General features: G+C 71.6%; 44 protein-coding genes and 1 pseudogene (2 of these 45 cut by a window edge). 31 read left to right on the top strand and 14 right to left on the bottom strand.

Annotation, left to right across the window (positions count from 1 at the left end):
• A protein-coding gene (locus ACIA5D_RS37295) for a hypothetical protein (RefSeq protein ID WP_396035175.1) crosses the window boundary here: on the top strand, nucleotides 1-67 show its 3' portion. Its footprint begins 59 nt before the window's first position; only the last 67 of its 126 coding nucleotides appear in the window; its start codon lies beyond the left edge, outside the window; the stop codon is at nucleotides 65-67.
• Nucleotides 68-142: 75 nt separating this feature from the next.
• Here the strand turns inward: ACIA5D_RS37295 and ACIA5D_RS37290 are convergent, their stop codons facing one another.
• On the bottom strand, nucleotides 143-2,434 hold the full coding sequence (locus tag ACIA5D_RS37290) for a beta-glucosidase (RefSeq protein ID WP_396035197.1): 2,292 nt from the start codon (nucleotides 2,432-2,434) through the stop codon (nucleotides 143-145).
• A 368-nt stretch (nucleotides 2,435-2,802) separates the two neighbouring features.
• Between ACIA5D_RS37290 and ACIA5D_RS37285 the strand changes: the two genes are divergently transcribed.
• From ACIA5D_RS37285 to ACIA5D_RS37275, 3 genes are all read left to right on the top strand, one after another.
• Nucleotides 2,803-4,143, top strand: coding sequence for an extracellular solute-binding protein (locus ACIA5D_RS37285; RefSeq protein ID WP_396035174.1), 1,341 nt, complete (start codon nucleotides 2,803-2,805; stop codon nucleotides 4,141-4,143).
• Nucleotides 4,144-4,220: 77 nt separating this feature from the next.
• A complete protein-coding gene (locus ACIA5D_RS37280; RefSeq protein WP_396035173.1) occupies nucleotides 4,221-5,063 on the top strand; it encodes a carbohydrate ABC transporter permease in 843 nt (280 codons plus the stop codon).
• Nucleotide 5,064: 1 nt separating this feature from the next.
• Nucleotides 5,065-5,964 (top strand): carbohydrate ABC transporter permease, encoded by a 900-nt coding sequence (locus ACIA5D_RS37275; protein WP_396035172.1) that lies wholly within the window; start codon nucleotides 5,065-5,067, stop codon nucleotides 5,962-5,964.
• Here ACIA5D_RS37275 and ACIA5D_RS37270 read toward each other — a convergent pair.
• Nucleotides 5,929-6,966: a LacI family DNA-binding transcriptional regulator gene (locus tag ACIA5D_RS37270; RefSeq protein WP_396035171.1), complete on the bottom strand. Its 1,038-nt coding sequence runs from the start codon at nucleotides 6,964-6,966 to the stop codon at nucleotides 5,929-5,931. The two genes, ACIA5D_RS37275 and ACIA5D_RS37270, sit on opposite strands and share 36 nt — an antisense overlap.
• Before the next feature lie 163 nt (nucleotides 6,967-7,129).
• On the opposite strand from ACIA5D_RS37270, the gene ACIA5D_RS37265 reads away from it, so the two are divergent.
• Both ACIA5D_RS37265 and ACIA5D_RS37260 read left to right on the top strand, forming a co-directional pair.
• Entirely contained in the window at nucleotides 7,130-7,453 is a 324-nt protein-coding gene (locus tag ACIA5D_RS37265) for a nuclear transport factor 2 family protein (protein ID WP_396035170.1), read from the top strand.
• Between the two features lie 5 nt (nucleotides 7,454-7,458).
• Nucleotides 7,459-8,040 (top strand): hypothetical protein, encoded by a 582-nt coding sequence (locus ACIA5D_RS37260; RefSeq protein WP_396035169.1) that lies wholly within the window; start codon nucleotides 7,459-7,461, stop codon nucleotides 8,038-8,040.
• A gap of 441 nt (nucleotides 8,041-8,481) precedes the next feature.
• On the opposite strand, the gene ACIA5D_RS37255 is transcribed toward ACIA5D_RS37260, so the two are convergent.
• From ACIA5D_RS37255 to ACIA5D_RS37245, 3 genes are all read right to left on the bottom strand, one after another.
• Nucleotides 8,482-10,452 (bottom strand): putative bifunctional diguanylate cyclase/phosphodiesterase, encoded by a 1,971-nt coding sequence (locus ACIA5D_RS37255; protein WP_396035168.1) that lies wholly within the window; start codon nucleotides 10,450-10,452, stop codon nucleotides 8,482-8,484.
• A gap of 76 nt (nucleotides 10,453-10,528) precedes the next feature.
• Entirely contained in the window at nucleotides 10,529-11,113 is a 585-nt protein-coding gene (locus ACIA5D_RS37250) for a Uma2 family endonuclease (RefSeq protein WP_396035167.1), read from the bottom strand.
• Nucleotides 11,114-11,211: 98 nt separating this feature from the next.
• On the bottom strand, nucleotides 11,212-12,540 hold the full coding sequence (locus tag ACIA5D_RS37245) for a GntR family transcriptional regulator (protein WP_396035166.1): 1,329 nt from the start codon (nucleotides 12,538-12,540) through the stop codon (nucleotides 11,212-11,214).
• 58 nt (nucleotides 12,541-12,598) lie between these two features.
• Here ACIA5D_RS37245 and ACIA5D_RS37240 point away from each other — a divergent pair, with 58 nt between their 5' ends.
• The 8 genes from ACIA5D_RS37240 (at nucleotide 12,599) to ACIA5D_RS37205 (ending at nucleotide 22,568) form a co-directional block, all read left to right on the top strand.
• Nucleotides 12,599-14,086, top strand: a complete 1,488-nt coding sequence (locus ACIA5D_RS37240; RefSeq protein ID WP_396035165.1) for a CoA-acylating methylmalonate-semialdehyde dehydrogenase — start codon at nucleotides 12,599-12,601, stop codon at nucleotides 14,084-14,086.
• A 13-nt stretch (nucleotides 14,087-14,099) separates the two neighbouring features.
• A complete protein-coding gene (locus tag ACIA5D_RS37235) occupies nucleotides 14,100-15,437 on the top strand; it encodes an aspartate aminotransferase family protein (RefSeq protein WP_396035164.1) in 1,338 nt (445 codons plus the stop codon).
• A gap of 156 nt (nucleotides 15,438-15,593) precedes the next feature.
• The gene (locus ACIA5D_RS37230; RefSeq protein WP_396035163.1) at nucleotides 15,594-17,018 is read left to right on the top strand and encodes a gamma-aminobutyraldehyde dehydrogenase; all 1,425 of its coding nucleotides are present in this window, start codon (nucleotides 15,594-15,596) and stop codon (nucleotides 17,016-17,018) included.
• Between the two features lie 34 nt (nucleotides 17,019-17,052).
• On the top strand, nucleotides 17,053-18,213 hold the full coding sequence (locus ACIA5D_RS37225) for an ABC transporter ATP-binding protein (RefSeq protein WP_396035162.1): 1,161 nt from the start codon (nucleotides 17,053-17,055) through the stop codon (nucleotides 18,211-18,213).
• Entirely contained in the window at nucleotides 18,213-19,463 is a 1,251-nt protein-coding gene (locus ACIA5D_RS37220) for a spermidine/putrescine ABC transporter substrate-binding protein (protein ID WP_396035161.1), read from the top strand. The genes ACIA5D_RS37225 and ACIA5D_RS37220 overlap by 1 nt, the downstream gene beginning before the upstream one ends.
• Nucleotide 19,464: 1 nt before the next feature.
• Entirely contained in the window at nucleotides 19,465-20,328 is an 864-nt protein-coding gene (locus ACIA5D_RS37215) for an ABC transporter permease (protein ID WP_396035160.1), read from the top strand.
• Complete coding sequence (locus tag ACIA5D_RS37210; protein WP_396035159.1) at nucleotides 20,325-21,173, top strand: ABC transporter permease; 849 nt, start codon at nucleotides 20,325-20,327, stop codon at nucleotides 21,171-21,173. Before ACIA5D_RS37215 ends, ACIA5D_RS37210 begins: the two co-directional genes overlap by 4 nt.
• Before the next feature lie 6 nt (nucleotides 21,174-21,179).
• Nucleotides 21,180-22,568: an NAD(P)/FAD-dependent oxidoreductase gene (locus ACIA5D_RS37205; RefSeq protein WP_396035158.1), complete on the top strand. Its 1,389-nt coding sequence runs from the start codon at nucleotides 21,180-21,182 to the stop codon at nucleotides 22,566-22,568.
• Nucleotides 22,569-22,603: 35 nt separating this feature from the next.
• Here ACIA5D_RS37205 and ACIA5D_RS37200 read toward each other — a convergent pair whose 3' ends face one another.
• Nucleotides 22,604-24,028 carry an aldehyde dehydrogenase family protein gene (locus ACIA5D_RS37200; RefSeq protein WP_396035157.1) on the bottom strand — a complete coding sequence of 475 codons (1,425 nt, stop codon included), beginning with the start codon at nucleotides 24,026-24,028 and terminating at the stop codon, nucleotides 22,604-22,606.
• A 105-nt stretch (nucleotides 24,029-24,133) separates the two neighbouring features.
• Between ACIA5D_RS37200 and gabT the strand changes: the two genes are divergently transcribed.
• Together gabT and ACIA5D_RS37190 are read left to right on the top strand one after the other, a co-directional pair.
• A complete protein-coding gene (gene gabT, locus ACIA5D_RS37195) occupies nucleotides 24,134-25,429 on the top strand; it encodes a 4-aminobutyrate--2-oxoglutarate transaminase (protein WP_396035156.1) in 1,296 nt (431 codons plus the stop codon).
• Between the two features lie 13 nt (nucleotides 25,430-25,442).
• Nucleotides 25,443-26,825 (top strand): aspartate aminotransferase family protein, encoded by a 1,383-nt coding sequence (locus tag ACIA5D_RS37190; protein WP_396035155.1) that lies wholly within the window; start codon nucleotides 25,443-25,445, stop codon nucleotides 26,823-26,825.
• A gap of 30 nt (nucleotides 26,826-26,855) precedes the next feature.
• Here the strand turns inward: ACIA5D_RS37190 and ACIA5D_RS37185 are convergent, their stop codons facing one another.
• Nucleotides 26,856-27,230 (bottom strand): DUF1801 domain-containing protein, encoded by a 375-nt coding sequence (locus ACIA5D_RS37185; RefSeq protein ID WP_396035154.1) that lies wholly within the window; start codon nucleotides 27,228-27,230, stop codon nucleotides 26,856-26,858.
• A 132-nt stretch (nucleotides 27,231-27,362) separates the two neighbouring features.
• Between ACIA5D_RS37185 and ACIA5D_RS37180 the strand changes: the two genes are divergently transcribed.
• Nucleotides 27,363-29,456, top strand: a complete 2,094-nt coding sequence (locus tag ACIA5D_RS37180; protein WP_396035153.1) for a glycoside hydrolase family 3 protein — start codon at nucleotides 27,363-27,365, stop codon at nucleotides 29,454-29,456.
• 48 nt (nucleotides 29,457-29,504) lie between these two features.
• On the opposite strand, the gene ACIA5D_RS37175 is transcribed toward ACIA5D_RS37180, so the two are convergent.
• Entirely contained in the window at nucleotides 29,505-32,267 is a 2,763-nt protein-coding gene (locus ACIA5D_RS37175; RefSeq protein ID WP_396035152.1) for a DNRLRE domain-containing protein, read from the bottom strand.
• Between the two features lie 165 nt (nucleotides 32,268-32,432).
• Here ACIA5D_RS37175 and ACIA5D_RS37170 point away from each other — a divergent pair, with 165 nt between their 5' ends.
• From ACIA5D_RS37170 to ACIA5D_RS37160, 3 genes are all read left to right on the top strand, one after another.
• Nucleotides 32,433-35,993: a hypothetical protein gene (locus tag ACIA5D_RS37170; protein WP_396035151.1), complete on the top strand. Its 3,561-nt coding sequence runs from the start codon at nucleotides 32,433-32,435 to the stop codon at nucleotides 35,991-35,993.
• 310 nt (nucleotides 35,994-36,303) lie between these two features.
• On the top strand, nucleotides 36,304-37,458 hold the full coding sequence (locus ACIA5D_RS37165; RefSeq protein ID WP_396035150.1) for a hypothetical protein: 1,155 nt from the start codon (nucleotides 36,304-36,306) through the stop codon (nucleotides 37,456-37,458).
• Nucleotides 37,459-37,533: 75 nt separating this feature from the next.
• A complete protein-coding gene (locus tag ACIA5D_RS37160) occupies nucleotides 37,534-40,386 on the top strand; it encodes a LuxR C-terminal-related transcriptional regulator (protein WP_396035149.1) in 2,853 nt (950 codons plus the stop codon).
• Between the two features lie 74 nt (nucleotides 40,387-40,460).
• On the opposite strand, the gene ACIA5D_RS37155 is transcribed toward ACIA5D_RS37160, so the two are convergent.
• Entirely contained in the window at nucleotides 40,461-41,732 is a 1,272-nt protein-coding gene (locus ACIA5D_RS37155; RefSeq protein ID WP_396035148.1) for an NAD(P)/FAD-dependent oxidoreductase, read from the bottom strand.
• Nucleotides 41,729-42,169 carry an Lrp/AsnC family transcriptional regulator gene (locus ACIA5D_RS37150; RefSeq protein WP_396035196.1) on the bottom strand — a complete coding sequence of 147 codons (441 nt, stop codon included), beginning with the start codon at nucleotides 42,167-42,169 and terminating at the stop codon, nucleotides 41,729-41,731. The genes ACIA5D_RS37155 and ACIA5D_RS37150 overlap by 4 nt, the downstream gene beginning before the upstream one ends.
• Nucleotides 42,170-42,399: 230 nt before the next feature.
• On the opposite strand from ACIA5D_RS37150, the gene ACIA5D_RS37145 reads away from it, so the two are divergent.
• Complete coding sequence (locus ACIA5D_RS37145; protein WP_396035147.1) at nucleotides 42,400-43,605, top strand: saccharopine dehydrogenase family protein; 1,206 nt, start codon at nucleotides 42,400-42,402, stop codon at nucleotides 43,603-43,605.
• A 378-nt stretch (nucleotides 43,606-43,983) separates the two neighbouring features.
• Here ACIA5D_RS37145 and ACIA5D_RS37140 read toward each other — a convergent pair whose 3' ends face one another.
• Complete coding sequence (locus ACIA5D_RS37140) at nucleotides 43,984-44,469, bottom strand: GAF domain-containing protein (protein WP_396035146.1); 486 nt, start codon at nucleotides 44,467-44,469, stop codon at nucleotides 43,984-43,986.
• Nucleotides 44,470-44,551: 82 nt separating this feature from the next.
• Here ACIA5D_RS37140 and ACIA5D_RS37135 point away from each other — a divergent pair, with 82 nt between their 5' ends.
• A complete protein-coding gene (locus tag ACIA5D_RS37135) occupies nucleotides 44,552-46,024 on the top strand; it encodes an aminobutyraldehyde dehydrogenase (protein ID WP_396035145.1) in 1,473 nt (490 codons plus the stop codon).
• Between the two features lie 56 nt (nucleotides 46,025-46,080).
• On the opposite strand, the gene ACIA5D_RS37130 is transcribed toward ACIA5D_RS37135, so the two are convergent.
• Entirely contained in the window at nucleotides 46,081-46,497 is a 417-nt protein-coding gene (locus ACIA5D_RS37130; protein WP_396035144.1) for a hypothetical protein, read from the bottom strand.
• A 105-nt stretch (nucleotides 46,498-46,602) separates the two neighbouring features.
• On the opposite strand from ACIA5D_RS37130, the gene ACIA5D_RS37125 reads away from it, so the two are divergent.
• A complete protein-coding gene (locus tag ACIA5D_RS37125; protein ID WP_396035143.1) occupies nucleotides 46,603-46,743 on the top strand; it encodes a hypothetical protein in 141 nt (46 codons plus the stop codon).
• Between the two features lie 10 nt (nucleotides 46,744-46,753).
• Here ACIA5D_RS37125 and ACIA5D_RS37120 read toward each other — a convergent pair whose 3' ends face one another.
• Nucleotides 46,754-47,272, bottom strand: a complete 519-nt coding sequence (locus tag ACIA5D_RS37120) for a hypothetical protein (protein ID WP_396035142.1) — start codon at nucleotides 47,270-47,272, stop codon at nucleotides 46,754-46,756.
• Between the two features lie 22 nt (nucleotides 47,273-47,294).
• A complete protein-coding gene (locus ACIA5D_RS37115; RefSeq protein WP_396035140.1) occupies nucleotides 47,295-48,164 on the bottom strand; it encodes an LLM class F420-dependent oxidoreductase in 870 nt (289 codons plus the stop codon).
• A gap of 89 nt (nucleotides 48,165-48,253) precedes the next feature.
• Here ACIA5D_RS37115 and ACIA5D_RS37110 point away from each other — a divergent pair, with 89 nt between their 5' ends.
• The 8 genes and pseudogenes from ACIA5D_RS37110 to ACIA5D_RS37075 all read left to right on the top strand — a co-directional run.
• Entirely contained in the window at nucleotides 48,254-48,664 is a 411-nt protein-coding gene (locus ACIA5D_RS37110) for a YciI family protein (protein ID WP_396035139.1), read from the top strand.
• Nucleotides 48,661-48,849, top strand: a complete 189-nt coding sequence (locus ACIA5D_RS37105; RefSeq protein ID WP_396035138.1) for a sigma factor — start codon at nucleotides 48,661-48,663, stop codon at nucleotides 48,847-48,849. Before ACIA5D_RS37110 ends, ACIA5D_RS37105 begins: the two co-directional genes overlap by 4 nt.
• A pseudogene (locus tag ACIA5D_RS37100) lies at nucleotides 48,837-49,223 on the top strand (RNA polymerase sigma factor); the annotation flags it as partial. The gene ACIA5D_RS37105 and the pseudogene ACIA5D_RS37100, both read left to right, overlap by 13 nt.
• A gap of 28 nt (nucleotides 49,224-49,251) precedes the next feature.
• Nucleotides 49,252-52,179 (top strand): FtsX-like permease family protein, encoded by a 2,928-nt coding sequence (locus tag ACIA5D_RS37095; RefSeq protein ID WP_396035137.1) that lies wholly within the window; start codon nucleotides 49,252-49,254, stop codon nucleotides 52,177-52,179.
• Complete coding sequence (locus ACIA5D_RS37090) at nucleotides 52,176-55,229, top strand: FtsX-like permease family protein (protein ID WP_396035136.1); 3,054 nt, start codon at nucleotides 52,176-52,178, stop codon at nucleotides 55,227-55,229. The genes ACIA5D_RS37095 and ACIA5D_RS37090 overlap by 4 nt, the downstream gene beginning before the upstream one ends.
• A 466-nt stretch (nucleotides 55,230-55,695) precedes the next feature.
• Nucleotides 55,696-56,556 carry an alpha/beta fold hydrolase gene (locus tag ACIA5D_RS37085; protein WP_396035195.1) on the top strand — a complete coding sequence of 287 codons (861 nt, stop codon included), beginning with the start codon at nucleotides 55,696-55,698 and terminating at the stop codon, nucleotides 56,554-56,556.
• A 61-nt stretch (nucleotides 56,557-56,617) separates the two neighbouring features.
• Nucleotides 56,618-57,184, top strand: a complete 567-nt coding sequence (locus ACIA5D_RS37080; protein ID WP_396035135.1) for an NADPH-dependent FMN reductase — start codon at nucleotides 56,618-56,620, stop codon at nucleotides 57,182-57,184.
• Nucleotides 57,185-57,285: 101 nt separating this feature from the next.
• Nucleotides 57,286-57,671, top strand: the start of a protein-coding gene (locus ACIA5D_RS37075; protein ID WP_396035134.1) for a methyl-accepting chemotaxis protein. Its footprint extends 1,201 nt past the window's final position; the window shows 386 of its 1,587 coding nt (coding positions 1-386); its start codon is at nucleotides 57,286-57,288; its stop codon lies off the right edge, out of view.

Genomic DNA, 57,671 nt, shown 5'->3' with positions numbered 1-57,671 from the left:
GCTGAACTCCGCGATCTTCCAGGAGCTTGGCGCGGTCTACCCCGGCGACGCCGTCACGGCTGCCTGAAAGGGCAAATCGGGCGCTCGCGAGGGCAGAGTTGGGTTCGGGCTTCCCGGCGGACGGTGCCGGGAAGCCCGGGTCTCAGATCTTCTCCACCTCGACCGGCGTGATCAGGACGCGGTCGCGGCCGGTCTCGCGGATCGCGCCGGTGAGCGTCACCGTGCCGCGGCACGGCAGCTCCCCGGCCGACGAGCCGACCATGATCTCGAGCTCGCCGGGCTCGACGATGCGGCGCAGGTCGCGGCCCGTGAACGCGGTGCGGTCGGTGTGCACCAGGAACCGGACGTCCTTGGCCTCGCCCGGCGCGAGCGGCACCCGGGCGAACCCGGTGAGCTGCTTGACCGGGCGGGTCACCTGGGCGACCACGTCGCGCAGGTAGAGCTGGACGACCTCGTCGCCGGCCCGCCCGCCGGTGTTTCGCACCCGCACGGTCACCGTGAACTCGCCGTCGGTCGGCACCGTACCGTCGCTGATCCGCAGGTCGTCGACCTCGAACGTGGTGTAGGACCGGCCGTGGCCGAACGGGAACAGCGGGGTGGGGTCGAGGTTGCTGACGCCGCTGTTCTCGGCGCCGAGCACCGGCTGCAGGTAGGTGCCGGGCTGGCCGCCCGGGGTGCGCGGGATCTGCACCGGCAGCTTCGCGCCGGGCTGGACCCGGCCGCTGAGCAGGCCGGCGATCGCGCCGCCGCCCTCCTCGCCCGGCATGAACGCCTGGACCAGCGCGGCGGCCCGGCCGGCGAACTCGCCCAGCGCGTACGGCCGGCCGGAGACCACCACGACCACTACCGGGGTGCCGGTCGCGAGCAGTTCCTCGAGCAGTTCGCCCTGCAGGCCCGGCAGGCGCAGCTCGTCGGCGTCGCAGCCCTCGCCGGAGGTGCCGTGGCCGAACAAACCGGCCAGGTCGCCGACCATGGCCACGCAGACGTCGGCGTCCTTCGCGGCCGCCACCGCGGACGCGAAGCCCGACCGGTCGTCGCCGATGACCGCGCATCCCTGCTCGTGGACCACGTCGGCCCCGGGGAGCTCGGCTCGCAACGCGTCGACGGCGGTGGGCACCTCGATGCCCAGCCCGTGCTCGGGGTGGCGGGGCAGGACGTGGTTGGGGAAGGCGTAGCAGCCCATGAACGTACGCGGATTGGCGGCGCACGGCCCCACGACCGCCACCTTCCGCAGCGCCGGGTCGAGCGGCAGCGCGGACCCGGCGTCCAGCAGGATCACCGACTTCTCGGCCATCTCGCGGGCCAGTGCCCGGTTGGCCGGGGAGTCCAGGTCGACCTCGCCGGCGCCGGCCACCGAGCCCTCGGGCGTCCAGCCCGGGTCGAGCAGGCCCAGCTCCACCTTCTGGGTGAGGTGGCGGCGGGCGGCCCGGTCGATCAGCTCCTCGGGCGCCTTGCCGATCAGGCCCTCGCCGAAGCCCAGCGTGTCGGGCAGCTCGACGTCGATGCCGGCGGCGAGGGCCTGCACGCCCGCGTCGTCCATGCCGGCGGCGATGCGGTGCATGGTGGCCAGGAACGGCACGGCCCAGTAGTCGCTGACCACGGTGCCGGTGAAGCCCCACTGCTCGCGCAGGACCTCGGTGAGCAGCCACGGGTCGGCGCCGGCCGGCACGCCGTCGACATCCGAGTACGAGTTCATCACCGAGCCGACCCCGGCCTCGCGCACGGCGGTCTCGAAGGTCGGGAGGATGACGTCCATCAGCTCGCGGCGGCCCATCGACACCGGGCCGTGATTGCGGGCGCCCCGGGACGCCGAGTAGCCCGCGAAGTGCTTGAGGGTGGCGATCACGCCGGCGCTCTGCAGACCGCGCACGTAGCCGGCGCCGAGCAGGGCGACCAGGTACGGATCTTCGCCGATGGTCTCCTCGACCCGGCCCCAGCGGTAGTCGCGCACCACGTCGAGCACGGGGGACAGGCCCTGGTGGATGCCGAGCGCGGCCATGTCGCGGCCGATCGCGGCGGCCATCCGCTCGACGAGCTCGGGGTCGAAGGTGGCGCCCCAGGCGATCGCGGCCGGGTAGACGGTGGCGCCGAACGACGTGAACCCGGTCAGGCACTCCTCGTGCACGATCGCGGGCACGCCCAGGCGCGAGCCGGCGAGGACGACCCGCTGCTGGCGGATCACCTCGGCGGCGCCCTCGGCCGCGGTCAGCGGCACGCTGCCGTACACCCGGGTGAGTTGGCCGAGGCCGTTGCGGCTCGCCTCGGCGAGCGGAATCGTCCCCGATGCGGCGAAGACGTCCTGCATTGGGGCGACGTTCAGGGTTTCCTCAGGCAACGCCTCGGAATCGGAGCTTGACTCAATTGTGCCCGAATCCTGCATATCGTTGCCCACCCATCGGCTGCCGAGTTGGGCTACTTTCTCCTCGACGGTCATCGCGGCCAGCAGAAGCTCGACACGCTCCGCCACGGTCAGCGACAGGTTGTGCCACGGCTGGGCGGGATCTTCTGCGGTCACGATGTAACTCCTCAAGAAGTTCCGAAACTTTCAGTACTTTTACAGCATGAATTATCGGTAGGACACGGCTTGACCGAGGGGGTCACGCCCGGGTCCACTCTCGCGCTGGGAGCGCGACCAGAGCAAGACCCTTGACATGATCAAGCTGAAACCCTACGTTAACGAAACCTCGCGTTAACTTGCGGTCGCTTCACGAAAGTTGCAGGCTTTGTGACAGCGGCTACTACCCATCCCCACGACGATCCACTCGCCGCGGCAGGACGCGGCACTCGAGTACGGAGATCAGCGTGACCAATAGCAACTTCTCCCGGCGGAACTTTCTGGGACTAGCCGCGGGGGCCGCCGGTGCTGCGGCCCTAGCGGCATGTGGCAGCTCGGGTCCGTCCGACAAGGGCGGCAGCAGCGGCGGCGGCGGCACCAGTGGCACCAGCTACTGGTCGCTGTCGGGCGAGCCAGGCGAGCCGATCCGCCAGGCGGCGATCGACCGCTTCAACAAGGCGAACTCGGGTACCAAGATCACCCCGACGTTCTTCCAGAACGACGCCTACAAGCAGAAGATCAAGACGGCGATCGGCGCCGGCCAGGCCCCGACCATGATCTGGGGCTGGGGCGGTGGCGGCCTCAAGTCGTACGTCGACGCCGGCCAGGTCGTCGACCTGACCGATTGGCTCGGCCAGAACGCCGCGGTCAAGGACAAGATCCTGCCGTCGTCGTTCGGCGCGGCCACGGTGAACGGCAAGGTCTACGCGCTGCCGGTCGAGACCGTGCAGCCGATCGTGCTGTTCTACAACAAGAAGGTCTTCGAGAAGGTCGGCGTCGAGCCGCCGAAGACCTACGGCGACATCCTCAACCTGATCCCGAAGTTCAACGCCAAGGGCATCGCGCCGTTCTCGCTCGCCGGCCAGTCCCGGTGGACGAACATGATGTGGCTCGAGTTCATGCTCGACCGCAACGCCGGCTCGGACGTGTTCAACAACGTGTTCGCGGGCAAGGCGGGCTCCTGGTCCGACCCGGCCGTGCTGGACATGCTGACCAAGGTGCAAGACCTGGTGAAGGGCAACGCCTTCATCAAGGGCTTCTCGTCGATCACCGCCGACTCCAACGCCGACCAGGCCCTGCTGTACACGGGCAAGGCCGCGATGATGGTGCACGGCTCCTGGTCGTTCGGCATCCAGAAGGCCGACGGCGGCGACTTCGTCAAGTCCGGCGGACTGGGCTGGATGAACTTCCCGCCGATCGAGGGCGGCAAGGGCGACCCGACCAACACGGTCGGTAACCCGGGCCAGTACCTCTCGATCTCCTCGAAGGCGTCGGCGGCCGAGCAGGACGTGGCGAAGAAGTTCTTCTCCACCACCCTGGTCGACGACGACGAGAAGGCCGGCTGGGTCAAGTCGGGCGGCGTCCCGGTTCTGAAGAACGCGGACAGCCTGTACACCGGCGACGACGCGCAGTTCCTCAAGGACATGTCGGCGATCGCCTCCGGCGCCAAGACCTTCGCGCAGTCGTGGGACCAGGCGCTCAGCCCGACCGCGGCGGAGACGCTGCTCGACAACATCGCCAAGCTGTTCCAGCTCCAGGTCACCCCGCAGCAGTGGGTCGACAACATGAACGGGGTCATCGGGAAATGACGGCCCTCGCTCCACCCGCCGTACGCGTGAAGGAGCCAAAAACCGCGGCCGGCGGGGGGAGCGGTTCTGTTACGTGGATGGCCCTGCCCGCGCTGTTGATGTTCATCGCGTTCGGGGTCATCCCGCTCGTCGGAGTGCTCGCGCTCAGCTTTACCACCTGGGACGGGATCGGCGACATCCACCCGTCCGGCCTGACCAGCTGGCGGGCGGCGCTGTCCGATCCCGGGCTGCCGCACGCCATCTGGGTGACGTTCGAGATCATGATCTTGTCGTGGCTGGTGCAGACGCCGATCAGCATTCTGATCGGCGTCTTCCTGGCGGCGTTCAAGAAGTACCGCGGTCTCCTGGCGGTGCTGTACTTCATTCCGTTGCTGCTGTCCTCGGCGGCCATCTCGATCACGTTCAAGGCGCTGCTCGACCCGAACTTCGGGCTCGGCGCCGGTTTCGGGGTCGAGTGGCTCAAGCAGGATTGGCTCGGTGACCCGCAGCTCGCCATGGGTGTGCTGATCTTCGTGGTGTCGTGGCAGTACATCCCGTTCCACTCCTTGATCTATCAAGGTGCGGTCCGGCAGATCCCGACGTCGATGTACGAGGCGTCGATGATCGACGGGGCCGGCCGGATCAGGCAGTTCTTCTCGATCACGCTGCCGCAGATCAAGTACACGATCATCACGTCCTCGACGCTGATGGTCGTGGGCTCGCTGACGTTCTTCGACCTGATCTACGTGCTCACCGGTGGCGGTCCCGGCGACTCCACCCGGGCTCTCGCGCTGGAGATGTACCAGAAGGGCTTCATGGCCAACCTGATGGGCCCCGCGTCGTGTATCGCCGTGATCCTGGTCCTGTTGGGTTTGGTCCTGGCCCAGCTGCTGCGACGCCTCGGCGGCCGCGGTGACGAGAGCATGCAGGAAGGGGTCTGACATGACGACCACTGTCAATGTCAGTGGCACGGCGCCGGCGCATCACGAGCAGCCACGACGCAACCGCCGGACGGGTTACAAGCTGCGGAAGATGAACTGGTTCGGCGGCGGCCTCGGCTGGGTCTGGCTGTTCATCGTGATGGTCCCGATCTACTGGATCGTCATCACCAGCTTCAAGACCCAGGCGAACTACTTCATCACCAACACGTTCGCCCCGCCGTCCGACCCGACCTTCGACAACTACAAAGAAGTCATCGACAACGATATCGTCCGATACTTCACGAACAGCGTCATCGTCACCGTCGGGGCCGTGGTCCCCGCCGTGCTCATCTCGTTCATGGCGGCGTACGCGATCATCCGCGGCATCGGCAACCGCTGGTTGCGGTCGATGAACACGCTGTTCCTGCTGGGTCTGGCGATCCCGCTGCAAGCGGTGATCATCCCGGTCTATCTGATCATCATCAAGCTGCAGCTGTACGACACCCTGCTCGCCATCGTGCTGCCCTCGATCGCGTTCGCCATCCCGCTGTCCGTCCTCGTGCTGAGCAACTTCATCCGGGACGTGCCGCGTGAGCTGTTCGAATCGATGCGGATGGACGGCGCCACCGAGTGGGGCACCCTGTGGCGGCTCGCGTTCCCGCTCACCCGCCCCGCGCTGGTCACCGTGACCATCTACAACGCGCTGGGCATCTGGAACGGGTTCCTGCTGCCGCTGGTGCTGACCCAGAGCCCCGACCAGCGCACCATCCCGTACGCGCTGGTCAGCTTCCAGGGTCAGTTCGGCGTGAACGTCCCGGCCATCGCGGCGTCGGTCACGCTCACCACCATCCCGATCGTCCTGCTGTACGCGATCGGGCGCCGCCAGCTACTGAGCGGTCTTACGGCCGGCTTCGGCAAGTAGGGCCGTGCTCTCCCGGATCACGAGCTCTGTCGCCAGCTCCAACCGGGGGGTCTCAATGGGCTCGCCGCGCGACAGTCGCAAGACTGTCCGTGCGGCGAGCCCGCCCATGTCCGCCAGGGGCTGACGCACGGTGGTCAGCGGCGGCGCCGACCAGCGGGCCTCGGGCAGGTCGTCGAAGCCGACCACGCTCAGGTCGTCGGGGATCCGGATGCCGCGCAGGCGTGCCGCCTCGTACAGCCCCAGCGCCATCTGGTCGCTCGAGGCGAAGATCGCGGTGGGCGGGTCCTCGTGGTCGAGCAGCCGCAGCCCGGCCTGGAAGCCCGACTCGTGCCGGAAGTCGCCCGGCTCGATCAGGCCGCGGTCGACCCGGAGGCCGGCTTCCTCCAGGGCGGCGCGGTACCCGTCGAGGCGGGCACGGGAGCAGAGCAGCGCCTTGGGGCCCTCGACCAGCCCGATGCGGGTGTGGCCCAGCGAGATCAGGTGCTCGGTGGCGCTGCGGCCGCCCGACCAGTTGGTCGCGCCGATCGTCGGCACGTCCGCGGCGACGCCGCCGGCCGGGTCGATTATCACCATCGGCACGTTGAGCCGGTGCAGCTCGGTGCTGATCGGGCCGGCGCCGTCCGAGATCACCAGGATCACGCCGTCCGACTGGCGGGCACGCAGGTTCTGCAGCCACTGGCGGGTCGAGGCGGTGCGCCGATGGATGGCCGACACCACGGTGCCGACACCGGCCGCGTGGGTGACCTCCTCGACGCCGCGGATCAGCTCGACCGCCCACGGGCTGTCCAGATCTCCGAAAACGAGATCTATCAATCCCGCTCGCAGCGGCTGCCGAGAGTTACGGGGACGGTAGTCGTGCTCGCGTAAAAGGTGCTCGATACGGTCCCGGGTCTCGGGCGACACGTCCGTACGCCCGTTGAGCACCCGTGACACCGTGGGAACGGACACTCCCGCCGCTTCCGCGATGGTCGCGATCGTCACTCTTCGTCCAACCACGGCCATGGTGGTCTCCTCGCCTCCCGCGGGGGCCTCCGACTGAAAGTTTCGACCGCGGTGCCGGAAGTATTGCACATCCGCGACACAACCGGCCTTAGACAGTCTTCAAGCTCGCGAGAATGATGTTTCCCGGTCCCGACCGCCACCGATATCCACGGAGGACTCTGCGATGACGACCGACCTGCCGGCCCCGGTCCGCGCGGCGATCGACGCCGCCAACGCGAACGACACCGACGCTTTCCTGGGCTGTTTCCCGCCGGACGGCGTCGTCGACGACTGGGGTCGCGAGTTCGTCGGCCATGACGAGATCAGAGGATGGTCCGACCAGGAGTTCATCGGTGTCAAGGTCAATCTGGCGGTCGTGCAGGTGGAGATCGAGGACGTGAACGTCGTGGTGACCGCTCAGGTGGGCGGCGACGGCTTCAACGGCCTCTCCCACTTCACCTTCCATGTCGAGGGTGGCCACCTCACCCGCATGACGATCCGGGCCTGACGCCGGTGCGCCTCCCACGCCTGCTGCTCTGCGGCGCCCTGCTCTACGCCGCCGTGTACCTTCTGACCGCCCTGTTCGCCCAGCCGCCGTTCGACCAGGTGGGCGCGGTGGCGGCCGCGGTGTTCCTGCCGTTGTGGCTGACCCTGTCGGTGGCGAACGCCGCGATCGGCGTCTACTCGGCCGGCTACCGCCCGCGCGAGGAAGCGACGGTCCTGCTGCCGGTCTTCGGCGTGCCCGCGGTGCTGGCGCTGGTGGTCTGGTGGCTCACCGGCGGCGCCCCGATCGCGTCGGCCCGCACGCCGCTCATCCTCATCGCCGGCATCGCCCTGTGGCTGGCGCTCGCCTTGCTGGGCGGGCTGCTCCTGCCCGGCGCGACCCGGGCGACGGCCCTTCGCTTCACGGCGGCGGTGTTCCTGCCGCTGTGGGTGGCGCTGATGATGGTCAACCTGCTGATCGGTGTCGTCGTGGCCGGCTACGGCGTGGGCGAGGAGATTCCGGTGCTCCTGCTCAACGTCGCGGTTCCGGCCGTCGTGGCCGCCGGCGCCTGGGCGCCATTCCGGGAGAGGCCAACTCCCTGGAATCGATGAGTTCGCCATTCCTGGTCGGCAGCGACACGTGGAAGGGGCAGCACGTGGGCGCCGGCCCGGACCAGCGGGCCTCGACGCCTGTTGGGGTAGGGGTCGATATAAGTGGATATTTCCGTCGGTCCCACCGGGTCTTTCCCGCACCGTGGGCGATCCGCCCACGGACCGGGACACCCCGTCAGCCAGTGGGAGTGCGTCCCACAGACTGACCCCAACCGCCACATCATGGATCCTCGAGGGCTCAGCGCGACGGGCCGCACCCACCGCATCCACCCACGGCCCCCGGCCATGGCGTGCCCCGCTCGGCCATTGATCACGGCAAGATTTTTGGATCACCCGGCGGCCCACAGACCTCCCCCGCCCCGGCACCTGGGTGGGGCCGAGTAGAGCAGCCGGGTATGACAAAATCCCGCTGCCGTCCACAGACCGGCGACCGGGATATCTTCAGCGGTCGGCGGTGAGGACGCCGGTGCGGTGGGTGGCCACCCAGTCGGCCAGGTCGTCGGCCGGCATCGGGCGGGCCAGCAGGAAGCCCTGGGCGATGTCGCAGCCCGTCGCGGTCAGCAAAGCCACGGTCTCCTGGGTCTCGACGCCCTCGGCGACCACCTGCAGGCCGAGGTTGTGGCCCAGGTCGACCACCGAGCGGACGATCGCGGCGTGGGCCAGGTTGTCCGCCAGGTCGGTGACGAAGGACCGGTCGATCTTCAGCTCGTGCAGGGGGAGCCGCGAGAGATAACCCAGCGACGTCTGGCCCTGGCCGAAGTCGTCGATGCTCACGCGTACGCCGGTGGCCGAGACCCGGGCCAGCACCTCGGCGGCCACCTCGGGGTCGGCCAGCAGGGCGGTCTCGGTGATCTCGAGGGTGAGACGGTCGGGGGCGATGCCGGCGTCGGCGAGGGCGGCCAGCACGGCGTCGGCGAAGTCGGGGCGGGCCAGGTTGCGGGCCGAGATGTTGACGGCCATGGTCAGGTCGTCGAAGGCGTCGGCCCACACGGTGATCTGGGCCAACGCGGCCGCCAGCACCCAGCGGGTCAGGGGCTCGATCAGGCCGGTCTGCTCGGCGGCGGGGAGGAACGCGTCCGGCTGGACCATGCCGCGGCGCGGGTGGCGCCAGCGGACCAGGGCCTCGACGGCGCACAGGCGTCCGGTTCGCAGCTCGGCCTTGGGCTGGTAGTGCAGCTCCAGCTCGCCCGACTCGATGGCCCGGCGCAGCTCGCCGACCAGGGCGAGCTTGCCCACGTCGAAGGTGTCGTGGCGGGCGTCGTAGCGGGCCATCCCGGTGCGGCTGCCCTTGGCCTGGTACATGGCGACGTCGGCGCGGCGCAGCAGGGCGTCGACGTCCTGCCCGTCGGCGGGCGCCACCGCGTACCCGAAGCTCGTCTCGGCCGAGATGGGCAGCGCGCCGACCGTGACCTCGGCCTCGAGGGCGTCGCGGAGCCGGCCGAGCCGTTCGGGGATCTCCGCGTCGCCGGCGTTGGTCAGCACGAGGCCGAACTCGTCGCCGCCCAGCCGGGCCACGGTGTCGCCGGAGCGGACCGCGCCGGCCAGCCGGGCGCCGAGCTCGCGGAGCAGCGCGTCGCCGACATGGTGCCCGAGCGTGTCGTTGACATCCTTGAAGCGGTCCACATCGGCCACCACCACCGCGGCCGAGCGCCCGTGCCGCTTCGCGTCCTCGATCGCGGACGCCACCCGCCGCTGGAAGAGGGTGCGGTTGGGCAGGCCGGTCAGCGCGTCGCGCTCGGACAGCCAGGCCATCCGCCGCATGGTCGAGGCGGACACCAGCGCGAGGATCGCCCACAGCGCGGCCAGACCGACCCCGAGGACCGTGTAGATCGTGTTCAGGCCGGCGCTGACCTCGCGCGCGATGGGGGCATAGGGCAAATAGATCTCGAGTACGCCCACCGCGGGGCCCCCGGTGCTCAGGGGGAGGTAGATCTCGACCACCCGCTCGCCGGCCGGGCCCTCGTCGTTGGCGTCGGTGTTGAGGCGGGTCAGGTGGGCGACCGTCGCACCGCGGGCGGCGTCGAGCACCTCGTCCTCGATCTGGCCCCCGGTGGCGCCGGCGCCGGAGCCGTCGTCGGAGAAGACCACCCGGCCCGACAGATCACGCAGGCGCATGCGCACCACGTCGCCGGAGCCGATCACGCGGTCGGACAGCCGGCGCAGCGACGTCAGCTCGGCGGCCGGCATGATCGGGGTCAGCGGGCGGCCGTCGAGCAGAGGCTCGACCGCGGTGCGGGCGATCAGCGATGCCTGGGCGCGCCCCTCGGCCAGGCCGCGGGTGCGCGCCTCGGCGGCGAGAGCGTACGACAGCACCAGGCCCAGGAGCAGCACCGGCAGCAGGCTGGCGGCGGCGTAGGTGAGGAACAACCGCCACGTTGGACGGTCGCTGCCCGCGAGCCTGGGAAGCGGCACACGGGCACGGTACGCCTCTCACCGGAACCGCGGGGCACGAGAGGCCGCGGGATCTCGCCGCCGAGGGCGGGATTCGTCAGAAGCCGACGAGATCGTCGGTGCTCAGCGCCATGGGGAACGGAAGAGCGGAGACGAGGACTTCCCCGGGCTTCGCGACGGCGTGCTCGGCATACTCGCCGGCCTCGAGGCGGAGCAGGAGCAGCGTCACCGACTCGTAGCCGGCGAAATCCGGTTCGACGAGCAGGTACCAGCCGACGCCCGCCTCGGCGTAGTACTTCTTCTTCTCGCGCCGGTCGATGGAAGCGGTGCTCGGTGAGGTGATCTCGGCGACGAGCACGGCGTCGGCAGCCGAGTTCATCGAGGAGGTACGGCCGAATGTGCCCACCGCGACGTCGGGAATGAGATAGCGGCTCGGGCTGAGCCGGAGGTTGGGCGTCAGCCGCACCGTGAGGCCGGCCCTGCGGGCGGCCGGCACCAGCGCGGATCTCAAGATGATGCTGATTTCGGTGTGGGCGTTGTTGGCGTTGCTCACCCTGAGTTCCCCGTCGAAGAGCTCTTGCCGGTAGTTGTTCTCGCCCAGGGCGAGATACTCGGATTCCGTCAGGTGCTTCGGACGGTCGAGCATCGGGTCGCTCATGAGCAGAGTGTTCCACACGGTCATGCCGTCCGCCCCTTGACTAGTTGTCTGGTGCCACCTGGACTGGGGAGCAATTGTTCCCTGACCACTTGCTGTGTGTCAACCCGCCATGGCGAGCCCCTTCAGCGGGGGACGCCCAGGGCCGGGGCTCGCGCGGCCTCCGCCAGCCGGGCCGCCACCTCGGCGTGGCCGGTGGCGATCAGGCCGACGGTGACGCGCAGGTGCGGCGGGCCGGGCGCGGTGGTGAAGGCGGTGCCGGCCGCGGCCGCGATCCCGTTGCCGGCCAGGGTGATCAGGGCCGCCTGCTCATCGGCGACCGGGAGCCAGATGTTCAGGCCGTCGCCGGCCGGCAGGCGCACGCCGCGGGCGCCGAGGGCGTCGACGACCAGGTGGCGGCGGGCCGCGTACTGCGCGCGGGCGTGGCGGACCGCGGCGATCGAGTCGGGGGAGGTCAGCAGGGCAAGGAGCAACCGCTGCAGGAGGCGGCTGGTCCAGCCCTGGCCGAGCAGGCGGCGCTCGAGGACCGGGTCGAGGACCGTGGCGGGTCCGCCGGCGGCGGCCAGGCGCAGGTCGGGGCCGTGCGACTTGGAGAAGCTGCGGACGTGGACCGTCTGCCGCGGCAGGTGGGCGCCGAGCGACCGGAGCGGGCTGGAGGCGACATCCCCGGCGGAGTCGTCCTCCACCGCGTACACGTGGGGGTGCAGCGCCAGCACCTCGGCGAGCGCGGCGGCCCGCGCGGTTGACCACGACGCGCCCGTGGGGTTGAGCGCCCGCGGCTGGAGGAAGACGACGGCGGGGCGGGCCGCCATCGCGGCCGCCAGCGCGCCGGGGAGCATGCCCGACTCGTCGGTGCCGACGCCGACCGCCTCGACGCCCAGGGCCTCCAGGAGGTCGAGCAGCGGCGGGAAGCAGGGGTTTTCCACGATCGCGCGGTCACCCAGGCGTAACAGGGCCGTGGAAATCTGGTCGATGGCGTCCATCGCGCCGTCGAAGATCGCCAGGCGGTCGGGCGGGAAGGGCCAGGTCTGACGCAGATGCGAGGCCAGCCCGGGGAGGACGGGCTCGTCGAGGTAGCTGCTGGGTGCGGGGGAGAGGCCGGCCGGCGACGGCAGCGCGGGCAGCAGCGCCGGGTCGGGGACGCCGGTGGACAGGTCGAGGGTGAAGCCGGATCTTCCGCGCAGGGCGGCGCGGTAGCGGCCGGGGCCGGTCGTCCGGGAGGAGGCGACGACCGTGCCGCGACGACCGTCGGTCTGGATGGTGCCGGCGCGGCGCAGGAGCTGCCAGGCTGCGCTGACCGTCGTCGGGGACATCTGCAGGTCACGGGCTACGGCGCGCACGGGCGGGAGCTTCGCGCCGGGCGAGAGGGTGCCGTCGCCCACGGCTCGGCCTACCGCTTCGGCCAGACCGCGGGCGGTCGGCTTGGTGAGCAGGTCACGCACCGCGTCCAGCATTTTGTGACAGTACGATTCGAGCATTGTTCCGTCCATAGCTGTTACGTAATCTCGGGCCATGATTCGTATCGCGCACTGGATCGGTGGCGCCGAGTGCGCCGGCACGTCGGGCCGCACCGGGCCCGTCTTCAACCCCGCGACCGGCGAGCAGACCGCCGAGGTCGACCTCGCGTCCGCCGAGGAGGTGGCGGCGGCCGTCGCGGTCGCGAAGGAGGCCGCCCGGGCCTGGCGGGAGGCGTCGCTGTCGCGCCGCTCGGCGGTGCTGTTCAAGTTCCGGGAGCTGCTCGCCGACCGGGCCGGGGAGCTGGCCGCGGTGATCACGAGCGAGCACGGCAAGGTGCTGTCCGACGCGGCCGGCGAGGTGGCCCGCGGGCTGGAGAACGCGGAGTTCGCGACCGGCATCCCGCACCTGATGAAGGGCTCGTACAGCGAGCAGGCGTCGACCGGCGTCGACGTGTACTCGATCCGCCAGCCGCTCGGGGTGGTCGCCGGCATCACGCCGTTCAACTTCCCGGCCATGGTGCCGCTGTGGATGTGCACCACGGCGATCGCGGCCGGCAACGCGTTCGTGCTCAAGCCCAGCGAGAAGGACCCGTCGGCGGCGCTCTTCCTGGCCCGGCTGTGGCGGGAGGCGGGTCTGCCGGACGGCGTGTTCTCGGTCGTGAACGGCGACGTCGAGGCGGTCGACGCGCTGCTCACCCACCCGGACGTCGCGGCAGTCAGCTTCGTGGGCTCGACCCCGGTGGCCAAGCACATCTACGAGACCGGCACCGCCAACGGCAAGCGGGTGCAGGCCCTCGGCGGCGCGAAGAACCACATGGTGGTGCTGCCGGACGCCGAGCTCGACGCGGCGGCGGACGCGGCCGTGAGCGCGGCCTACGGAAGCGCCGGCGAGCGCTGCATGGCCGTCTCGGTGGTCGTGGCCGTCGGCGACGTGGCCGACCCGCTCGTCGAGGCGATCGCGGCCCGGCTGCCCAAACTCAAGATCGGCGCCGGCACGGATGCGGAAGCGCAGATGGGCCCGCTGATCAGCGCGGCGCACCGGGACAAGGTGACCGGCTACATCGAGGCCGGCGCGAAGAACGGCGCGACCGTGGTGGCCGACGGGCGCGAGACGGAGGTGCCGGAGGACGGCTACTTCCTCGGGGTCACGCTGCTCGACAACGTCACGCCCGAGATGGCGGTCTACACCGACGAGATCTTCGGGCCGGTGCTCTGCGTGGTGCGCGCGCACACGTACGCGGAAGCCGTGAATTTGATCAATGAGAACGAGTACGGGAACGGTACCGCGATCTTCACGCGTGACGGCGGCGCGGCACGGCAGTTCCAGTTCGATGTGAACGCGGGCATGGTCGGGGTGAACGTGCCGATCCCGGTGCCGGTGGCCTACTACTCGTTCGGCGGGTGGAAGGCGTCGCTGTTCGGCGACACCCATATGTACGGCCCCGATGGCATCCACTTCTTCACGCGCACCAAGGTCGTCACCTCCCGCTGGCCCGACCCGGGCACGTCCAGCGTGGACCTCGGCTTCCCGCAGACCCGATAGACCAGGACAAAAAATGACCGAAGCCGTCGTACGGGCTGACGACCGCGCCCATGTCTTCCACAGCTGGTCGGCTCAGGGGCTGATCAACCCGCTGCCGATCGCGGGGGCCTCCGGAAGCTACTTCTGGGACTACGAAAACACGAAATATCTGGACTTCTCGTCGCAACTGGTCAACGTCAACATCGGGCACCAGCACCCGAGGCTGGTCGCGGCGATCCAGGAGCAGGCGGCCAAGCTCTGCACGATCCAGCCGGCCTTCGCCAACGACAAGCGCGGCGAGGCCGCCCGCCTGATCGCCGAGCTCGCTCCGGGCAGCCTCAACAAGGTCTTCTTCACCAACGGCGGCGCCGAGGCCACCGAGAACGCGGTCCGGCTGGCCCGCGGGCACACCGGCCGGCACAAGGTGCTCTCGGCCTACCGCAGCTATCACGGCTCGACCTCCACGGCGATCACCGCGACCGGGGACCCGCGCCGGTGGGCGAACGAGCCGACTGCCGTGGGCATGGTGCATTTCTGGGGCCCGTACCCCTATCGATCGCCGTTCTTCTCGACGAGCGCCGACGAGGAGACCGGGCGCGCCCTGCGGCACCTGCGGGACACGATCGTCTTCGAGGGCGCGGCGACGATCGCGGCGATCCTGATCGAGACCGTGGTGGGCACCAACGGCATCCTGGTGCCGCCGCCCGGCTACCTGGCCGGCGTGCGCGCGATCTGCGACGAGTTCGGCATCGTCTTCATCGCCGACGAGGTGATGGCGGGCTTCGGCCGGTGCGGCGAGTGGTTCGCGGTCGACCGCCGGGGCGTCACCCCGGATCTCATCACCTTCGCGAAGGGCGTCAACTCCGGCTATCTGCCTCTGGGTGGCGTGATCATCTCCGACGAGATCGCTTCGTCCTTTGACAAGCGGCCGTTCCCGGGCGGCCTTACCTACTCGGGCCACCCGCTCGCCTGCGCCTCGGCCGTCGCCTCGATCGAGATCTTCAAGGAGGAGGGGATCATCGAGCACGCGCGGGCGATCGGCGACGACGTGATCGGGCCCGGTCTCGACCTGCTCCAGGAGAAGCACCCGAGCGTGGGCGAGGTGCGTGGCCTGGGCGTCTTCTGGGCGATCGAGCTGGTGCGCGACCGGGAGACCCGGGAGCCGCTGGTGCCCTTCAACGCCTCCGGCGCGGCCGCGGGGCCGATGAACGAGGTGGCCGCGGCCTGCAAGGAGCGTGGTCTCTGGCCCTTCACCCACTTCAACCGGGTGCACGTCGTGCCGCCCTGCACGGTGAGCGCCGAGGAGGTCCGCGAAGGACTGTCGATCCTCGACGAGGCGCTCGAGGTTGCCGACAAGTATTACGCGGGCTGACGCGGGATTGCGTAGCTGCGAGGGGCGGTCTACGCCTGATTCCGTTTCAAGTTTGGAAAATTCCTCGGATTCCCTTGTTCAGAACACCTGCGTGTGACAAGGTCCCTTGCGTCGTCGTGTGGGGGCTGTCACAGGCCTCAGCTGGGGGTCTATTCAGTGAACGAGCTGCGGAACTTTGTCGGTGGCGATTACGCCGGCACCGTGGACGGGGTGACCTCGGAGGTCGTCGATCCGAGCACCGGGGAGGCGTACGCCCTCGCGCCCGTCTCCTCCGCAGCCGACGTCGACCGGGCGATGGCGGCCGCCGGGTCCGCCTTCGAGACCTGGCGGGACGCCACTCCGGCCGAGCGGCAGCGCGCGCTGCTGCGCATCGCCGACGCGGTCGAGGCCCGGGCCGGCGAGCTCATCGAGGCCGAGTGCCGCAACACCGGCAAGCCGGTCGAGGCCACCCGCCGGGAAGAGATCGGCCCGATGGTCGACGAGCTGCGCTTCTTCGCGGGCGCGGCGCGCGTCCTCGAGGGCAAGTCCGCGGGGGAGTACTTGCGCGACCACACCTCCTACGTGCGGCGCGAGCCGATCGGGGTGTGCGCCCAGATCACCCCGTGGAACTACCCGATGGTCATGGCCGTCTGGAAGTTCGCGCCGGCCATCGCGGCGGGCAACAGCGTCGTGCTCAAGCCCTCCGACACGACACCGGTGAGCACGCTGCTGCTCGCCGAGATAGCCGCCGAGTTCCTCCCGCCCGGCGTGCTCAACGTGGTCTGCGGCGACCGCGACACCGGCCGTGCCGTTGTCGCCCACCCGGCGCCGCAGCTCGTCTCGATCACCGGCTCCACTAGGGCCGGCATGGAGGTCGCCGTGGCGGCGGCGGCCGACCTGAAGCGGGCTCACCTGGAGCTCGGTGGCAAGGCGCCGGTGATCGTCTTCGACGACGTCGACCTCGAGTCGACCGCCGAGGCGATCGCCGGCGCGGGCTTCTTCAACGCCGGGCAGGACTGCACCGCCGCGACGCGGGTGCTGGTGCACAGCCGGGTCGCGAAGGAGTTCACCGAGCTGCTCGCGGCGGCCGCCCGCAACACCAAGGCCGGTCCGCCCGGCGACACCGAGGCCTACCTCGGCCCGGTCAACAACGCCGGCCAGCTGGCGCGGGTGCAGGGTTTCCTCGACCGGGCCCCCGATCACGCCGACATCGTCGCCGGCGGCAAGCGGATCGGCGATCGTGGCTACTTCCTCGAGCCGACCGTCGTCGCCGGCCTCGCCCAGCGCGACGAGATGATCCAGGACGAGGTGTTCGGCCCGGTCATCACCGTGCAGACCTTCGACGGCGAGGCCGACGCGGTCCGCTTCGCCAACGATGTGCGCTACGGCTTGAGTGCCAGCGTCTGGACCCAGAACCACGGCCGCGCCATGCGCGTCTCCCGCCGGCTCGACTTCGGCGCCGTCTGGATCAATACGCACCTGCCGTTCGTCTCCGAGATGCCGCACGGCGGTTACGGCCACTCCGGCTACGGCAAGGACCTTTCGATGTACGGGTTCGAGGAGTACACCCGGATCAAGCACGTGATGAGCCACCTGGGCTGACCTGCCCCGTCCCCACCGCGCGAAGAGGAACAACATGACCACCCCCCAGCACAGCGCCGTCACCGCCCCGCCACCCGGCCCGGCGTCGAACGGGCAGCCGGCTATCCGGTTCGCCGGTGTCCACAAGAACTACCTGTCGCACGGCGAGACCGTCCCGGCCGTCAAGCGCACGGACCTGGCGATCGCCCAAGGGGAGTTCTTCTCGCTGCTCGGCCCCTCGGGCTGCGGCAAGACCACCACGATGCGGATGATCGCCGGCTTCGAGGAGCCGACCGCCGGCAAGGTCTTCCTCGACGGCAAGGACGTCACCGGGGTCGCGCCCAACAAGCGCGACATCAACATGGTCTTCCAGTCGTACGCGCTGTTCCCGCACCTCAACACGTTCCAGAACGTGGCGTTCGGGCTCGAGCGCAAGAAGGTCGCCAAGGACGAGATCAAGCGCCGGGTCGGCGAGATCCTCGAGATCGTGTCGCTGACCGGCATGGAGAAGCGGGCGTCCCGGGAGATGTCCGGCGGCCAGCAGCAGCGGGTGGCGCTGGCCCGCGCCCTGGTCAACCGGCCGCGGGCGCTGCTGCTCGACGAGCCGCTCGGCGCGCTCGACCTCAAGCTGCGCCAGCAGATGCAGGTCGAGCTCAAGCGCATCCAGCGCGAGGTCGGCATCACCTTCGTCTACGTCACGCACGACCAGGGCGAGGCGCTGACCATGTCCGACCGGATCGCGGTGATGAACGCCGGCGTGATCGAGCAGCTCGGCACGCCGCGCGAGATCTACGAGCGGCCGGCGAGCCGGTTCGTGGCCGGCTTCATCGGCACCTCGAACATCGTCGAGGGACACGTCGACCGGGCCGAGAACGGGCTGGCGCTGCTCAGCTACACCACGCAGGACCGGGTGGTGGTGCCGTGCGGCAGCGCGGTGCGAGCCGGCGACAAGATCGAGGTGTCCGTGCGGCCCGAGAAGGTCGACCTGCACCGCACACTTCCGCCGGTGACGTCAACCGGTGGAAGCGTTCTGTCCGGGATTGTGAACGAGGTTGTTTATCACGGAACCTCGACGAACTACACGGTGGCGACCGCCGCGGGCGCCGACTTTACTGTCTTCGATCAAAATGCTTCGAGCGCCGATGATCTTGCGGATCGCGGCGATCGTGTCTACCTGACCTGGGCCCCCCAGCATTCATACATGATCGGAGTCTGATGTCTGCCTCGAACACCCCCGACACTGCCCTGATTCGCGGCATGACCCAGCGCCGGCTCGGCCGGCGGGACGCACTCCGGATCTCCGGTCTCTCCGCCCTCGGCGCGGCCCTCGCGGCCTGCGGCGTGCAAGGCAAGGCCAAGCCCGGCGCGAGCGCGGCGCCCGACGCGGTCGAGAAGTTCTGGACCGGCAAGGCCAAGACCGGCCACATCGACTTCGCGAACTGGCCGCTGTACATGGACCCGCAGAAGCCCGAGCTGAAGGCGTTCACCAAGGAGACCGGCATCTCGGTGAACTACCAGGAAGTCATCCAGGAGATGGGTCCCTGGTTCGCCAAGGTGCAGCCGCAGCTGTCGGCCGGCCAGTCGATCGGCTTCGACCTGATGGTCATCACCAACAGCGTGCAGTTCGCGCAGTTCCGCGACTCGGGCTTCCTGGCTCCGCTCGACCACTCCAAGCTGCCGAACTTCAAGAAGAACGCGGCTGCCTCGTACACGAAGGAAGCATTCGACCCGGGCAACGTGTACAGCGTGCCGTGGGCGTCGGGCATGACCGGCATCGCGTACGACGAGACGAAGACCAAGCGCCCGATCACCAAGCTCGCCGACCTGTGGGACCCGGCGTTCAAGGGCAAGGTCGGCATGTTCTCCGACACCCAGGAACTGGCCAACTTCGGCCTGCTCAAGGCCGGCATCAACCCCGACAAGTCGACGCCCGGCGACTGGCAGACGGCGGCCGACGAGCTCAAGAAGCAGAAGGACGCGGGCATCGTCCGCAAGTACTACGACCAGAGCTACGTCGACGCGCTCGGCAAGGGCGAGGTCTGGATCACCCAGGCCTGGTCCGGCGACATCTTCCAGAAGAACATCTCCGACGGCACGAACTTCAAGTTCATCATCCCGGAGGAGGGCGGCACGATCTGGACCGACAACTTCACGATCCCGATCACCGCCAAGGCCCCGGTCGACGCGATCACGCTGATCGACTTCTTCTACCGGACGGACATGGCCGCCTCGCTGGCCGAGTACATCAACTACGTCTGCCCCGTTCCGGGCGCGCAGGCGCAGATCAAGGCCGACGCGGCCAAGAAGAGCGGCGACGACAAGCAGGCGCTGCTCGACGTCGCCGACTCCAAGCTGGTCTTCCCGTCCGAGGCCGAGTACTCGAAGCTGCACTACTACGTGTCCTTCGACTCGGTGGCCGACCAGCAGGCATTCCAGAAGACCTTCGAGCCGATCACCCTGGGCTGACATGAACCGAGTCAAACGCCGGCTTGCCCCGTACTTCCTGGTCCTGCCGGGTGGTCTGTGGCTGTTGCTGTTCTTCGCGATCCCGATGATCGCCATGCTGTCGCTCTCGCTGCAGCAAGGCGACATCGTCTACGGATACACGTTCACCTTCCACTGGCAGAACTACACCGACGCCATCAGCGGCTACCACGACCAGCTGTTCCGCTCGCTGATCTACGCGGCGATCGGGACGATCCTGCTGATCGCGCTGGCCTTCCCGGTGGCGTACTGGATCGCGTTCTACGGCGGCAGGCGCAAGCCCACGTACCTGTTCCTGCTGCTCCTGCCGTTCTTCGTGTCGTTCGTGCTGCGCACCATCTCGTGGCGGCAGATCCTCACCGACGACGGGCCGGTGCTGCACCCGCTGAAGCAGATCGGGCTGCTGCCCGACTCGTACCATCTGCTCGGCACGCCGATGGCGGTGATCGGCGGGCTGGTCTACAACTTCCTGCCGTTCATGGTGCTGCCGATCTACGTGGCGCTCGAGCGGATCGACCCGCGGGTGGTGGAGGCGGCCCGCGACCTGTACGCGACCCCGCCGCTGGCCTTCCGCAAGGTGATCCTGCCGCTGGCGCTGCCCGGCGTCTTCGCCGGCGTGCTGATGTCGTTCGTGCCGATGGCCTCGGACTACGTCAACTCCGAGGTGCTGGGCAGCCAGTCGACCACCATGATCGGCCAGGTCATCCAGCACAAGTACCTGCAGACGTCCGACTACCCGACCGCCGCGGCGCTCTCGTTCATCCTCATGGCGGTGCTGCTGGTCGGCATCTTCGCCTACGCCCGGGCGCTGGGCACCGAGGACGTGATGAAGGTGGCGGCCCGATGAGCCAGAGCACCCTGGAACGCCCGCCGGCCGAGTCGGCGCACGCGGCCAGGCCGCGGCGCCGCCTCAAGAGCGGCGGCCTGCTGCACATCTACACCTGGCTGGTCATCATCTGGCTGGTCATCCCGATCGCCGTGATGATCGCGTTCGCCTTCAACGACACGCCGGGCCGCTACAACCAGCACTGGGACGGCTTCACCCTCAAGTGGTGGGGCAAGATCTTCGAGATCGAGGACCTCACCAAGGCGCTGTGGACCTCGCTGGCGATCGCGGTGATCTCCAGCCTCGTGGCGACGGCGCTGGGCACCGGCATCGGCTACGCCCTCGGGCGCTTCCGGTTCCGCGGCTCCGGCACGCTCAACGTGATCATGTTCAGCACGATCTCGTCGCCCGAGCTGATCATGGGCGCGTCGCTGCTCTCGCTGTTCGTCTCGCTGAACGTCGGGCCGGGCTTCACGACGATCGTGATCGCGCACATCATGTTCTCGATCTCGTTCGTCGCCGCGATCGTGCGGGCCCGGGTCGTCACCCTCGACCGCTCGATCGAGGAGGCGGCGGCCGACCTGGGCGCCACGCCGTGGACGACGTTCTGGAAAGTCACCTTCCCGATCATCCTCCCGGCCGTGTTCTCCGGCGCCCTGCTGGCGTTCGCCCTGTCCATCGACGACTTCGTGGTCACCAACTTCACCGCGGGCAGCACCGTCACGTTCCCGCTGTGGATCTGGGGCGCCACCCGCGTCGGCCTGCCCCCGCAGGTCAACGTGATGGGCACCCTCATCTTCGCGGTCGGCGTCCTGATCGCGGTCGTCACCAACATCCGCTCGCGGCAACAAGGTAAGCGGGATTGATAACTCGTGGGCTCGCCCCTCAAGGACGCACTGCCTGAGCCGTTCTGGCTCACCCAGCCCGGGGCTCCGGCCCCGGCCGCACCACTCGACGGCCCTGCCACCGCGGATCTCGCGGTGGTGGGGGCCGGGTACAGCGGCCTGTGGACCGCGCTGATCGCCAAGGAGCGCGATCCCTCGCTCGACGTCGTGGTTGTCGAGGCGGGCACCGCGGGCTGGGCGGCATCGGGCCGCAACGGCGGGTTCTGCGCCGCCAGCCTCACCCACGGCTTCGACAACGGACTGGCGCGCTTCCCCGGCGAGATGGACCGGCTGCTGCGCCTCGGCCGGGAGAACCTCGACGAGATCGAGTCCGCCGTCGCCCGTTACAAGATCAATTGCGACTTCCGGCGTACGGGTGAGCTGCACGTGGCCACCGAGCCGTGGCAATGGCGCGACCTGGTCGAGGGGCACGCCGCCGAGGCGGCCCGCGGTCTCGACGTCGAGCTGCTCGACCAGGATCGCGTACGGGCGGAGGTCGACTCGCCCACCTATCTCGGTGGCGTCTGGGACCGTACCGGCTGCGCGATGGTCGACCCGGCCCGGCTCGCCTGGGGATTGCGCCAGGCATGTCTCGACCTCGGCGTCCGCCTCTACGAGAACACCAAGGTCGAGCGGATCTCCTCGTCCGGCGCCGGCCTGGTGCTCCAGACATGGCGCGGCGGGATCACCGCCCGGCGGGTCGCGCTGGCCACCGGCGCGCACGGCCGGCTGCTCAAGCGGCTGCAGCAGTACGTCGTGCCGGTGTACGACTACGCGCTGATGACCGAGCCGCTCACCGGCGCGCAGCTCGCCTCGATCGGCTGGCGAAACCGGCAGGGCATCGGCGACTCCGCCAACCAGTTCCACTACTACCGGCTCACCGCGGACAACCGGATCCTGTGGGGCGGATACGACGCCGTCTACTTCAACGGCGGCCGGATCACCCCGTCCCAGGACCAGCGCGACGCCACCTTCGAGCTCCTGGCCGCGCACTTCGCCGCGACCTTCCCGCAGCTCGACGGCATCCGCTTCACGCACAAGTGGGGCGGCGTCATCGACTGCTGCAGCCGGTTCAGCGCGTTCTTCGGCACGGCGCACGGCGGCCGGCTCGCGTACGCGGCGGGCTACACCGGCCTCGGCGTGGGTGCGACCCGGTTCGGCGCGAAGGTCATGCTCGACCTGCTCGGCGGCACGCCGACGGAGCTGACATCGCTGAAGATGGTGCGCGCCAAGCCGCTGCCCTTCCCGCCCGAGCCGGTGCGCAGCGGCGTCATCCAGCTGACCCGCTGGTCGATCGCCCGGGCCGACCGGAACGAGGGCCGGCGCAACCTGTGGCTGCGCACCCTCGACAAGGCCGGTCTCGGCTTCGACTCCTGATCGACATCCTCTCGGCGCGGCGGCTGATGGAGGTCTCAGAGGGTCAGGCCGGTCAGCACCATGACGCGTGGCTCGGTGTAGTCCTCCATGGCGCTGGCGACGCCCTCGCGTCCGGAGCCGCTGGCCTTCACGCCGCCGTACGGCATCTGGTCGGCGCGGAAGCTCGGCACGTCGCCGATGATCACGCCGCCCACGTGCAGCCGCCGGTGGGCGGCGAAGGCCAGGTCGATGCGGCGGGTGAAGACGCCGGCCTGCAGGCCGAAGGCCGAGTCGTCGATGGCGGCCAGGCCGGCCTCGTCCGACTCCACCGCGGTGAGCACCAGCACCGGGCCGAAGACCTCCTCGGCGCACACCTTCGCGTCGGCCGGCACTTCGGTGAGCACGGTGGGGGCGATGGTCGTTCCCTGCCGGCCGCCGCCGGTCAGGATCTTGCCGCCCTTGGTGACCGCCTCGGCGATCCACTCCTCGATCCGCGTGGCCGCCTTCGAGTCGATCACCGGGCCCACGTCGGTCCGCTCGTCGCGCGGGTCGCCGACCTTCAACGACTCGACCGCCGCGACCAGCTTCGGGGTGAAGGCCGCCAGATGATCGCGGTGGACGAAGACCCGCTGGACCGCGATGCAGCTCTGCCCGGCCTGGTAGTTCGAGAACGTGGCGATCCGCTGCGCGGCGAAGTCCAGGTCGTCCCAGTCCCGGCAGATCAATGCGGCCGCGTTGCCGCCCAGCTCGAGCGTCACGTGCTTGTGGGGCACCGCGGCGCGGATCCGGGCGCCGACCGGGCCCGAGCCGGTGAACGACACCACCGGCAGCCGCGGGTCGGCGACCAGGGCGTCCATCCGCTCGTTCGGCACCGGCAGCACCGAGAACATGCCGGCCGGCAGGTCGAGCCGGCTCATGATCTCGCCGAGCAGCAGCGCGGTGAGCGGGGTGGCGGGGGCCGGCTTCACGATGATCGGCACGCCGACCGCGAGCGCGGGGGCCACCTTGTGCGCCACCAGGTTGAGCGGGAAGTTGAACGGCGCGATGCCCAGCACCGGGCCGCGCGGCGCCCGGCGGACCAGCGCGATCCGCCCGGCCGCGGCCGGGTCGGTGTCGAGCCGCTGGAGGTCGCCGGAGAAGCGCCGGGCCTCCTCGGCGGCCCAGCGGAACGTGCTGACCGCCCGCGCCACCTCGGCCCGCGCCCACTTGAGCGGCTTGCCGTTCTCCGCTGTGATCAGCGAGGCGAACTCCTCGGCGCGCCGCCTGATGCGGATGCTGATCTCGTCGAGGGCGGCGGCGCGCGCGGCGGCGGTCAGCTCGGCGGCCGGTCCGGCGGCTGCCGCGGCCGCCGCGACGGCCTCCTCGACCTGCGCGGCGGTGGCGTTGCTGGTCTCGCCGACAACCTCGGTGTCGAAGGGGTGACGCACCGTGAGGACATCGGTGCCGGTGGCCGGTCGCCCGGCGACGTAGAAGGGGATCACGGCGAGACTGTACCGTCGTAGCAGGCGTGGAAATAGTTGTTCCGCCTCTTGCAAACGACGGAATCAGTGAAATGATCGGGATTCAAAGCCCGAAGGAGTTGAGAGATGCCTTCCTCCGACGACCTGCACCGGCGCCGGAGCTCGGTCGTGGCGCGCGGGGTCAGCAGCATGATCCCGTCCTACGTCAGCAGCGCCGCCGGCGGCACGATGACCGATGTGGACGGACGCGAGTGGATCGACTTCGCGGCCGGCATCGCGGTGACCAACGTCGGCAACGCCGCGCCGAAGGTCGTGGCCGCGGTCCGCGAGCAGGTCGCGCGATTCACGCACACCTGCTTCATGATCGCGCCGTACGAGCAGTACGTCGCGGTCTGCGAAGAGCTGGCCGCGCTCACCCCCGGTGACTTCGAGAAGCGCTCGGCGCTGTTCAACTCGGGCGCCGAGGCGGTCGAGAACGCTGTCAAGATCGCCCGGCACGCGACCGGCCGGCAGGCCATCGTCGTGTTCGATCACGCCTACCACGGCCGCACCAACCTCACCATGGCGCTCACCGCCAAGGTCATGCCGTACAAGCAGGGCTTCGGGCCGTTCGCCGGCGAGATCTACCGGGTGCCGATGTCGTACCCGTTCCGGGACGGCCGCAGCGGGGCGGACGCGGCGGCGTACGCGATCAGCCAGATCGAGAAGCACGTCGGCGCGACCAATGTCGCCGCGGTCCTGATCGAGCCCGTCCAGGGCGAGGGCGGTTTCGTCGTGCCCGCGGCCGGCTTCCTGCCGGCGCTGGCGGCCTGGAGCAAGCAGGCCGGGGCGGTCTTCATCGCCGACGAGATCCAGACCGGGTTCTGCCGCACCGGCGCGTGGTTCGCCAGCGAGCACGAGGGCGTCGAGCCCGACCTGATCACCACGGCCAAGGGCATCGCCGGCGGCCTGCCGCTCGCCGCGGTCACCGGCCGCGCCGAGATCATGGACGCCGTGCACCCGGGCGGCCTCGGCGGCACGTACGGCGGCAACCCGATCGCCTGCGCGGCCGCGCTCGCCAGCATCGAGACCATGCGCGAGCTCGACCTCGCCGCGGCGGCCCGGCACATCGAGGCGGTGGCCCGGCCCCGGCTCGAGGCCCTGGCGGCCAAGCACCCGCAGATCGGCGAGGTGCGCGGACGCGGCGCGATGCTGGCTCTCGAGCTGGTCGTTCCGGGGGAATCCGGCCCCAGCGGCCCGACCCCCGACGCCCCGGCCACCGGCGCGGTCGCCAAGGCGGCGCACGAGTCCGGCCTTCTGCTGCTCACCTGCGGCACCTACGGCAACGTGATCCGGCTGCTGCCGCCGCTCGTCATCACCGACGACGAGCTCGATCGTGGACTTTCCCTGCTCGAGCAAGCTTTCGAGTCCCTCACCCGCTGAGACGGAGCCCCCCTTGTCCGACCTTCAGTCACCCGACTTCGAGAAGCTCGCCGGCGCCGCCCGGGACCATCTCTGGCTGCACTTCACCCGCCTGTCGTCGTACCAGCAGGCCGAGGTGCCGCTGATCGTGCGCGGCGACGGCTGCTACATCTGGGACAGCGCCGGGCGCCGCTACCTCGACGGCCTGTCCGCGCTGTTCGTCGTGCAGACCGGCCACGGCCGCCAGGAGCTCGCCGAGGCCGCCGCCAAGCAGGCCGGCGAGCTGGCCTACTTCCCGATCTGGTCGTACGCGCACCCCAAGGCGGTCGAGCTCGCCGCCCGGCTGGCCGACCTCACCCCGGGCGACCTGAACCGGGTCTTCTTCACCACCGGCGGCTCCGAGGCGGTCGAGTCGGCCTGGAAGCTCGCCCGCTCGTACTTCAAGCGGGTCGGCAAGCCGATGAAGACCAAGGTGCTGTCCCGGTCGATCGCGTACCACGGCACCTCGATGGGCGCCCTGTCGATCACCGGCATCCCGGCGCTCAAGCAGGACTTCGAGCCGCTCGTGCCGTCGACGTTCCGGGTGCCGAACACGAACTACTACCGCCGCCCCGACGAGAGCATGAGCCTCGAGGAGTTCGGCGTCTGGGCCGCCGATCGCATCGCCGAGGCCATCGAGTTCGAGGGCCCCGACACGGTCGCCGCGGTCTTCCTCGAGCCGGTGCAGAACGCCGGCGGCTGCTTCCCGCCGCCGCCCGGGTACTTCCAGCGGGTCCGCGAGATCTGCGACCGGTACGACGTGCTCATGGTCTCCGACGACGTGATCAGCGGCTTCGGCCGGCTCGGCGAGTACTTCGGCGGGCAGCGGTACGACTACACGCCCGACATCATCACCGTCGCCAAGGGCCTGACCTCCGGCTACGTCCCGCTCGGCGCGATGATCGCCTCCGACCGGCTGGCCGAGCCGTTCCTGCACGGCACCAACTGGTTCGCGCACGGCGTCACCTACGGCGGCCACCCGGTCGGCTCGGCGGTGGCCCTCGCGAACATCGACATCATGGAGCGGGAGAACCTCAACGGCCACGTCCGCGACAACACCGCGCTGTTCCGCTCCTACCTCGAGCGGCTCTACGACCTGCCGATCGTCGGCGACGTCCGCGGCGACGGATATTTCTTCGGCATCGAGCTGGTGAAGGACAAGGCCACCAAGGAGACGTTCAACGAGGAGGAGTCGGAGCGGCTGCTGCGCGGCTTCCTCTCGCACGCGCTGTTCGAGGCCGGCCTCTACTGCCGGGCCGACGACCGCGGCGACCCGGTGATCCAGCTCGCGCCCCCGCTGATCGCGGGGGAGGAGCAGTTCATCGAGATCGAGCAGATCCTGCGCTCGGTCCTGACCGAGGCCTCGAACCAGCTGTAGATCCGTTCTTTCGGCGCGGCCCCGGCGATTCTACGCCGGGGCCGCGTTGCGGTAGGAACGGGCGACGATCTCGCGCAGCACGCCAGTGTCGATGTCGGCGACGCGCTTGAGATAGAGGCAGCCCTTGCCGTGGGTGTGCGGGCCGAGCCTTTCCAGCAGATCGGCGTAGTTGTCGAGATAACCGGTCACATAGACGACCGTTTGCGCTTTGCGCGGGGCGAAACCGACCGCGATCGTGTCGCCCTCGCGGCCCGAGTCGTACTTATAGTGGTATTTCCCGAAGCCGACGATGTTGGCCGGCCACAGTTCCGGCGCCTGGCCGGTCACCTCGGTCATGAGATCGATCAGCAGCCGCGCCTCGGCGCGCCGCCGTTCGTCGGGAATCGTTTCCAGGAATGCGTCCACGTTCGTACTTTACGTGCCGTCGATATGTCCCTTGGTGCCGTCGCCTGGAAACCGGACGGTTACCTAACTGCATTGATCGGGGTGATTATCGGGCGAGTGAGGTCAGCGCTCCTAAGCCCAGGGAGAAATGGCATGAGACCCATCAAACCGTACGTGGCGGGCGCGCTCGCCCTTGCGCTGCTGCCCCTGACCGCGTCCTCGAGCGCGCCTGCGTCCACCGTGGATGCCGGCGCGCACGGACCGTCCTACCTCGACTCCCGGCTCTCCACCCACCGCCGGGTCGCCGACCTGATGCGGCGGATGACGCTCGACGACAAGATCGGCCAGATGACGCAGGCCGAGCGGGGCGCGGTGGCCGGCGACCCGAGCCAGATCGCCACGCTGCGGCTCGGCTCGGTGCTCTCCGGCGGCGGGTCGGTGCCGACCCCCAACACCCCGGCCACCTGGGTCGACATGGTCAACACGTTCCAGGCGGCCGCCCTGAGCACGCCACTGAAGATTCCGATGATCTACGGGATCGACGCGGTGCACGGGCACGGCAACGTCTACGGCGCCACGGTCTTCCCGCACAACGTCGGGCTCGGCGCCACCCGCGACCCGGGGCTCGTCTACCGGGCCTACCGGGCGACCGCCTCCGAGGTGCGCGCCACCGGGATCCCCTGGGACTTCGCGCCCTGCATCTGCGTGTCCCGCGACGAGCGCTGGGGCCGGGCGTACGAGAGCTTCGCGGAGGATCCGAACCTCGTCATCAAGATGGAGACCGCGATCGACGGCCTCCAGCGCGGCGGGGTCCTCGCCACCGCCAAGCACTACGCGGGCGACGGCGACACCAGGTACGGCACCGGCAGCGGCGACTTCGCCATCGACCAGGGCATCACCGTCACCAACCGCCGCGACTTCGCCCGGCTCGACCTCGCGCCGTACGTGGCGGCGATCGACCGGCACGACGTGGGCAGCGTGATGCCGTCGTTCTCCAGCGTGGACTGGACCGAGGACGGGGTCGGCAACCCCACCAAGATGCACGCCAGCAAGGAGCTGATCACCGGCGAGCTCAAGGGCCGGATGGACTTCGACGGCTTCGTGATCAGCGACTGGGAGGGCATCCACCAGATCCCGGACCCGTCCGGCGAGCCGGCGCCGACCCCGCTGCAGGTGCGGGTGGGCGTCAACGCGGGCACGGACATGTTCATGGAGCCGAACACGGCCGGCCGGTTCGAGGAGGTGCTCAAGGCCGAGGTGCTGGCCGGGCGGGTGAGCATGGCGCGGATCGACGACGCGGTGCGGCGGATCCTGCGGACCAAGTTCGAGATGGGGCTGTTCGAGCACCCGTACGCGTCGGCTTCTCATGTCGGCGACGTGGGCAGCGCCGCGCACCGGGCGATCGCGCGCGAGGCCGTGGCCGAGTCGCAGGTGCTGCTGAAGAACTCGGGGCGCGCGCTGCCGCTGAAGAAGAACACGCCGATCTACGTGGCCGGGCGCAACGCCGACAACATCGGCAACCAGGCCGGCGGCTGGACGATCGACTGGCAGGGCCGCTCCGGCGACGCGATTCCCGGCACGACGATCCTCGAAGGCATCCAGCAGGTGGCGCCGCATGTCACCTTCAGCGAGGACGGCACCGCCCCGGTCGGCGACGCGCGCGTCGGGGTGGTAGTGGTGGGCGAGACCCCGTACGCGGAAGGCTTCGGCGACGTCGGCGGGCCGGCCTGGCCCTGGGGCACGCCGGCCCAGACCGAGCCCAAGTCGATGACCCTGCAGCCCGGCGACAAGGCCGTGGTCGCCCGGGTGTGCGCGGCGGTGCCGACGTGCGTGGTGCTGCTGGTCTCCGGGCGCCCGCAGGTGATCACCGATCAGCTGCCGGTGATGGACGCGCTGGTGGCGTCGTGGCTGCCGGGCAGCGAGGGCGCGGGCGTGGCGGACGTGCTGTTCGGCAAGCGGCCGTTCACCGGGCGGCTCCCGCTGTCGTGGCCGGCCACCGTGGACCAGCTGCCGATCAACGTGGGCGACCGCGACTACCAACCCCTTTATCCGTACGGTTGGGGACTGCGCACCGGTGGCGGCTCGCATTCCGCGCTCGACGCCGCTCGGGACGCGGCCCAGGCCCGGGTCGCCGCCGGGCGTGGCGGCGCGAACTGGGCGGCCAAGCTGGCCGAGGCCGACCGGGCGCAGACCGCGGGCGACAACGCCCGGGCCTACGCCCTCTGGCGGTCGGTCCGGACCGCCTGAGTTGGTGGCTGGAAGCCGCTCCCCCGAAGCGGCTTCCAGCCTCCGCGGTCAGCGGACCCGGATCTCGGCGACCTCCAACTGGCTCGACCCGCCGTCCCACCAGACCCGGTACTCGAGACTGTTGTCGGCCGAGGTGATGGTGATCGGGACGGTGACCCGGACGAACCGGTCGTAGGTGCCGTCGCTGATGAACTCGGCCGCGCCCACGGCCTTCTCGGCGACGACGGAGCCGGACCGGGCGTTGTAGACGTCCAGGTTGGCCACGCGGCTGCCGGTGGCCGGGTTCCGCGATCGCAGCACGAAATCCACGTTGTAGGCGCCGGGGGCGAGGGTCTGGCCCGGCCCGAAGGTCATGTGGCCCGCGGCGCTGGTACCCGGGACGGCTTGGAGGATGCCGTCCGCGGTGAGGTTGTAGCGGTTCGCGGCGGTGGTCTGCAGCGGCGCCTGGCCGGGGCTGTAGACCTGCTTGGCGCCCGCGCCGAGCGCCAGCGCGTTCACCGCGAAGGACTCGAGGTTCATCAGCGACTTGTCGTTCTTGACGAGGTCCACGTCGGTCGTCCAAGCGGCGAGCTGGCCGGTGGCGGCGACCCGCTGCTGGTTCTTGATGATCATCGCGCGCAGCGAGACCGAGTGCAGCGCCAGCACCCGCTGCTCGGTGGCGGTCAGGCCAGTGTGGTGGGCGAGGATCTGATCGGTCAGCAGCTTGAACATCCCGACGTGATAGTTCTCCTTCAGGTCCGGGTAGGTGAACAGCCGGGTCGTGGTGGTGAGGGTGGCGCCGGACTGGGCCAGGAGGTCGTTCCACTTCGTCATGGCGGTCGCCGGCTGGCCGGCGGCCAGGAAGTAGAGGCCGTCGAGGGCCAGCCGGTCCGGGGCGCCCGCCTCGCCGGGCACGGCCGTCTGGTAGGGCGTCCAGTTGGTGTCGCCGGAGATGATCCGCCAGCGGACGTGGCTGGGATTGCCGTAGTCGCTCAGTCCGGTGGGCGGGGTCCGGCCGTACGCCTTGGCCACGTACTGCCCGAGCCAGTTGTCGTCGAACCAGAACACGTGGTACGGATCCTGGTTCGGGACGGTGGCGGGCGGTTTCCCGTCCTTGCCCTTGCCCTCGTGCTCGAGGAAGGCCGACCCGGTGGGGGCCGGATCGAGGCTCCTGTCCCGGTCGAAGTCCCACAGCAGGTGCCGGTTGATGTCGAGGGCCGTGACGCGGGAGGTGGGCGTCTTCGCCAGGTCGATCACCGCCTGCGGATTGGCCTCGTGCCTCGGATCGCTGCCCGGCGTCGTCTTCTCCGGGACGAAGAACTCGGAGTAGCGGTTGGGCCCGTACACCAGGCCGTTGAGGCCTTTGAAGAAGCCGTCGGGCGAGGAATAGGCGTAGTCGACCGCCCCCACGCCGTACGGGTAGTTCACGCCGTACGTGTAAAGCGGGTCTTCGTAGTTGATCCGCACGACCGGAATCTGCGACGAGTCGGCGGCCTGCAGCGACCGGACCTGCTTCCAGCTCAGGCTCGGGTTCGACTCGTTGTAGGACGTCAGCCCCAGGTAGACGGTCGGCGCGCTGGTGTTGGCCGCCTTCTGGAACAGCGGCGCCACGCCGGCGCTCACCCAGGCGTCGTTGCAGGACGAGTTGAAGCCGGCGGTCTGGGTCGAGTAGCCGTCGTTGCTCAGCAGCTTCGGCGCGGTGTCCCACCAGATCGGGTTGGTGTAGGGCGTGGCGCTCCAGACCAGCCAGCCGGTCTGCGCGCAGCTGCCGGAATACCAGTTCCACAGGCTCAGCGTGGCGCTGGTGATCCGGGCGCCGGCGAGCTGCGCCGACGGCCACTGCATGAAGGACCGGGCGAGATAACTGGTGGCTTTGCCGTACGCCAAATAGTCGGCGCCGGAATGGTCCGGCTTGCCGCTGGTGGAGAGCTCGTCGTTGCGCACGATGGTGTCGGAGGTCGGATCGAGCTCGACCTGCGGATCCAGCGTGACCGGATACTTGGTCTTCGGGTCCCGCAGCCAGGCCTGGTCGGCCGCGAGGCGCAGATCGAGCGCGCCGCCGCCGCCCGTGGCCCGGGTGGTGACCGCCTTCTCCCGGGTGCGCTCGCCGCTCGCCCCGGTCGAGGAGTCCCACATCCTCGGCGCCGGCATCCGGCCGACCGTGGTCCCGGCGGCGTCGCGGATCGCGAACGAGGCCGGGCCGTCGGCGACGAACTTCAGGCCCTCGCCACGCAGCGGCACGGTCAGGGTCGCCACCCCGGCCGCCGCCGCCCGGTTCTTGACCACGAGCGACTGCTCGAAGCCGAGCCGGGTCGCGGTCAGCAGCAGGTCGACGCCGGGCCGGACCTCGGGGTAGGTCGCCGTGTTGGCGGCCAGCACCGGGGCGGGCAGCGGGCCGGTCCACAGCATGCTGACCGCGTCGCCGCCGGTCTCCACCCGGGCCAGGACCTTCTCACCGGCGCCGGTCGCGGCGCCGGCGAGGCGCAGGCCGCGCGGGTGCCCGACCGGCTCGACGCCGCCGGCGGCCGGCCGCAGCGTCAGGTCCACCGGATGCCAGGCGCCGTCCTTGCGGAAGCGGACCGGGCCGCCGTAGATCTCCGTGCTGAAGCCGCCCTCCGGGCGCGCCCACACCTGGGTCGTCTCGGTCCGCTGGGCGAGCACCTCCACGCGGCCGCCGCACGCTTGCGCCGCCATGACGGCGGATGACGGATCCGGCCGCGCGGAAGGACAGGCCGGCTTCGCCTCGGCCGCGGGCGACAGCAGGACCTGACCGGTCGAAGTCAGTAACAGGACGGCGGCCGCCGCGGCCGCGATCCCTCTCGAACGCCTCATCTCGTTCCCCCGTGGATGATCGACGATTGACGCGATTCCCCAGCACAGCAGGCCGGGAGGTTGTCAAGTAGCGGGGCGGCAGACTAAACAATCCGACTCCACCGACCACCGCGGCGCTTCGCGCGGGATCCTGTTGCCATCGTGATATCGACGGGGGTGATTGCGATGCCGCGTCCGGAACGTGCGCTCGACCCGTCCGCGGGCCCGGTGCAGATGCTGGCGGCCGAGCTCCGGGACCTGCGCCGGCGGGCCGGGAACCCGGGCTATCGAAAGCTCGCCGCCGAGGCGGGCTACTCGGCGACGGCGCTGGCCAACGCCGCCGGCGGCCGGAGCCTGCCGAGCCTGCCGGTGACGCTCGCCTTCGTCCAGGCCTGTGGTGGCGACCCGTCCGGGTGGGAGCGCCGGTGGCAGCAGGCGTCGGCCGAGCACGCGGCGGGGCAGCTGCCGACGGCGAGCGACGAGCAGCCGCCCTATCTCGGGCTGATCGGATATGGCGCCGGCGACGCGGACCGCTTCTTCGGACGACGGCGGATCCTGGCCGAGCTGCTGCGGATGATGGACGAGCACCGGTTCGTGGCGGTCTTCGGCGCTTCCGGAAGCGGCAAGTCCTCGCTCCTGCGCGCCGGTCTGATCCCGGCGTGCCGGAGCGAGCACGTCTGCCTGATCACTCCGGGCGGCTCGCCGAGGGAGGCGTTGCGGCCGGCCGCGACGGCGGGCCTGCTCGTGGTGGACCAGTTCGAGGAGCTGTTCACGCACTGCGCCGACCCGTCCGAGCGCAGCGCCTTCGTCGACGAGCTGGCGACCCGGCGGGTCGTGATCGGGGTCCGCGCCGACTTCTACGCGCGCTGCGCGGAGTCCGCGCCGCTGGCCGGCCTGCTGGCGGGGGCCAACCTGCCGGTCGGCCCGCTGACCGCGGACGAGCTGCGCGAAGTGGTCACCGAGCCGGCCCGGCGGGCCGGGCTCAGCGTCGAACGGGCGCTGGTGACCAAGGTGGTGGCGGATGCCGAGCGGCAGCCGGGTGCGCTGCCACTGGTCTCGCACGCGCTGCTGGAGACGTGGCGGCAGCGCCGCGGCGACGTCCTGACGGTGGCCGGGTACGAGGCGGCCGGCGGGATGAGCGGCGCGATCGCGCAGACCGCGGAGTCGGTCTTCCGGAGCCTGGACGAGCCGGAGCGGGAGACGGCCCGGGAGGTGCTGACCAGGCTGGTCACCCTCGGCGAAGGCCTGCCGGACACCCGGCGCCGGTGCCGGCGCGACGAGCTGGACCAGCCCGGAGCGGACCCGGTCCTGGCCAAGCTGGCCGACGCGCGCCTGCTGGTGCTCGGCGTGGACACGGTGGAGATCGCGCACGAGGCGCTCATACGGGCCTGGCCCCGGCTCGACGACTGGCTGCACGCCGACCGGGAGGAGCTGCACCTGCACCGCCGGCTCACCGAGGCCGGCCAGATCTGGCAGGCGCACGACCGCGACGGCGGGGCGCTCTACCGCGGCGCGCTGCTGGCCGAGTGGGACGGCCGCAGCCTGCAGCGTCTGAACGCCACCGAGCGTTCGTTCCTGACCGCCAGCCGCGACCGGCGGGCCCGCGAGGCGGCCACCCGGCGGCGGCGCGTGCGGGTCGCGCTGGCCACCTTGACCGCCGCCGTGCTGGTGACGAGCCTGCTGGCCGGGCTCGCCGGCGTGCAGGCCCACCGGGCCGGCGAGCAGCGCGACCTCGCCCGCTCCAGCCAGCTGGTGGCCAACGCCCGCGCCCACGCGCAGGTCGACCACGAGGTCGCGTTGCTGCTGGCGATCGAGGCCTACGACACCCGGCCCACCGAGGAGGCGCAGGCGGCGCTGCGCCAGGCGGTAGCCGACTCCCGGCTCCGGGCGACCCTGCACGCCGGCCAGGGCCAGGCCGTCGGCGTCGCCTGGAGCCCGGACGGGGCAACGGTCGCCGCCGCCGGGGGCGATGGCACCGTCCGGCTGTGGCAGCGGACCGGGCCGGACCGGCCGGCGAGCGAGCCGCGAGTCCTGAAAACGTCCGACATGGCCGTGCAGAGCCCGGTCTTCAGCCCCGACGGGCGGCGGATCGCCGTCGCCGGCTTCGACCACCAGATCACCGTATGGAGCCTGGCCGACGGCACCCCGACGGTGCTGCGCGGGCATCGCGACCAGGTGAACACGGTCGCGTTCAGCCCGGACGGGCGGCGGCTGGCCAGCGCGAGCTCCGACGGCACGGTGCGGATCTGGGACGCGGCCGGGCACGGCAAGCCCACGGTGCTGACCGTCGACGGACCGCCGCTGGGCGTTGCGTTCAGCCCGGACGGCAAGCGGCTCGCGGTCAGTGGCCTCGGGCCGATCCGCATCTGGCACTCCGATGGGCGCGGCCGGCCCACGCTGCTGACCGGGCACGAGGGCACGGTCAAGACGCTGGCGTTCCGGCCGGACGGGCGCCGCCTGGCCAGCGCCGGCAGCGACGGCACGGTCCGGGTCTGGCCGGTCGGCGAGCCGGGAGCGCCGGTGGTCCTGCACGGCAACGACTCGTACGTGGAGAGCGTGGCGTTCAGCCCGGACGGCAGCCGCCTGGCCAGCAGCCACAGCGGCAGCAACACGATCCGGGTGTGGGACCCGGCCGGCGAGCAGGACCCGGTGGTGTTGCGCGGGCACGACGGACCGGTGTGGAGCGTCGCGTTCAGCCCGGACGGCCACCGGTTGGCCAGTGCCTCCGGCGACGACACGGTCCGGCTCTGGGATCCCGGCCTGGCGGCGAGCCCGATCGTCCTGCGCGGCCATCGCGGCGAGGTGTGGACCCTCGCGGGCGGTGCCGGCGGCAACGTGCTGGCCAGCGGCGGGACGGACGGCACGGTGCGGGTCTGGCGGGAGCCGTGGCATGCCGGGCCCTTGGTGCTGCGCGGCAACGTCGGCGAGGTGATCGCCGTCGCGGTCAGCGCGGACGGCCGCTGGGTGGCGAGCGGTGGGCCGGATCGGACCGTACGCGTCTGGAACGCCGAGACCGGCGACGTGCGGGCGGTGCTGCGCGGCCACACCGGCACCGTGTACGGCGTGAGCTTCAGCCCCGACGGCGAGCGGCTGGCCAGCTCGGCCAAGGACGGCAGCGTCCGCGTCTGGTCCCTGGCCGGGGACGCCCCCGTGGTGCTGCGCGGGCACGACGGCAGTGCCCGTGCCGTCGCGTTCAGCCCGGACGACCGGCACATCGCGAGCGCCGGCTCCGACGGCACGGTACGCATCTGGCCCGCCGACGGGGCGGGGGCGCCGGTGGTCGTCCAGGATCAGCCACCCGGCCGTCAGGTCTGGGCCGTCGCCTTCAGCCCGGACGGCAAGCGCCTGGCGGTCAGCGGCCAGGATGGCGCCGTGCGGATCTGGGCGGCCGACGGCCGGGGCCGGCCGCTCGCGCTGCGCGGCCACCGCGACGTGGTCTGGAGTGTGGAGTTCAGCGCGGACGGCCGCATGGTCGCCAGCAGCGGCCAGGACGGCGACGGCGTGCGGATCTGGCAGGCGGCGACCGGCCGGGAGCTGGCGACGGTCCGCGGGCACGGCGCGTCGGTCGAGCAGGTGCGGTTCCTCCCGGGCGGCGAGCTGGCGACCGCACACGGCGACGGCACGGTCCGGTTGTGGCGGTGCGACGTCTGCGGTCCGATCGCCGAGGTCCGCGCGCGGGCGGGCACGCTGGCCACCCGCGCGCTCACCGCCGAGGAACGGGATGCTTTCGTCCTTCCCGCCGGATGACCTCGGTTGTTTACTCGATCTGGCCGGTCTCTACGGCCGGTATTCCTCGCCTGCACGGGCGACCGGCAGAGCGTCGGGAAGAGATCCATCAGCGGCGACTGAGCGAGCCCTCAACCTCAGCCTCACGGTAAATCCGGATGCCGGGCGGTGTGCTCGCGTGGCACCCTGGGGTCATGACATACAGCGCTCGGTTTGGCCGGCCCCCTGTGGTGGCCGCCTGACGTTTGCGCGTTTCTTCACCGGCCGCCCATTGGGCGGCCTTTTTTCGGGCCTTCTCCCATGGGCGCCGCCTGTCCCGAGGAGAAGACCGATGTCCTGCCTGACTCCCGCCGAGCTGGCCGCCGACCTGGCGATCCGCGACCTCACCGACCCCGCGCCCGGGCCGCACGCGATCCAGCTGCTGGTCTGCGCGATCCTTGCCGCCGCCTCCTCGCGCTGGCCCTCGGCCTCGCTGGTCGTCCCCCGTGGGGAGCGGATCGTGGACGTGGCCGACAACTACGACCGCCTTTGCTACGCGCCCGAGGCGGCCGCCCGCGACTCACGATATACCCGATATGTCAGTCCAGATCGGATGTTGCGCTCGCAGACGTCCGCGTTGATCCCGGGCGCGCTGCGTTCGGCCCCGGCGGTGGCGCTGATCGCGTGTCCGGGCATGGTCTACCGCCGGGACGCCATCGACCGGTTGCACACCGGGACGCCGCACCAACTCGACCTCTGGACGCTGAACACCGGCGCAGGCCTGCTCGACCTCGTGGGGGTCGCGCTGGAGGCAGCCCTGCCCGGCGTCGCCTGGCGCACCACGCCGGCCACGCACCCCTACACGACCGGCGGGCTGGAGATCGAGGCGTGGGCGTCCGGTGGCGGGCCCTCCGGCGGCAGGGCTTCTGGGGGTGGGGCTTCTGGGGGTGGGGCTTCTGGGGGTGGGGCTTCCGGCGGCTGGGTCGAGGTGGGCGAATGCGGCCTCGCCGCCGACCGCGTCCTGCGTCGTCCCGGCGCCACCGGTCTCGCGCTCGGGCTGGGGCTCGACCGTCTGCTGATGCTTCGCAAGGGCATCGACGACATCCGGCTGCTGCGCTCCACCGACGCGCGGGTGTCTCGGCAGATGACCGACCTCGCGCCGTACCGGCCGGTGTCGTCGCATCCCGCGGCCTACCGCGACCTGTCGGTGGCGCTGCCCGCCGACGTCACCGCCGAGGATCTCGGCGACCGGGTCCGCACCCTGCTGGGGCTGGACGCCCATCTGGTGGAGGAGGTGACCATCCTGTCCGTCACGCCCGCCGGCCGGCTGCCGGCCGCCTCCCGCGACCGGCTGCGCCTGCGCGACGGCGAGGCGAACGTCCTGCTCCGGGTGGTGCTGCGGGACCTGGGCGGCGCGCTCCCGAAGCGGCGCGTCAACGACCTGCGGGACCGGCTCTGGGCGGGGCTGATGTCGCGCGATGCGGAGACGGCCGTCTATTCAGGCTGATGGGAAGGTGTTTGCGAGATCACTGCGGGGCCGCGGGGCGGAGGCTCCGACCGCGAACGGTCGTAGGCTCATGCGGTGACCAACGGGCTGTGGGGCAGGGACGACGAGCTCGGGGTCCTCGACGAGGTGCTCGCCGGGCCGCCCGAGCGCGGAGGCGTGCTCGTCGTGCGCGGCGGCGCCGGGATCGGGAAGTCGTCCCTGCTCGCCGCGGCGCGCGCCGGCGCCACCGGCCGGGGCATCGATACATTGTCGCTGGTCGCAGTGCAGGCCGAGTTCCACATGCCGTTCGCGGCCGCGCACACCCTGCTCGGCCTGCTGGGGTCGGCCGAGCCGCTGCGCGGCGACGAGAACCAGTTCCAGGTCGCGCTGGCGCTGCTGGCCGCGCTGACCGCCCGCGCCGCGGAACGGCCCCTCGCCGTGCTCGTCGACGACGGGCAGTGGATGGACACGCCCAGCTGGGAGGCGCTCGCCTTCGTCGGGCGGCGGCTCGCGGCCGACCCGGTGGTGCTGATCGTGGCGATGCGCGACGGCCCCGAGACCTCGGCCCGGCTGACCGCGCTGTCCTTCCAGGAGCTTCAGGTCGAGCCGCTGTCCACGGCCGACTCGGCCGCGCTGCTCGACGCGCTGGCCCCGCTGCTCGACGCCGCGCAGCGGGCACGGGTGCTGGCCGAGGCGGCCGGCAACCCCCTGGCCCTGGGCGAGCTGGCCGTGGCCGTCACCAAGGCCGGGCCGCTGCTCTCCGCCGAGCTGCCGCTGACCACCCGGCTCGAGCGCACCTTCGGCCTGTCCATCGCCGAGCTGCCCGCCGCGACCCGGGCGTTGCTGCTGGTCGCCGCCCTCGACGACGGCGACCGGCTCGGCGAGATCCTCGCCGCCGCACAGGGCCTGGTCGCCGCACAGGGCCTGGTCGCCGCACAGGGCCTGGGCGCGGGGCAGGGCCTGGGCGCGGGGCAGGGGCCGGGGGAGGGCGCGGGGCCGGGGCAGGGCGCGGGGCCGGGGCAGGGCCTGGGGCCGGGGCAGGGCGCGGGGCAGGGCGCGGGGCAGGGCGCGGGCGCGGGGCCGGGGGAGAGCGCGGGGTCGGGCTTGACGGGTGCGCCGCTCACGGTGGCCGACGCGGAGCCGGCGGTCAATGCGCGGCTCATCGATGTCGACGAGCAGTTCGTGGTGCGTTTCCGGCATCCGCTCGTGCGGTCGGCCATTCGGCAGGAGGCCGGACTCGCCCAGCGGCAACGGGCCCACGCCGCGCTCGCCGACGTGATCAGCGATCCGGACCGGGCCCTCAGCCACCGGGCCGCCGCCACGATCGGGCCGGACGACGGCCTCGCCGCCGAGCTCGACGGCCTGGCCGGCCGGCTCTACCGCCGGGGCGCGGCCGGTGCCGCCGCGCCGGTGTGGGAGCGGGCAGCCCACCTCGCGGGCGACGCGGGCCGCCGGGCGAGCCTGCTGCTGCGCGCCCTCGAGGTCACCCTCGAGATCGCCGACCACGAGCGGGCCGGGCAGATCTCCCAGGAGATCGCGGCGGCCGACCTGCCGGTCGAAGACCAGATGGTTTTGCAGTGGCTGCGCGAGGTCGAGGTCGGCGGCTGGTCCGGGGCGGCCCGGTTGCCGGGGCACCTGCTCGCCGCCGAGCGGCTGCATCACGCCGGCCGCGACGACCGGGCCCTGCACGTGCTGCACCGCGTCGCCGTCCGTTGCTACTTCGCCCATCCCTCCCCGGAGCTGCGCGCCCAGCTCATCGGGCTGCTCGAACGGCTCGATCTGCCGCCGCTCACCCCGCGCCTGGTCGCCACGATCGGGCTGATGGACCCGGTCGGGCGCGGCGCGGCCGTCGTCGAGCGGGTCGAGGCGCTGCTCGGCCGGGCCGGGCTGACCGGCATGGACCTGTGCGAGCTCGCGGCCGCCGCGACCGCGGTGGGCGCGCTCGGCGCGGCCACCCGGCTCGCCGCCGACGGGGTCGCCCTCAACCGGCAGGACGGCAACCTGATCTCGCTGACCTGGGCGCTCGCCTACCAGGCGTGGGCGGCCGTGCAGCTGGGCGACGCGTCGCTCGGCCGGTCGGCCGGCGCCGAGGCGGACACCCTCGCGGCCGAGACGCGCCAGCGCAACTACGTGGTGCCGAACATGCTGAACTGGGGTCACGCCGAGGCGCTGCGCGGCGACGTCGAGGCGGCCAGGGCGATGGCCGACCAGTGCGAGCGGGCGCTGATCTCCAACGGTGCGCACACCATGCTCTGCCTGGTGCGGGTCATCCGCGGGGTGGCCGCGCTGGGCGCCGGGCGGCACGCCGAGGCGTACGAGGAGCTGGACGGCATCTTCGATCCCGGGGAGGCCGGCTACCACCCGTACGTGCGTTTCTCGGTCCTGGCCCACCTGGCGGAAGCCGCGCTGCACTGCGATCGGCGCAAGGACGCCGCGTCGCGGATCGCCGAGCTGGAGCGGTACGACGAGATCGGCCCGTCGCCGCTGCTGCGGGTGACGATGCGCTGCGCGCGGGCGATGCTCGACGGCGACGAGGAGGCGGCGCTGGAGTCCGACCTCGCGCCGTGGCCCTTCGAGCGGGCCCGGCTGCAGCTGCTGTACGGCGGCCGGTTGCGCCGCGACCAGCCCGCCGCCGCCCGCCCGCTGCTGCGCGCCGCCGCCGCCACGTTCGACGCGCTCGGCGCGAAACCGTGGGCCGACCGCGCGCACGCCGAGCTGCGGGCGACCGGGGAGACCCGGCGCCGCGACGCGGACGCGATCGACCAGCTCACGCCGCAGGAGTTGCAGGTGGCGCGGCTGGTCGCCGAGGGGCTGAGCAACAAGGAGATCGCCGGCCGGCTGTTCCTGTCGCCGCGCACGATCGGCAGCCACCTGTACCGGATCTACCCGAAGCTCGGCGTCACCTCGCGCACCGAGCTGGCCGGCGTCATCTCCCGCGGACTGAACTAGCGCTTGCGTGCCACCGCAGCCCAGCCACTGTCGTCGCGGGTCACGGCGGCGCCGGGGCCGGGGCGCCGGCGGTGTCAGGATGCTCGCGGGCGCTCCCACGTGTCGCGCAGCGTCGTCGCGCGCAGGGCGGCGTTGATGCCGAGCCAGCGGATCGGCTCCGGCTCCCAGCGCCGGGAGCGATGGCCTACCCACGGCAGGGCGGTCCGGTCACTCTCGGCGCCCGAGATCAGATCAGCGAGCGTACGCCCGGCGAGGTTCGCCGCCGCGACGCCGTCGCCCACGTAGCCGCCCGCCCAGGCTATTCCGCCGGACAGGCCCACGCTCGGCATCCAGTCGCGTGGGATGCCCAGCGGCCCGCCCCACCGGTACGCGATCTCCGGCTCGATGCCGAACATCTCGGTGAGCGTGGCCCGCAGGCTGTCGAAGACGGCCGGGACCCGGTCGTAGCCGGGCTCGATGCGCGAGCCGAAGTGGTAGGGCGCGCCGCGGCCGCCGATCGCGAGCCGGTCGTCGGCGGTCCGCTGCCCGTAGATGATCATGTGGCGCTCGTCGCTGAACGTCTCGCGGCGGCGCAGGCCGATCCGCTCCCACTCGGCCTCGGAGAGCGGCTCGGTCGCGATCATCAGGGAGTAGACCGGCGCGAGGTTGCGGCGGTGGCCGGCGAGCCGGGCGGTGTAGCCCTCCAGGGCGCGGACGACCGTGCCGGCCCGGACGGTGCCACGATCGGTCTCGACCAGGCCGCGTGCTATGCGCCGTACGCGTGTCTGCTCGTAGATTTTGATCTTGCGCTTTTCGACGGCGGCGGCGAGGCCGCGCACCAGCTTGGCCGGATGCAAGGCCGCGCAGTCGGGGCTGTAGACGCCGCCGAGCACGTCCCGTGCCCCGCAGATCGCGCTCGCCTCGTCCGCCCCGAGGAAACCGCTTGCGCCCCGGGCACGCCGCAGCTGCGCGGGAGTGCGGGCGAGGGTGATCGTCCCGCCCTTCGCGTAGTCGCAGTCGATGCCCTCGGCCCGCGCGGCCCGGCCCACCTCGTCGACGGCGCCGGCCAAGGCATGATGCATCGCGCTTGCTTGTGCGGCGCCGTACCTCTTGGTCAGCTTCTCCTCGGAGACCGGGAAGAGCCCGCTGGCCCAGCCGCCGTTGCGGCCGGACGCGCCGTAACCGCAGTACTCGGCCTCGAGGATCACGATCTTCTTGTCTGGGGCGATCTCGGAGAGGTAGTACGCCGTCCACAGGCCGGTGTAGCCACCCCCGACGATGGCCACGTCGGCGTCGCGGTCGCCGTCGAGCGGCGGGCGCGGCGTGACCGGGCCGAGGGTATGCAGCCAGTAGGACGGAGCGGTCATCGGGTTCCCCACGCGTAGGTCTGCTTCGCCAGCTTCAGGTACATGAACGTCTCGCAGGACGTGACGCCCTTGATCGTGCGGACCTTCTCGTTGAGCAGGTCGAGCAGGTGCTCGTCGTCGGTGCAGACCAGCTCGACCAGCAGGTCGTAGCCGCCCGCGCAGATCACCACGTAGTCGACCTCGGGGATGGAGGCGATCTCGTCGGCGAGCGCGCGCAGGTCGCCGGTGGCCTTGAGGCCGACCATCGCCTGCCGGGCGAAGCCGAGCGTGAGCGGGTCGGTCACCGCCACGATCTGCATGAGCCCGCCGTCGAGCAGGCGCTGCACGCGCTGACGCACGGCGGCCTCCGACAGGCCGATCTCCTTGGCGAGCGTCGCGTACGACATCCGCCCGTCCCGCTGCAGGTGCTCGATGATCTGCTTGTTGATCTGATCCAGAGCCAGGTCCGCCGTCACGCCGCGATTCTTCCCCGGGTGGGGGTGGACGGCAATCACATCGCTCGTCCGGTTCAGGGTGGTCAATGGAATCTTCTTCCGTCCCGGGCGGCTGTGACAACTGCGTTTATCGCAGAGTTGATCGCGCTTGACAAGGGTTTCGGTGGCGTGGAGGCTCCTGGGGCGCGGTTTCAGTTCTATGACACCCGTTTTGGGTGAAAGGTGTGTTTCTCATGCGCGTCCTGGTTGTCGGCGCCGGCGGGGTAGGGTCCGCCGCGGCCGGCATTGCCGCACGCCGCTCGTTCTTCTCCCATTTCGTCATCGCCGACTACGCATTCGACCGAGCGTCGCGGGCGGCCTCGGTCGACCCTCGCTTCGTCGCGGAGCAGGTCGATGCCTCCTCGGCCTCGGACATCTCGGATCTGTGCCGCCGGCACGCGATCACGCATGTGCTGAACGCGGTCGATCCCCGGTTTGTGATGCCGGTCTTCGAGGGCGCGCTGGCCGCCGGGGCCTCCTATCTCGACATGGCGATGTCGTTGTCCCACCCGCACCCTACCGAGCCGTACCGGCAGACCGGGGAGAAGCTGGGTGACGCGCAGTTCGCGCTGGCGCCCTCGTGGGAATCCGCCGGGCTGCTGGCGCTGGTCGGCATCGGCGTCGAGCCCGGCCTGTCCGACATCTTCGCCCGGTACGCCGCCGACCACCTCTTCTCCCGCATCGACGAGGTCGGCATCCGCGACGGCGGCAACCTGGTCGTCGAGGGCTACGACTTCGCGCCGTCGTTCTCGGTGTGGACCACCATCGAGGAGTGCCTGAACCCGCCGGTGATCTGGGAACGTGACCGGGGCTGGTACACCACGGTCCCGCTCAGCGAGCCCGAGATCTTCGACTTCCCCGGCGGCATCGGCCCCGTCGAGTGCGTCCACGTCGAGCACGAGGAGGTGCTGCTGATCCCGCGCTGGGTGGACGCCGGCAAGGTCACCTTCAAATACGGCCTGGGCGCCGAGTTCATCGAGGTGCTGCGCACCCTGCACAAGCTCGGCCTCGACCGGGTGGAGCCGGTGCGGGTCGGCGCCGCCACCGTCTCCCCGCGCGACGTGGTGGCGGCCGTGCTGCCCGACCCGGCCACCCTCGGCGACAAGATGACCGGCAAGACCTGCGCGGGCACGCTGGTCCGCGGCCTCGGCCGCGACGGCTCGCCCCGCGAGGTCTACCTGTACCACCTGGTCGACAACGAGTGGTCCATGCGCGAGTACGGCGCCCAGGCCGTGGTCTGGCAGACGGCGGTGAACCCGGTCGTCGCTCTCGAGCTGCTGGCCACCGGCACGTGGCAGGGCACCGGGGTGCTCGGGCCCGAGGCGTTCGATCCCGTGCCGTTTCTCGACAAGCTCGTCGAGTACGGCTCGCCCTGGGAGATCAGGGAAGTCGCCGCGTAGCGGGCTCAGGCGCGGGGCCAGAGGTCGTACGGCTGCGGGCCGGGGCGGGAAGCAGCACGCCTCGGCCAGGCCGGCGGCCTCCCGGAAGCCGTGGCCGACCGCCTCGGGCAGGTGGGCGTCGCTGCCGAAGGTCGCAGCGGCCGGCCGGCGGGTTGTCAGGCGAGCAGGACGGCGGGGATCAGCGAGTAGACGCTCAGGTCCACCCGTGCTCATGACCTGATCTTCGCCCGCGCGCCGTCCGGGGCGCAGGCCGGGTGGACGCCCGCGGCTTGTTGTGACACCCGCCCGGACAACCCGGCGCCGCGGCACCGGGGGTGACCAATCGGCCAGATCGCTTGATGGCCGGGGTGCTTTGCCAAAATCGTACGATATAAATGTTTAATGCGAGCGTAACCGGTGCACCTCGGCCCGTAACGCCAGCTCGCTCGACGCCGCGGCGGCGAGATCCTCCACCAGCAGCAACTCCCGCGGCTCCCAGTCGCGCGGCTGGTCGTGCGCGACGAAGAACGCGCCGAGCGGGTAGTCGTCGGGGCTGCGCAGGGGAAAGCCGGCGTAGGCGATCACCCCGTCGCCGATTGCCGGATGCCACGAGAACCGGTCGTCGGTGCGGGCGTCGCTGATCAGCAGGGGCGCGTCGGTGTCGGTCACGAAACGGCAGAAAGAGTGCGTCAGCGGCGGGCCGGCCCGGCCCGCTACCACGCGCCGGTCGGCGCCCACGAGAGAAACTTGCGCGCGAACCGCCCGCAACTGGTGCGCCGCCGCCCGGGCCAGGCGATCCAGGGAGGCGCTCCGGGCGCCGTCGAACAGGCCGCATTCCCGCAGCCGCCGCAGCCGCGTCGCGTCGTCAAGACCCCACTCCCGCATAGTTCGGCCGCCGGGCGCAAAGCTGAGAGGTTGACGGAAGACGTAGCTCAAGAGTCTTGTCTGCAACGGAATCAGTGGAAGGATGGCCGGGAAAGTGTCCGATCCTGCGTCTGGAGATCGAGTGACCGCCAAGACTGTGCTGCACAACTTCATCGGCGGCGCCGCGTCCGCGCCCGCCGAGGGCCGATACGAAGACCTGATCGACCCGGCGACCGGCGAAGTCTTCGCCTCCGCGCCCGTCTCCGGCAAGCCGGACGTCGACAAGGCCATGGAAGCGGCGTCGGCGGCTTTCGCGACCTGGCGGAACACGACGCCGAGCGAGCGGCAGCAGGCGCTGCTCAAGTTCGCCGACGCGATCGAGGCCCGGACGGACGAACTGGTCGCGGCCGAGTCGCAGAACACGGGCAAGCCGCTCGGCCTGACCAAGTCGGAGGAGCTGCCGCCGGCGATCGACCAGATCCGGTTCTTCGCGGGCGCCGCGCGGCTGCTCGAGGGCCGCTCGGCCGGGCAGTACATGAACGGGTTCGAGTCGTACGTCCGCCGCGAGCCGATCGGCGTGTGCGCGCAGGTCACGCCCTGGAACTACCCGCTGATGATGGCGGTCTGGAAACTCGCGCCCGCGATCGCCGCCGGCAACACGGTCGTCCTCAAGCCGAGCGACACCACGCCGGTCACCACGGTCATGCTCGCCGAGATCGCCGCCGAGTTCCTCCCGCCCGGCGTGCTCAACGTCGTGGTCGGCGATCGCGACACCGGCCGCCAGCTGGTCAGCCACCCCACCCCGCAGATGGTGTCGATCACCGGCTCGGTCCGCGCGGGCATGGAGGTCGCGACGGCCGCGTCCGCCGACCTCAAGCGCACCCACCTCGAGCTGGGCGGCAAGGCCCCGGTGGTGATCTTCGACGACGCCGACATCGCGGCCGCGGCCGAGGCGATCGCCGTGGGCGGCTACTTCAACGCCGGCCAGGACTGCACCGCCGCCACCCGGGTGCTGGCGTCGCCGCGCGTCTACGGCGATTTCGTCGCGGCCCTTGCCGACCAGGCCTCCGCGACGAAGACCGGAGCGGCCGACGACGAGGACGTGCTGTTCGGCCCGCTGAACAATGCCCGCCAATTCGACCGGGTCGCCGGTTTCGTCGACCGCCTTCCCGACCACGCCGTGCTGAACGCCGGCGGCGCCCGGGTCGGCGACCGCGGCTATTTCTATTCGCCGACGGTCATCTCCGGCCTGCGGCAGACCGACGAGGTCATCCAGGACGAGATCTTCGGCCCGGTCATCACCGTCCAGCAGTTCACCGACGAGGACGAGGCCGTCGCGTGGGCGAACGGCGTCGAATACGGCCTGGCGTCGAGCGTCTGGACCAGGGACCACGCCCGCGCGATGCGCATGACGCAGCGTCTCGACTTCGGCTGCGTCTGGGTGAACTGCCACATCCCGCTGGTGGCGGAGATGCCGCACGGCGGTTTCAAGCACTCGGGGCACGGAAAGGACCTCTCCGTCTACGGCCTCGAGGACTACACCCGCATCAAGCACGTCATGCATTCACTGGGCTGAATCGGGGGTCAGAGGGAAAGCCCGGGCCGAGGGGGCCCGGGCTTTCTCCGTTCAGATCACCGGCGGAACGTGGAGTTGTCGCCGGTGCTGATCACGCCGTAGTTGGTGTGCGTGGCGACCGAGCGTTCGCCGGACGCCACGATGGTGACGCCCCCGCTCGACAGCATCCCGGCGACGTCCCGCGCCAGCTCGGGATCCGCGGCGAGGGCCTTGCGGATCTGCAGCTTCAGCACCGCCTCGCTGTCCTCCTCGCCGGCGGCGACGTCGACGATCGCGCCCTCGATGGCCGGCCGGGACTCGTCGCGGCGCAGGATCCGGTTGAGGACGCGATGGCCGAGGCTCACCGTTCCGTCGGCGGCCTTGTCGACGACCGCCTCGCGCACCTTCTCGAGGGTGGTCGCGCCGTACGCGGCGACCGCGCCGGTCACGTACGGCAGCACCGCGCCCGCCGTCTGGGCAACGTCGATATCCATGCCACCTGGATACACGGGTTACACAAGCCGCGTACAGCACCAGTCACCCGGAGAGCGTCCGCCGGTCAGCTGCCGCCGGGCTCACCGATCGAAGTCACCTTCGAGATGGAGACCGGCGGGCTGCTGCGGGCGCACGCGGTCGAGCTGGTGACCGGCATGGACCTGCACGTCGAGCTGCACCTCAAGGGCCGCCTCTCCGACGAGCAGGTGCGCGAGGCGGCCGCCGGCAACGACGTCTCGGCCTGAGGGCCACCGGCTACAGGGCCGAGACGGCGAGCGCCGCGATCGCGCCGGCGAACGCGAAAGCCTGGACGGAAAGGCGCCACCACCAGCGGGGGAGCTCGGCCGGCCGGTAGAGGTACTTGATTCCCAGGACCCACGCCACCATGTTCGCCACGATGCCGATGCCCGCGCCGAGGAACGCCGTGGTGGCGGTCGCGAGGGGAATCCCGATCGCCGCGAAGACGAACGGCAGACCCAGGACGCCGACTATCAGCACCCACTTGGCGGCCAGGAACACGGCGAGGCCGTTTTGCCGCTGACCGGCCAGGGTGGCGCCGACGATCTGGGCCAGGGCCATGAATCCGCTCATCGCCGCGCCGACGCCGACCAGGCGTGGCCGGCCGCCGGTGGTGGCGGCGGCCAGCGACAGCCCGGACACGGCGACGGCGAGGATCAGCCCGTAGACGATGTTCTCGCCGAACCGGTAGGCGTGCCCCTTGAGGAACGGAAGCGGGCTCTGCCCGCGCTTCGGCAGGGTCGAAGGGGATTCCACGTCCTCAATGGTCGTGCACCCGTCAAGCGAACTGAGGGATCACCTCGGCGGCGAAGCGGTGCAGCGGCGAATGGTCATAGGCCAGCCGGGGAATGTAGAAGATCACGTAGTCGCAGCCGGCCTCGACCACCTGCTCGACCCGGGCGATCGTGTCGGCGGTGGACCACGACGGATCGACCTCGATCGTGGTGGATTTGGCAATGGCGGAGTAGTCGCGGCCCACCGTCTCGCAATGGTTGCGCAGGACGGCCAGCTTCTGCCGGATCAGCGCGGCGTCGCCGTTGCCGACGTTGCTGCCGTCGGCGTACTTCGCGACCAGCTTCAGCGTCACCTTTTCGCCCCCGCCGCCCAGCCAGAACTGCGGCTTGCGCCGGGGCTGGTTGATCGGGCCGTCGATCTGATAGTGCTTTCCGCTGAAGACGGGCCGGTCCTCGGTCCACATCTTGTGGACGATTTCCACCGCCTCCCGGAAAGCGCCCATCCGCTGCGGCACCTCGGGCCATTCGTAGCCGTACGCCCGCCATTCGTGCTCGTACCAGCCGGCGCCGAGCCCGGCGTAGAGCCGGCCGTGACTCGCCACATCCACGGTCGAGGCGATCTTGGCGTACAAGGACGGCTGGCGATACCCATTGCAGCCGACCATCTGGCCGATGTTGACGCGGGTGGTGTCGCGGGCCAGCGTCGCCGACGCGGTCCAGCATTCGAAGGTGGTGTTCATGGTCGGTATGGGGATGGTGTGGAAATGGTCGTAGAGCCAGATCGAGTCCCACGGGCCGGCGTCGGCAGCCTTGGCGACCGCGGTCATCGCCTCATACTGCTCGACCGGGTCGGCGATCTCGTTCAGGTCCATCTTCCAGCCCTGCGGCACGAACACCCCGAAGCGCACACTCATGTCTGCGAACTTAATCCACGCGATGATGTCGAGCGACGGAGATCAGCTTCGTCCTTCCGCCGAGGAACCAGCCACACGAGGAGGATGAGATGCCGCGCTACCTGCTGATCGTCGACTACCGGCCGGGCGACGTGCCCGAGCCGATGGACCAGTGGAAGCCGGACGAGATCCGCGCGCACATGGATTACTACGCGGCGCTGAACCGCGAGCTCACCGAGACCGGCGAGCTCGTCGGCGGGGAGGCGCTGACCAGCCCGGCCGACGGCAAGGAGGTCGTGTCGGACGGCCACGGCGCGACGGTGGTGACCGACGGGCCGTTCGCCGAGTCCAAGGAGATGCTCGCCGGGTACCAGATCGTCGAGGTGGAGTCGGAGGAGCGGGCGCTCGAGATCGCGGCCCTGGTGTCGGCGGTGCCGGGGCCGGGCGGGGTGCCGCTGCGGCAGCCGATCACGGTGCGCCGCGTGATGTCGAACGCCGATTTCGACGCGCTGACGGAGTGATCGAGGAGCTGTTGCGGTCGCTGGCCCCGCAGGTGCTGGGCATTCTCGCCCGGCGCTGCGGGGACTTCGGCGCGGCCGAGGACGCCGTACAGGAGGCGCTGCTCGCTGCGTACCTGAACTGGGGGGAAATTCCCGATAATCCCCGCGGTTGGCTCCTGCAGACGGCAGGCCGCGAGCCGCCGTGACCCGCGGCGCGGTCGGCGAGTATCAGCTGCAGGCCGCGATCGCCGCCCTGCACGCCCGCGCCGCCAAGCCCGGCGACACCGACTGGCCGCAGATCCTCGCCCTCTACGGCCTGCTCGAGCGGATGACCGGCAACCCGATGGTCACCCTGAACCGGGCGGTCGCGCTGGCCATGGTGGACGGACCCGGCGCCGGGCTCGCGCTTCTCGACCAGGTCGATCGGGAAAGCCACCGGGTCGACGCCGTCCGCGCCCACCTGCTCGAGCGGGCGGGGGAGGCGGAGCGGGCCGCACAGTTGTACGCTGCCGCGGCAGGCCGCACGACCAGCCTGCCCGAGCGGCGCTACCTGACCACCCGAGCCGCGCGGCTGCGGTGACACGGGGAAGCGGGTGCGGATGTATTTCGTGAGCTGGAGCGCGGTACGACGGCGTACCGCGCAGGCCGCGCTGCTCACCCTCCTCGCCGCGCTGGCCGCGGCCGCGGGGGCCTCCGCGCCCTGGTACGGCCTGACCGTCGCGTCCCGGGCCGCCGGCGCCGAGGTGCAGGCCCGCCCGGCCGCCGAGCGGGTGGTCACCGTCCACCAGCCGCAGGCGGAGACCGGCGGCGATCCCCGCAAGGCGCTCGACGCTCTGGTCGTACGTGTCAACGGTTTGCTCGATCTTCCGGGCGCGGCGCCGATCGTCGGCCTCGCCCAGAACACCACCTACATCGACGCCCGCCATGGCAACGCCCCCACCGGCATGCCGATCGCCTACCGCGACGGTTTCTGCGCGCATGTCCGGCTCACCGGCGACTGCCCGCGCGAGCCGTCGTCGGTCGCGGTGAGCGCGGACGTCGCGCGCCGTCTCGCCCTCAAGACCGGCGACACCCTTCCCGTACGGCCGGAGGGCGCCGTCAACGGGGTGCGCCTCAAGGTCGTCGGGGTGTACGAGACGGTCGGCGACTACTGGACCGACCCGCTGTTCAAGTCGCAGGGCGACCTCGATCCCGTCTTCACCACTCTCGACACGTTCCGGCAGCCGCAGCTGGGCCGCCCCACCCTCGCGGTGTCCCTGCCCGTGCCGCTGCCGCTGCTGCGCGGCGACAACCTCTACGACCTCAACGGCGTGCTCAACGCCGCCGGCCCGCGCTTCGCCGCCGCCCAGCTCGACCTGGACAACCCGACCGGCACCCTGTTCGACGCGGTCATCGCCGACCGCCGCACGGTCCTCACCGGCGTCCTGGTCGCCCTCGTCCAGCTGCTGGTGCTCGCCTGGTTCGCGCTCGGCCTGGCCGGTCGGCTCACCGGCCGCGACCGCCGCGCCGACGCCGGCCTGCTCAAGCTGCGCGGCGCCACCCGCGGCGGCCTGCTGCGCCTGACCGCCGGCCAGCACGTGCCGCCGCTGCTGATCGGCGCCGCGATCGGGCTGCCGGCCGGCATCCTCGCCTCCTGGCCGGTCGCCGGCGCCCTGCCGGTCCGCTCCGAATGGTGGATCGCGCTGCTCATGGCGATCGGCGCGGTCCTCGCCGTCGCGGCCGGCGGCCTGCTCGTGCTCACCGGCATGGACGCGATCGCCCAGCGCGCGCCCGTGGCGGCCCTGCTGCGCCGCGTCCCCGGCGTGCGCCGCGACTGGCGGTCCCGCTTCGTCGACATCGCGTTCCTCGCCCTCGCCGCCGGCGCCGTCTACCAGGCCCGCACCGGCGGCCCGGCCGGCGGCCTCGGCGCCGCCGCGCCCGCCCTGGTCGCGCTCGCAGTCGGGCTGCTGCTGGCCCGCCTGCTGCGCTGGGTCACCGACCGGGCCGGCGGGGCCGCGATCCGCGCCGGCCGGGTGCGGCTCGGCCTCACCGCCGTGCAGGTGTCCCGCCGGCCCGGCGCCGACCGCGTCCTGGCCCTGCTGGTCGTGGCCGTCGCCCTGGTCGCGCTCACCGCGGGCGGCCTGGTCGCCGACCGCGCCGAGCGCGCCGCCCGCGCCGACGTCGAGCTGGGCGCGGCCCGGGTCCTGACGGTCCGCGCCGAGTCACGCACCCAACTGCAGAACGCGGTCCGCCAGGCCGACCCGTCCGGCCGCGAGGCGATGGCCGTCGTCGTCGACACCACCGCCGACCCGCCGGTGCTCGCCGTCGACTCGAGCCGCCTCGCGGCCGTGGCGACCTGGCATGCCGAGTCCGGCCCGGTCGGGGCGCTCGCCGGCGCGGTCGGCGGCGCCCGTCTGCCGGCCGACCCGCCGCTGATCACCGGCCGCACCCTGGAGGTCCGCCTCACCCGCGACGCTCGCGGCCCGGCCCTGCTCGGCGCGATCCTCCAGCACGAGGGCACCGGCGCCGGCCTGCGGGTCGAGTTCCGCGGGCTGCACGCCGGCGACCAGCAGGTCACCGCGGCCGTGCCGGCCTGCGCGGTCGCGCCCGGCTGCCGGTTCGTCGGCTGGCAGCTGTTCCCGGCCGCGGGCGGGCTGACCATCCGCTCGCTCGCCTCGGCCGCGTCCACCGTGCTCGACACGGCCGGCCTCGCCGACGTTAGCCGCTGGCACGCCGACTACATCGGAGTGGCGCCGCGGCTGGCGGCCTCGAGCCGCGGCCTCACCGTCGCCGCCGACGCGCGGTCCGGCACCGAGGTACGCCTGGTGGACGCCCCGGTCCCGCTGCCGGTCGTGATCGCGGGGGAGCGGCCCGACCAGTGGCGCTTCGACGACGCCATGTCCGGCCGCTTCGGGGGCACCGCCACCCCCGTACGCGTCATCGCCCAGGCCGAAGTGCTCCCCGTGCTGGGCCGGCGCGGCCTGCTCACCGACCTCGACGCCGCCCGCCGGCTCGCCGGCGACGCCGACCTCGGCGGCACCTTCCAGGTCTGGCTGGCCGCCGGCGCCCCCGCGTCGCTGGTCACCGCGCTCACCGGCGCGGGCCTGACCGTCGTCGACGACCGCACCTCCGCCGCCCGCGCCACCGCGCTCGGCGCCGAGGGCCGGTTCGTCACCGCGCCGTTCGCCATCCTCACCACCGCGATCGCCCTGCTCGTCGCCGCCGCGATGATCGCCGTCGCGGCCGAGGCCGAACGCGAGCCCCGCCAGGCCATGCTCGCCGCCCTGCGCGCCCAGGGCCTCTCCCGCGCCACCGCCTCGTTCACCGGCCGGGCCGGCACCGCCGCGCTCGTGCTCACCGGCGTGGCCGGCGGCCTGCTCGCCGCGCTGATCGCCCGCCCGGTCGCCGCGATCGTCGCGACGCCGTTCCCCGACAACTGGCAGGTGGTCGAGCCACCCGGCGTGCTCTCCGCCCCGGTGCTGGCCCTCGCCGCCGCGACCGGCCTGATCGTCCTCGGCGTCCCCGCCCTGCTCGCCACCCGCCGGGGGACCCGATGACCGCGCTCGTCCTCGCGATGGTCTGGGCCCGCCGCGGCCAGGCGCTCACCCTCGCCCTGCTCACCCTGTTCGGCGTCGCCGCCGCCGTGGCCGCCCCCGCCTACCTGCGGGCCGCCGACCGGGCCGTCGCCGCCGGCGAGGTCAGCACCGCCGACGCCGCCTCCCGCAGCCTCACGCTGATCGCCCGCCAGCACGACCACCGCGAGGGCCGCACCGCCCCCGAGGCCGTCGCCGCCGACGTCGACCTGGGCCGGACCGGCGCGTCCCTGCTGAACCTGCCCGGCTTCGACTACACGTACGCGTCGGAGTTCCCCGCGATCCGGATGGAGCCCGACGACCACATCCGCACCCGGGTCGTCTACCGCCAGGACGTCTGCGCCCACCTCACCATGACCGCCGGCCGCTGCCTGATCGGCGAGTCCGACATGGTCATCGGCGAGGAGACCGCGGCACGGCTACGGCTCGCCCCCGGCGACGAGGTGCACCCGGTCTTCGCCCGCTGGCTCCCCAAGGTGCAGATCTTCGAGGCCGACGGCCGGCCGAAGCGCTTCCTGATCGCCGGGGTCTACCACGCCACCGATGCCGGCGACCCGTACTGGGGCACCCACGGCTACTTCGGCGCCGACACCGGCGGCCGTCCCGGCGAGCCCGCCTTCGTCACCAACGCGTCCGTGGCCGCCATGGACCACGGCGCCATCGAGCTCAGCGTCGACGGCGCGGGGACCCCCGGAGCCCTGTCGGTCGACCGGCTGCCCGCGGTTCGCTCCGGCCTGGCGACGCTGCAGCAGCGGGCCGCGAAGCTCGGCGACGGCCTCCAGATCGAGACGGGCATCCCCACGCTGCTCGCCCGGATCGACAGCGGCCGCGACGCCGCCCACGAGATCGTGCCCGTCCTCGCGGTGTCCCTGGTGCTGCTGGCCTGCCTCACCATCTACCTGGCCGTCGGCTACGGCACCGAGGGCCGGCGCCCTGAGCTGGCGGTGGTCGCGCTGCGCGGCGCCCGCTGGGGCCAGCGCTGGTGGCTGGCCACCGGCGAAAACCTGGTGTCCATCCTGGTGGGCGCGATCTTCGGCTGCCTGGCCGGCCAGCTGCTGGTCGACGCGTTCGCGGCGTGGCGCTTTCCCGGCGTCGGCGCCGACCCCGGCCTGGAGGCGCTGCGCTGGGCCCCCGCCGCCGGGGCCGCCGCCATGGTCACCGCGCTGCTGGCCGAGCGCCGCCAGCTGGGCCGCCCGGTCGCCGAGCTGCTGCGCCGCGTGCCGCCCGCGCCCCGGGTCGGCACCGCCGTCGCTGCCGAGGCCGTGGTGGTGCTGCTGGCCGCCGTCGCGGTCACCCAGCTCGCCCTCACCGGCGGCGCCCTCACCGGCGTGGGCACCTTCGCCACCGGCCTGGTGCTCGTCGCCGCGGCGCTGGTGGCGGCCCGGCTGGTGCTGCCGTGGGCCACGCTCATCGCCCGCCGCCAGCTGCGCGACGGCCACCTGGCGGCGTCGCTGGCGGCCTTCCAGGTCTCCCGGCGTCCCGGCGGGGCGCGCTTGTTCGCCTTGCTCACGGCCGCGGTCGCGGTCATCGGGTACGCCGCCTGCGCCGTCGACGTGGGCGCCCGGGGCCGTTCCCTCGAGGCGGGCATCGGCATCGGCGCCGACCGCGTCGTGACGGTGGGCCCGGTCAGCCGCCAGGGCCTGCTGGCCGCGGTGCGCGCCGCCGACCCCGCGGGCGCCTACGCGATGGCGGCCGTCCGCCTCCCCGCCGAGAAGGGCCGGCCCGCCGCGATCGCGGTCGACTCGACCCGGGCCGCGGCGATTGCCGAGTGGGGCGGCTTCGACCCCGCCCGGGTGGCGGCGACGCTGCACCCGGCCGCCGCCGCCCCGCTGCAGGTGCGCGGCGCGCGGCTGACGTTCGACGTGACCGCGTCGAAGCTGACGATCGGCAAGTCGCTGCTGGCGACGGTGGTTCTCGCGCCGGTCGCCGGCCCCGCCGACGAGCCGGTCGAGCTGGGGGAGCTGCAGCCGGGCCGTCATCGGTACGAGGCGGACGTGCGGGCGTGCGCGGGCGGCTGCCGGGTGAAGGCCTTCCAGCTGAACGGCCGCGAGGGATCGCTCGACGTGACCGGCGACGTGACGCTGCACTCGGTGGCGGCCACGGGCGCCGCGCCGGCACAGCTCGGCGATCCCGACGCGTCCGGCGATCCCGCCGGAATCCCGCCGGAGGTCCTCGGGGCGGTCGGCCGGTGGCGTATTTCCGACGGCGGGACGGTCACGGCCGGGCCCTCCGGTCTGCGCGTGCAGATAACGTCGCTCAACGGGCTGCCCCACGGGGTGTTCGTGCAACCGTCCGGCGTGCCGAGCCCGCTGCCGGTGGCGACCGCCGGAGACGTGGCCACTGCGTCGGTTCTGGGCCTCGACGGCCGCGCGCTCCCGATCGCCTCGGCGCTGCGGCTCCCGGCCGTCCCGGGTGTGGGCACGCCCGCGGTACTGGCCGACCTCGACTACGCCGACCGGCTGGCCACCGACGCGATCCCCAGCACCGCCGCCCAGGTGTGGCTCTCCCCGAAGGCGCCGGCCGACGTCCTTGACCGGCTGCGTTCGGCCGGTCTGGTGGTCACCACCGACACCAGCGCCACCCAGGTGCGCGCCCGGCTCGACAAGCAGGGCCCTGCCCTCGCGCTGTGGTTCTACATCCTGGTCGGAGCCTTGGCCGCCGCTCTCGCGGCCGGCGCGCTGGTGCTGGCCGCCGCGGTGGACCGGGCGCGCCGCATCGAGGATCTGTCCGCCCTGCGCGCTCAGGGGCTGCCGCGCTCCGCGGTCCGCCGGGCGACACTGTGGACGTACCCGGTCATGGTCGGCGCTGCCGTGCTGGCGGGGATGGCGATTGCGCTGTTCGGGTGGCGCCTGACCGGGTGGGCGTTGCCGCTGGCCGGGCTGCACCCGCCTGCCTTGCCGTTCCCGGTCCTCCCGCGCGTGCTCAGCTTGATCGGCACGGCCGTGGTGGCGTTCGCCGTGCTCTCGGGCGTGGCGATCCTGGCCGGGCGCCGCACGTTGCGCGCCATCCGCTGATGCCCGGACACCGGTCTGGTTTCCACGGCCCGGGGCAGTGCGTGGTCACTGTGGGGTGCGGCCCGTTGTGGCGGGTGGGTGGCTGGGCGGGGGTTTGCCATGGCCCGGGGCCGTGCATGGTCACTGTGGGTGCCGCCCGTCGCGGCGGGTCGATAGCTGGGCCGGGGTTGCCCTGGCCCGGGGTCGTGCATGGTCATCGTGGGTGCCGCCCGTCGCGGCGGGTCGGCGGCTGTCGGCGGCGCTGGCTTCGGCCTCGGCTGGCCCAGGCGCCGCCGCCTCACAGAGAGAGCGATCGCCACATTGCGGGATCCGGTGCCTGGTCGGGGGCATTCTGGCTCGCACGGGAACGGCCGCGAAGCCCACCGGGCCGCGGGACAGACGGCGCTGTGGTGGGGGACGTCTCCGAGCCGTACGAATGAGGGTTTTGGAATGTGAAATTCGGCGGCAGGATGGGTGCGTGGCTTATATGCGCGCCAATGGGATCGATGTCTGGTGTGAAACCGTTGGCGACGCGGGGGATCCGCCGCTGCTGATGATCATGGGGCTGGGGGCGCAGCTCATCGACTGGCCGCCGGGGTTTGTCGAGATGCTGGCCCGGCGCGGGTTCCGGGTCGTGCTGTTCGACAACCGGGATTCGGGGCTGTCCGCGGGCTTCGACGAACTGGGGCTTCCCGATGTGGCCGCGATCTTCGGCGGCGATCCGTCCTCGGCGGGATATCTGCTGTCCGATCTCGCGGGCGACGCGGCGGGGCTGCTCAAGGCGCTCGGTATCGAGCGGGCGCACGTGGTGGGCGCCTCGATGGGCGGGATGATCGCGCAGCAGCTGACGATCGATCATCCGGACCTGGTGGCCAGCCTCTGCTCGATCATGTCGACAACCGGGGACCGGGCGGTGGGGCATCCGACGCCGGACGCGGCGGCCGTGCTGATGCGGGCGCCGGCGGCGAGCCGGGACGAGGCGGTGGCCAACGGGGTCCGGGCGGCGCGGGTCACCGGGTCGCCGGGGTATCCGGCGCCGCTCGCCGAGCTCGAGCGGCGGGCAGCGGCCAAGTACGACCGGGGGTACCGGCCGGCCGGGACGCTGCGGCAGTATGCGGCGATCCTCGCGTCGCCGGACCGGACGGCGGGGCTGCGCGAGGTCACGGCGCCGACAGTGGTGATCCACGGGGCCGACGATCCGCTGATCACGGTCAGCGGCGGGCAGGCCACGGCGGCGGCGGTGCCGGGGGCCGGGCTCGAGATCATTGCGGGGATGGGGCACGACCTGCCGGTGGCGCTGTGGCCCCGGCTCGTCGACGCGATCGTGGCGAACATCAAACGAGGCTGAGGGCCGCCGGGGGTTATTGTTTGATGCAGCAACTTTCCCCCATGAGAAACGGAACGGCCCCGTGAGTGACCTGAATCTGCTGGTAGTCGTCGCGAGCACCCGCCCGGGCCGGGTAGGCCTGCCGGTGTCGCAGTGGTTCGTCGACGCCGCCAAGGCCCACGGCGGATTCCAGGTGAGCGTCGTCGACCTGGCCGAGGAGAACCTCCCGCTGCTCGACGAGCCGCACCACCCGCGGCTGAGCAAGTACCAGCACGACCACACCAAGCGCTGGAGCGAGAAGGTCGCCGCCGCGGACGCGATCGTGTTCGTGATCCCCGAGTACAACTACTCGCTGGGCGCGGCGGTCAAGAACGCCCTCGACTACCTGCACAACGAGTGGCGCTACAAGGCCGCGAGCGTGGTCAGCTACGGCGGCGTCTCGGCGGGCACCCGGTCGGCGATGGCGCTGCACGGGGCGGTCTACGCGCTCAACCTCTTCATGATCTCGCAGCAGGTGAACATCCCGTTCGTGCACAGCCGCCTCGTCGACGGCCGCTTCGACCCGTCGGAGACGACCGAGACGGCCGCGACGGCGATGCTCGACGAGCTGGTCAAGGTGGCCGGCGCGCTCGAGCAGCTGCGGGGATAAAGGCGCGCTCATCGAGGCGCGTGTGGCCGCCGTTGCCATCGAGGCGCCTGAGCTGGGGCAATCCCGACCATGGCCGCATCTCGCATCCGTACGGTTTGAACGTGAGCTTCTTCGCGAATCTCAGGGTGCAGGTCAAGATCGGGATCATCGTGGTGATGGGCGTCCTGGTGGCGCTGGTCATCGGGATCCTCGGGCTGCACGCGCTGCACGGCGCGGCGATCGCGGCGCACAACATCTACGCCGGCAATCTCTCCAGCTCCAACGCGCTCGGCCTGGTCTCGACGGCGATGGCGCAGTCGCGACTCAGCCTCGCCAACCAGATCCTCTCCGGCGACGCGGCGACCACCAGGAAGTACACCGAGACCTTCCGGTCGGACCTGCAGGCGGTCGAGGATGCGCTGGCCGCCTACCGGGCCAGCGGGCCTGCCGCCGAGGCCGGGCTCGTCGCGGCGCTGGAGGACGACTGGGCCTCGTACGTCGACATCGC

It is taken from the genome of Actinoplanes sp. NPDC051513 (assembly GCF_044454685.1).
Classification (GTDB): Bacteria; Actinomycetota; Actinomycetes; order Mycobacteriales; family Micromonosporaceae; genus Actinoplanes.
This window is presented reverse-complemented; position numbering and strand designations above follow the sequence as displayed.

Coding starts and splice junctions, on each gene's coding strand:
- ACIA5D_RS37290 (WP_396035197.1), bottom strand. CDS start 2,434: ATGACCGTCGAGGAGAAAGTAGCCCAACTCGGCAGCCGATGGGTGGGC.
- ACIA5D_RS37280 (WP_396035173.1), top strand. CDS start 4,221: ATGGCCCTGCCCGCGCTGTTGATGTTCATCGCGTTCGGGGTCATCCCG.
- ACIA5D_RS37275 (WP_396035172.1), top strand. CDS start 5,065: ATGACGACCACTGTCAATGTCAGTGGCACGGCGCCGGCGCATCACGAG.
- ACIA5D_RS37270 (WP_396035171.1), bottom strand. CDS start 6,966: ATGGCCGTGGTTGGACGAAGAGTGACGATCGCGACCATCGCGGAAGCG.
- ACIA5D_RS37265 (WP_396035170.1), top strand. CDS start 7,130: ATGACGACCGACCTGCCGGCCCCGGTCCGCGCGGCGATCGACGCCGCC.
- ACIA5D_RS37250 (WP_396035167.1), bottom strand. CDS start 11,113: ATGACCGTGTGGAACACTCTGCTCATGAGCGACCCGATGCTCGACCGT.
- ACIA5D_RS37245 (WP_396035166.1), bottom strand. CDS start 12,540: ATGCTGGACGCGGTGCGTGACCTGCTCACCAAGCCGACCGCCCGCGGT.
- ACIA5D_RS37240 (WP_396035165.1), top strand. CDS start 12,599: ATGATTCGTATCGCGCACTGGATCGGTGGCGCCGAGTGCGCCGGCACG.
- ACIA5D_RS37235 (WP_396035164.1), top strand. CDS start 14,100: ATGACCGAAGCCGTCGTACGGGCTGACGACCGCGCCCATGTCTTCCAC.
- ACIA5D_RS37225 (WP_396035162.1), top strand. CDS start 17,053: ATGACCACCCCCCAGCACAGCGCCGTCACCGCCCCGCCACCCGGCCCG.
- ACIA5D_RS37220 (WP_396035161.1), top strand. CDS start 18,213: ATGTCTGCCTCGAACACCCCCGACACTGCCCTGATTCGCGGCATGACC.
- ACIA5D_RS37215 (WP_396035160.1), top strand. CDS start 19,465: ATGAACCGAGTCAAACGCCGGCTTGCCCCGTACTTCCTGGTCCTGCCG.
- ACIA5D_RS37210 (WP_396035159.1), top strand. CDS start 20,325: ATGAGCCAGAGCACCCTGGAACGCCCGCCGGCCGAGTCGGCGCACGCG.
- gabT (WP_396035156.1), top strand. CDS start 24,134: ATGCCTTCCTCCGACGACCTGCACCGGCGCCGGAGCTCGGTCGTGGCG.
- ACIA5D_RS37180 (WP_396035153.1), top strand. CDS start 27,363: ATGAGACCCATCAAACCGTACGTGGCGGGCGCGCTCGCCCTTGCGCTG.
- ACIA5D_RS37175 (WP_396035152.1), bottom strand. CDS start 32,267: ATGAGGCGTTCGAGAGGGATCGCGGCCGCGGCGGCCGCCGTCCTGTTA.
- ACIA5D_RS37170 (WP_396035151.1), top strand. CDS start 32,433: ATGCCGCGTCCGGAACGTGCGCTCGACCCGTCCGCGGGCCCGGTGCAG.
- ACIA5D_RS37165 (WP_396035150.1), top strand. CDS start 36,304: ATGTCCTGCCTGACTCCCGCCGAGCTGGCCGCCGACCTGGCGATCCGC.
- ACIA5D_RS37155 (WP_396035148.1), bottom strand. CDS start 41,732: ATGACCGCTCCGTCCTACTGGCTGCATACCCTCGGCCCGGTCACGCCG.
- ACIA5D_RS37145 (WP_396035147.1), top strand. CDS start 42,400: ATGCGCGTCCTGGTTGTCGGCGCCGGCGGGGTAGGGTCCGCCGCGGCC.
- ACIA5D_RS37140 (WP_396035146.1), bottom strand. CDS start 44,469: ATGCGGGAGTGGGGTCTTGACGACGCGACGCGGCTGCGGCGGCTGCGG.
- ACIA5D_RS37135 (WP_396035145.1), top strand. CDS start 44,552: ATGGCCGGGAAAGTGTCCGATCCTGCGTCTGGAGATCGAGTGACCGCC.
- ACIA5D_RS37130 (WP_396035144.1), bottom strand. CDS start 46,497: ATGGATATCGACGTTGCCCAGACGGCGGGCGCGGTGCTGCCGTACGTG.
- ACIA5D_RS37125 (WP_396035143.1), top strand. CDS start 46,603: ATGGAGACCGGCGGGCTGCTGCGGGCGCACGCGGTCGAGCTGGTGACC.
- ACIA5D_RS37115 (WP_396035140.1), bottom strand. CDS start 48,164: ATGAGTGTGCGCTTCGGGGTGTTCGTGCCGCAGGGCTGGAAGATGGAC.
- ACIA5D_RS37110 (WP_396035139.1), top strand. CDS start 48,254: ATGCCGCGCTACCTGCTGATCGTCGACTACCGGCCGGGCGACGTGCCC.
- ACIA5D_RS37090 (WP_396035136.1), top strand. CDS start 52,176: ATGACCGCGCTCGTCCTCGCGATGGTCTGGGCCCGCCGCGGCCAGGCG.
- ACIA5D_RS37085 (WP_396035195.1), top strand. CDS start 55,696: ATGCGCGCCAATGGGATCGATGTCTGGTGTGAAACCGTTGGCGACGCG.